Annotated in this window: 45 protein-coding genes, 1 tRNA gene and 2 pseudogenes (1 of these 48 running past the window's edge); 25 read left to right on the forward strand and 23 right to left on the reverse strand. The window is 41.0% G+C overall.

Going from position 1 to position 57,671, the window contains the following annotated elements:
- Nucleotides 1-836: IS4 family transposase (locus tag FXW07_RS17230; RefSeq protein ID WP_229396708.1), on the forward strand; the 836-nt coding region annotated here is incomplete at its 5' end.
- A 220-nt stretch (nt 837-1,056) separates the two neighbouring features.
- Here FXW07_RS17230 and FXW07_RS17235 read toward each other — a convergent pair.
- Both FXW07_RS17235 and FXW07_RS17240 read right to left on the reverse strand, forming a co-directional pair.
- Nucleotides 1,057-2,961 (reverse strand): S8 family serine peptidase, encoded by a 1,905-nt coding sequence (locus tag FXW07_RS17235; protein WP_229396710.1) that lies wholly within the window; start codon nt 2,959-2,961, stop codon nt 1,057-1,059.
- A gap of 673 nt (nt 2,962-3,634) precedes the next feature.
- On the reverse strand, nt 3,635-5,185 hold the full coding sequence (locus FXW07_RS17240; protein ID WP_229396712.1) for a PKD domain-containing protein: 1,551 nt from the start codon (nt 5,183-5,185) through the stop codon (nt 3,635-3,637).
- Between the two features lie 1,077 nt (nt 5,186-6,262).
- On the opposite strand from FXW07_RS17240, the pseudogene FXW07_RS17245 reads away from it, so the two are divergent.
- Nucleotides 6,263-6,751 (forward strand): annotated as a pseudogene (locus tag FXW07_RS17245) (IS1 family transposase); the annotation flags it as partial.
- Between the two features lie 71 nt (nt 6,752-6,822).
- Here the strand turns inward: FXW07_RS17245 and FXW07_RS17250 are convergent.
- A tRNA-Glu gene (locus FXW07_RS17250) sits at nt 6,823-6,897 on the reverse strand.
- A 223-nt stretch (nt 6,898-7,120) separates the two neighbouring features.
- Nucleotides 7,121-8,362, reverse strand: coding sequence for a proteasome-activating nucleotidase (locus FXW07_RS17255; RefSeq protein WP_229396713.1), 1,242 nt, complete (start codon nt 8,360-8,362; stop codon nt 7,121-7,123).
- Nucleotides 8,363-9,357: 995 nt separating this feature from the next.
- On the opposite strand from FXW07_RS17255, the gene FXW07_RS17260 reads away from it, so the two are divergent.
- From FXW07_RS17260 to FXW07_RS17270, 3 genes are all read left to right on the forward strand, one after another.
- Entirely contained in the window at nt 9,358-9,603 is a 246-nt protein-coding gene (locus tag FXW07_RS17260) for a DUF131 domain-containing protein (RefSeq protein ID WP_048122807.1), read from the forward strand.
- On the forward strand, nt 9,585-9,965 hold the full coding sequence (locus FXW07_RS17265; protein ID WP_229396715.1) for a TIGR00304 family protein: 381 nt from the start codon (nt 9,585-9,587) through the stop codon (nt 9,963-9,965). Before FXW07_RS17260 ends, FXW07_RS17265 begins: the two co-directional genes overlap by 19 nt.
- 419 nt (nt 9,966-10,384) lie before the next feature.
- The gene (locus FXW07_RS17270) at nt 10,385-11,659 is read left to right on the forward strand and encodes an adenylosuccinate synthase (RefSeq protein WP_229396717.1); all 1,275 of its coding nucleotides are present in this window, start codon (nt 10,385-10,387) and stop codon (nt 11,657-11,659) included.
- 203 nt (nt 11,660-11,862) lie between these two features.
- Here FXW07_RS17270 and FXW07_RS17275 read toward each other — a convergent pair whose 3' ends face one another.
- The 4 genes from FXW07_RS17275 to FXW07_RS17295 form a co-directional block, all read right to left on the reverse strand.
- Nucleotides 11,863-15,441: a PAS domain-containing protein gene (locus FXW07_RS17275; protein WP_346655673.1), complete on the reverse strand. Its 3,579-nt coding sequence runs from the start codon at nt 15,439-15,441 to the stop codon at nt 11,863-11,865.
- Nucleotides 15,442-15,976: 535 nt separating this feature from the next.
- Nucleotides 15,977-17,200, reverse strand: coding sequence for an MFS transporter (locus tag FXW07_RS19560; RefSeq protein ID WP_346655674.1), 1,224 nt, complete (start codon nt 17,198-17,200; stop codon nt 15,977-15,979).
- A gap of 339 nt (nt 17,201-17,539) precedes the next feature.
- On the reverse strand, nt 17,540-17,827 hold the full coding sequence (locus tag FXW07_RS17290) for a MarR family transcriptional regulator (RefSeq protein ID WP_048122801.1): 288 nt from the start codon (nt 17,825-17,827) through the stop codon (nt 17,540-17,542).
- Nucleotides 17,828-18,965: 1,138 nt separating this feature from the next.
- Nucleotides 18,966-21,833 (reverse strand): DEAD/DEAH box helicase, encoded by a 2,868-nt coding sequence (locus FXW07_RS17295; protein ID WP_229396721.1) that lies wholly within the window; start codon nt 21,831-21,833, stop codon nt 18,966-18,968.
- Nucleotides 21,834-22,390: 557 nt separating this feature from the next.
- On the opposite strand from FXW07_RS17295, the gene FXW07_RS17300 reads away from it, so the two are divergent.
- Both FXW07_RS17300 and FXW07_RS17305 read left to right on the forward strand, forming a co-directional pair.
- Entirely contained in the window at nt 22,391-22,852 is a 462-nt protein-coding gene (locus FXW07_RS17300) for a hypothetical protein (protein WP_229396723.1), read from the forward strand.
- 164 nt (nt 22,853-23,016) lie between these two features.
- Nucleotides 23,017-23,279: pseudogene (locus FXW07_RS17305) on the forward strand (IS1634 family transposase); the annotation flags it as partial.
- A gap of 5 nt (nt 23,280-23,284) precedes the next feature.
- Here FXW07_RS17305 and FXW07_RS17310 read toward each other — a convergent pair.
- Nucleotides 23,285-24,949: a flippase activity-associated protein Agl23 gene (locus FXW07_RS17310; RefSeq protein ID WP_229396725.1), complete on the reverse strand. Its 1,665-nt coding sequence runs from the start codon at nt 24,947-24,949 to the stop codon at nt 23,285-23,287.
- Between the two features lie 79 nt (nt 24,950-25,028).
- Here FXW07_RS17310 and FXW07_RS17315 point away from each other — a divergent pair, with 79 nt between their 5' ends.
- The 4 genes from FXW07_RS17315 (at nt 25,029) to crcB (FXW07_RS17330) (ending at nt 27,514) form a co-directional block, all read left to right on the forward strand.
- The gene (locus FXW07_RS17315; protein ID WP_048157792.1) at nt 25,029-25,322 is read left to right on the forward strand and encodes a ubiquitin-like small modifier protein 1; all 294 of its coding nucleotides are present in this window, start codon (nt 25,029-25,031) and stop codon (nt 25,320-25,322) included.
- Nucleotides 25,323-25,342: 20 nt separating this feature from the next.
- Nucleotides 25,343-26,536 carry a gephyrin-like molybdotransferase Glp gene (glp, locus tag FXW07_RS17320; protein ID WP_229396727.1) on the forward strand — a complete coding sequence of 398 codons (1,194 nt, stop codon included), beginning with the start codon at nt 25,343-25,345 and terminating at the stop codon, nt 26,534-26,536.
- Nucleotides 26,537-26,760: 224 nt separating this feature from the next.
- On the forward strand, nt 26,761-27,141 hold the full coding sequence (gene crcB / locus FXW07_RS17325; protein ID WP_048157796.1) for a fluoride efflux transporter CrcB: 381 nt from the start codon (nt 26,761-26,763) through the stop codon (nt 27,139-27,141).
- Nucleotides 27,142-27,145: 4 nt separating this feature from the next.
- The gene (gene crcB, locus FXW07_RS17330) at nt 27,146-27,514 is read left to right on the forward strand and encodes a fluoride efflux transporter CrcB (protein WP_229396729.1); all 369 of its coding nucleotides are present in this window, start codon (nt 27,146-27,148) and stop codon (nt 27,512-27,514) included.
- A 181-nt stretch (nt 27,515-27,695) separates the two neighbouring features.
- Here crcB (FXW07_RS17330) and FXW07_RS17335 read toward each other — a convergent pair whose 3' ends face one another.
- Nucleotides 27,696-27,869 (reverse strand): DUF5350 domain-containing protein, encoded by a 174-nt coding sequence (locus FXW07_RS17335; protein WP_229396806.1) that lies wholly within the window; start codon nt 27,867-27,869, stop codon nt 27,696-27,698.
- A gap of 360 nt (nt 27,870-28,229) precedes the next feature.
- On the opposite strand from FXW07_RS17335, the gene FXW07_RS17340 reads away from it, so the two are divergent.
- A complete protein-coding gene (locus FXW07_RS17340; RefSeq protein WP_229396731.1) occupies nt 28,230-28,943 on the forward strand; it encodes a YkgJ family cysteine cluster protein in 714 nt (237 codons plus the stop codon).
- 49 nt (nt 28,944-28,992) lie between these two features.
- Here the strand turns inward: FXW07_RS17340 and FXW07_RS17345 are convergent, their stop codons facing one another.
- The 4 genes from FXW07_RS17345 to FXW07_RS17360 form a co-directional block, all read right to left on the reverse strand.
- The gene (locus FXW07_RS17345) at nt 28,993-29,682 is read right to left on the reverse strand and encodes a 2,5-diamino-6-(ribosylamino)-4(3H)-pyrimidinone 5'-phosphate reductase (RefSeq protein ID WP_229396733.1); all 690 of its coding nucleotides are present in this window, start codon (nt 29,680-29,682) and stop codon (nt 28,993-28,995) included.
- A 175-nt stretch (nt 29,683-29,857) separates the two neighbouring features.
- The gene (locus tag FXW07_RS17350; RefSeq protein WP_048122782.1) at nt 29,858-30,712 is read right to left on the reverse strand and encodes a CBS domain-containing protein; all 855 of its coding nucleotides are present in this window, start codon (nt 30,710-30,712) and stop codon (nt 29,858-29,860) included.
- Between the two features lie 86 nt (nt 30,713-30,798).
- On the reverse strand, nt 30,799-31,251 hold the full coding sequence (locus tag FXW07_RS17355; RefSeq protein ID WP_229396735.1) for a universal stress protein: 453 nt from the start codon (nt 31,249-31,251) through the stop codon (nt 30,799-30,801).
- An 18-nt stretch (nt 31,252-31,269) separates the two neighbouring features.
- Complete coding sequence (locus FXW07_RS17360; RefSeq protein WP_229396737.1) at nt 31,270-32,379, reverse strand: amidohydrolase family protein; 1,110 nt, start codon at nt 32,377-32,379, stop codon at nt 31,270-31,272.
- A 728-nt stretch (nt 32,380-33,107) separates the two neighbouring features.
- Here FXW07_RS17360 and FXW07_RS17365 point away from each other — a divergent pair.
- Both FXW07_RS17365 and FXW07_RS17370 read left to right on the forward strand, forming a co-directional pair.
- Entirely contained in the window at nt 33,108-33,425 is a 318-nt protein-coding gene (locus FXW07_RS17365; protein ID WP_048122776.1) for a DUF167 domain-containing protein, read from the forward strand.
- A gap of 240 nt (nt 33,426-33,665) precedes the next feature.
- Entirely contained in the window at nt 33,666-34,097 is a 432-nt protein-coding gene (locus tag FXW07_RS17370; RefSeq protein ID WP_229396739.1) for a toprim domain-containing protein, read from the forward strand.
- Nucleotides 34,098-34,215: 118 nt separating this feature from the next.
- On the opposite strand, the gene FXW07_RS17375 is transcribed toward FXW07_RS17370, so the two are convergent.
- Nucleotides 34,216-34,629 (reverse strand): DUF356 domain-containing protein, encoded by a 414-nt coding sequence (locus FXW07_RS17375; RefSeq protein ID WP_048122772.1) that lies wholly within the window; start codon nt 34,627-34,629, stop codon nt 34,216-34,218.
- Between the two features lie 1,283 nt (nt 34,630-35,912).
- Here FXW07_RS17375 and FXW07_RS17380 point away from each other — a divergent pair.
- The 3 genes from FXW07_RS17380 (at nt 35,913) to proC (ending at nt 39,625) form a co-directional block, all read left to right on the forward strand.
- Entirely contained in the window at nt 35,913-37,256 is a 1,344-nt protein-coding gene (locus FXW07_RS17380) for a glutamate-5-semialdehyde dehydrogenase (RefSeq protein ID WP_229396741.1), read from the forward strand.
- Nucleotides 37,257-37,405: 149 nt separating this feature from the next.
- Nucleotides 37,406-38,557: a glutamate 5-kinase gene (gene proB, locus FXW07_RS17385; protein ID WP_229396743.1), complete on the forward strand. Its 1,152-nt coding sequence runs from the start codon at nt 37,406-37,408 to the stop codon at nt 38,555-38,557.
- Between the two features lie 249 nt (nt 38,558-38,806).
- Nucleotides 38,807-39,625: a pyrroline-5-carboxylate reductase gene (gene proC, locus FXW07_RS17390; protein WP_229396744.1), complete on the forward strand. Its 819-nt coding sequence runs from the start codon at nt 38,807-38,809 to the stop codon at nt 39,623-39,625.
- Between the two features lie 291 nt (nt 39,626-39,916).
- Here the strand turns inward: proC and FXW07_RS17395 are convergent, their stop codons facing one another.
- The gene (locus FXW07_RS17395) at nt 39,917-40,606 is read right to left on the reverse strand and encodes a peroxiredoxin (protein ID WP_255679132.1); all 690 of its coding nucleotides are present in this window, start codon (nt 40,604-40,606) and stop codon (nt 39,917-39,919) included.
- Between the two features lie 468 nt (nt 40,607-41,074).
- Between FXW07_RS17395 and FXW07_RS17400 the strand changes: the two genes are divergently transcribed.
- From FXW07_RS17400 to FXW07_RS19420, 5 genes are all read left to right on the forward strand, one after another.
- The gene (locus FXW07_RS17400; RefSeq protein WP_229396746.1) at nt 41,075-42,058 is read left to right on the forward strand and encodes a DUF523 and DUF1722 domain-containing protein; all 984 of its coding nucleotides are present in this window, start codon (nt 41,075-41,077) and stop codon (nt 42,056-42,058) included.
- 36 nt (nt 42,059-42,094) lie between these two features.
- Entirely contained in the window at nt 42,095-43,186 is a 1,092-nt protein-coding gene (locus tag FXW07_RS17405) for a hypothetical protein (protein WP_229396748.1), read from the forward strand.
- 333 nt (nt 43,187-43,519) lie between these two features.
- On the forward strand, nt 43,520-43,705 hold the full coding sequence (locus tag FXW07_RS17410; RefSeq protein WP_229396750.1) for a PspC domain-containing protein: 186 nt from the start codon (nt 43,520-43,522) through the stop codon (nt 43,703-43,705).
- 582 nt (nt 43,706-44,287) lie between these two features.
- Nucleotides 44,288-44,896, forward strand: a complete 609-nt coding sequence (locus FXW07_RS17415) for a UPF0228 family protein (protein WP_229396752.1) — start codon at nt 44,288-44,290, stop codon at nt 44,894-44,896.
- A gap of 50 nt (nt 44,897-44,946) precedes the next feature.
- On the forward strand, nt 44,947-45,072 hold the full coding sequence (locus FXW07_RS19420; protein ID WP_255679133.1) for a hypothetical protein: 126 nt from the start codon (nt 44,947-44,949) through the stop codon (nt 45,070-45,072).
- 403 nt (nt 45,073-45,475) lie between these two features.
- Here the strand turns inward: FXW07_RS19420 and FXW07_RS17420 are convergent, their stop codons facing one another.
- From FXW07_RS17420 to FXW07_RS17450, 7 genes are all read right to left on the reverse strand, one after another.
- Nucleotides 45,476-46,234: a class I SAM-dependent methyltransferase gene (locus tag FXW07_RS17420; protein WP_229396754.1), complete on the reverse strand. Its 759-nt coding sequence runs from the start codon at nt 46,232-46,234 to the stop codon at nt 45,476-45,478.
- A 12-nt stretch (nt 46,235-46,246) separates the two neighbouring features.
- Nucleotides 46,247-47,863, reverse strand: coding sequence for a nickel ABC transporter substrate-binding protein (locus FXW07_RS17425; RefSeq protein WP_229396756.1), 1,617 nt, complete (start codon nt 47,861-47,863; stop codon nt 46,247-46,249).
- 26 nt (nt 47,864-47,889) lie between these two features.
- Complete coding sequence (locus FXW07_RS17430; RefSeq protein WP_229396758.1) at nt 47,890-48,870, reverse strand: ABC transporter ATP-binding protein; 981 nt, start codon at nt 48,868-48,870, stop codon at nt 47,890-47,892.
- An 11-nt stretch (nt 48,871-48,881) separates the two neighbouring features.
- Complete coding sequence (locus FXW07_RS17435) at nt 48,882-49,706, reverse strand: ABC transporter ATP-binding protein (protein WP_229396760.1); 825 nt, start codon at nt 49,704-49,706, stop codon at nt 48,882-48,884.
- Entirely contained in the window at nt 49,690-50,562 is an 873-nt protein-coding gene (nikC, locus tag FXW07_RS17440) for a nickel ABC transporter permease subunit NikC (protein WP_229396762.1), read from the reverse strand. The genes FXW07_RS17435 and nikC overlap by 17 nt, the downstream gene beginning before the upstream one ends.
- A 9-nt stretch (nt 50,563-50,571) precedes the next feature.
- Nucleotides 50,572-51,501 (reverse strand): nickel ABC transporter permease, encoded by a 930-nt coding sequence (gene nikB, locus FXW07_RS17445; RefSeq protein ID WP_229396764.1) that lies wholly within the window; start codon nt 51,499-51,501, stop codon nt 50,572-50,574.
- A 266-nt stretch (nt 51,502-51,767) separates the two neighbouring features.
- Nucleotides 51,768-52,517 (reverse strand): class I SAM-dependent methyltransferase, encoded by a 750-nt coding sequence (locus FXW07_RS17450; protein WP_229396766.1) that lies wholly within the window; start codon nt 52,515-52,517, stop codon nt 51,768-51,770.
- A gap of 1,439 nt (nt 52,518-53,956) precedes the next feature.
- On the opposite strand from FXW07_RS17450, the gene FXW07_RS17455 reads away from it, so the two are divergent.
- The 3 genes from FXW07_RS17455 to FXW07_RS17465 form a co-directional block, all read left to right on the forward strand.
- Entirely contained in the window at nt 53,957-54,850 is an 894-nt protein-coding gene (locus tag FXW07_RS17455) for an ATP-binding cassette domain-containing protein (protein ID WP_229396768.1), read from the forward strand.
- The gene (locus FXW07_RS17460) at nt 54,847-56,622 is read left to right on the forward strand and encodes an ABC transporter ATP-binding protein (RefSeq protein ID WP_229396771.1); all 1,776 of its coding nucleotides are present in this window, start codon (nt 54,847-54,849) and stop codon (nt 56,620-56,622) included. The genes FXW07_RS17455 and FXW07_RS17460 overlap by 4 nt, the downstream gene beginning before the upstream one ends.
- A 572-nt stretch (nt 56,623-57,194) precedes the next feature.
- Nucleotides 57,195-57,671, forward strand: partial view of an ABC transporter substrate-binding protein gene (locus tag FXW07_RS17465; protein ID WP_229396773.1) — the start only. 678 nt of this gene lie beyond the right edge of the window; the window shows 477 of its 1,155 coding nt (coding positions 1-477); it begins with the start codon at nt 57,195-57,197; its stop codon lies beyond the right edge, outside the window.

The raw sequence follows: 57,671 nt of genomic DNA on the forward strand, positions 1-57,671 counted from the left end.
CAGTTGCTAACGGACCTAAAACAGTTGCCCTGTATTCTGAAAAAACAGCTGAGATCAAAACATTAAAAATAGGTCCCTGGATCAAAGACCGTATTCTGCTTGTTGATCTTGGTTTCTACAAAACTCAGATGTTTGCAAGGGTTGAGGAAAATGGAGGATATTTTGTTTCAAGAATAAGGAAAAATATGGATCCTATTCTTGTTTCTGTTGAAGAGGGACTTTCTAAGTCAAAAAGTAAGGAATTCGCTGGAAAAACTGTTAGTGAATGCATTAAACAACTTTCTGGAAAAGATCTTGATGCTGTTGTGAAAATAAAGTTTAAAAGAAGAGCATACAAGGGTAAACAAAAACAGGATGAGATGATTGTACGTCTTGTTGCAGTCTATAATGACGAGGATGAAAAGTACCATATTTATATCACAAATATTCAGAAAGATATTTTGAATGCAAAAGACATTGCAAACTTATATGGAGCAAGATGGGACATAGAACTGCTGTTTAAGGAGTTAAAAAGTAAATATGCGCTGGACGTTCTTGAAACAAAGAATGTGCAGGTAATTGAAGCTCTAATCTGGACAGCAATATTGACACTAATCGTTAGCAGAAGAATTTATTCTCTTGTAAGAAACTCAATAACTTATCCTGAAAAAATGGCTAGATATACACAGTTACGTTGGAGTACAATATTTGCAGAGAATGCATCAGATTTGTTGACAGTAATTCTGTATATATGTGGAATTCAAAGAACTTTTGAAACGATAATGAGTGTATATGAAAGTCAAGCATTAGATCCGCATGTAAACAGAGAAAGGTTTAGAGATGAATGGTTTGAATAAAAAATGAAAGAAGTGGGTTCAAAAAAGAATAACAGGAGAAGGAAATGAATCCTTAACCGATGACCAATGGATAGGTTTCTCAAAATCGCAAAAGAGAAAGTCAATTTTCAAATTGCTCATACAAGATAATATAATCTTGTTGTCATATTTGATAAAATAATTTCCCCACTCCCTTTATCCATTATTTTTTCTCTTTTTCAATTAAAGAGTTTATAATGGTTTACTGACTTTCGGCGTATATTCCCGGTCTTGTGTTTGTTGTCACTTTTATGAAATTTGTCTTCGATATAGTACTGCTGCCTGCTGCATTGCTTACTGTAAGTGTAATCTTATAGTTTCCTGCCTGTGAATACTGATGTGTTGGATTCTTTTCTCTTGAAATTGCTCCATCTCCAAAACTCCATTTATATGAAGTTGGGTTTCCGGAACTCTTATCTGTAAATTTAACTGTTAATGTTGCTTTTCCTGAGGTAGGAGATGCAGAGAACGAAGCAGTGGGTTTTGAGACTACTACTATGTAATCTGTTTTTGTTACCTTGTTACTGCCTGCAGTATTTGTTGCTGTTAGAGTCACAGTATAGTTACCTATTTTGGAATATTTATACTTTGGATTCTGGGCTGTTGAAGTTTTGCCGTCTCCAAAGGTCCATTTCCATTTGGTAGGTGTTCCTGTGCTGGTGTCAGTAAAGGCAACTGTCAATGGGACTTTTCCTGAGGTAGGCTTCGCAGTAAAGCTTGCTACAGGCATTCCGCCAAATACTGCATCATATGCATTGATCCGGCCTGAACCATAATTGTTATCCTTTCCTGATGATCCAAGGTCTAATGACGTATCTTCTAACTTCTCTTTTACAGCAGCCGGCTTCATAGTTGGGTTCTCTTCCAGAATTAATGCTGCAGTACCGGAAACGTGTGGTGTTGCCATGGAAGTTCCGGACCAGTCCTCATATTCGCCGCCTGGAATTGTTGAAGTGACATCTACACCGGGTGCAGATACATCAGGTTTAATGTATGTCTGGTCATTAAGAGTAACGGGACCCCTGCTGCTGAAAGACGCTATTACATCGGAGGAATCTGTTGCACCGACAGTGCATGAATTGAGTTCATCACCAGGACAATTAATTGTGCTAGATGCAGGTCCGCTGTTGCCAGCCGCTACAACAGGAAGTACACCTGCTGCTACAACATTGTTTATTGTATCTGCAAATGCTGTGCTATGTACTGATGATCCACCACTGAAACTTATGATACGGGCATTATTAGTAACCGCCCACTCAAAGCCAAGAATACAGTCAGATAAATATCCAGAACCGCTTGCATCGAATACTTTTGCTACAATCAAATTTGTGCCTGGTGCAACTCCGGTTTGTATGCCATTAGCTCCGGTTCCTGAAATAGTTCCTGATACGTGAGTGCCATGCCCGTGATCGTCATAAGGAGACGACTCTGAGTTTACATAGTCAACCCAACCGATAACTTTCGGATCGGTTGTACTGGGATTGTCGTCAAGGTCATCAAGATCGGGGTGTGTCGCATCGACTCCCGTATCCACGACAGCAACAGTTATTCCTTTCCCAGTTATACCCTGCTGCCAGACAGCAGGCGCTCCAATTTTGTCAACTCCCCATGCATTTGTGGATGCCGTACTCTCCTGGGCAGTCGATGCCTCTGTTTCTACAGAGGAAGTTTCGGATTGTCCTATGGTGTAAATTGCATCAAGCTCGACAGTTGAAACATCGGATCTTTCGGTAAGAGAAGCTAAAACTGCAGGGGTTACACTGGCTGCTACAGCATTAATAATTGATATGGATTTTATATCCTTTACATTGTTTTTGGATTTCTCAGTCTCGAGAAACGTTATGAGATCTTTCTGTTTACTCTCGATTTTCTCTTTTCCAGCAGCAGTAAATGAGATCTGCTGATCTGGTAGCATTATAATTACTGGGACTTTTTCCGTCGCTGAAGTTTCAGCAAGTTTAGAAGATAAACTCGCTGAAATCTTATCATTTGAGTCTTCAGCTAAAGCGTTAAATGAAAACAGAGATACTAATAAAAATAATGTGCAGATTACACATAACAGTTCAGAAACCGTGTTTTTTAAGGGCTTCTGGCTTTTTTTTTCCACCTATTCACACTCCTTTTCAAAGTTATTCTTTCATTATTAATGGGTATAACTTTCTGTAACAAAATTACCTGGGTTTTCAGACTTTTCATCCCAGAGAATTAAAGTAAATACCTGTTGAGTAACTATATTTTTGTGGTTGATATGCAGGTGTTAAACTTTATTACAGAACATAAGACCCTTATAGAGATCGGTGTCCAATTATAAAATACTTCTGAGTTTAAAAGGTCTGGTATTTATTTTAATATCGGAATATTCTTAAAAATAGAAGAATTAGTATCCTCTCCAAATTGTATGAATAAAAGTAAATTTTATGTATTTGCTGAAAATTTAAGAATTTATCCAAGTCTGAAAAACAACGTCATGCGATGCATTCAACTTTATAATTGTATAAAAATTGTTGCACACTTTTCGAGTTGGAAAATTCTCCATTGAATTTGAAGAGGATACAAGAATATGAATATTTAGTCGTATCAAAGCCTGGAAAAAATGCTTTTCAATACAAAAACTCAAAATGGCTCTTGTTACTCTGTGTGGATATTTTCACAATGTGTTTATAAAAACCAATGCGATCTTGAATTGAAAGCCATCTTATCCATAGGAAATGACGAAGAGCCATTAATAATTCCCCCACTACCCTTTACTTGACTTTTTCAATTTAAGCGTTTATTTGCTTTCAGAATATTCCAGGTCTTGTATTTGTTGTCACTGTTATGTAATTTGTCTTCGTTATAGTACTGCTGCCTGCAGCGTTGGTTACTGTAAGTGTAACTTTATATTTTCCTTCCTGTAAATACTGGTGTTCTGGATTCTGGGCTGTTGAAGTTTTTCCGTCTCCAAAACTCCATTTCCATGAAATAGGCGATCCTATACTTTTGTCAGTAAATCTTACAGTCAACGGGACTTTCCCTGAATTTGGAGAGGCTGAAAACGTAGCAATCGGTTTTAAATAAACTGTTTTTACAGTTATATAGTTCTTTATTGTTTTCGTGTTTGTTCCAGCTGCATTCTTTACTGTTAAGCTGACCGTATATTTACCTTCTTTATTATATACGTGTACAGTATTTTGGAGTGTTGAAATATTTCCATCTCCAAAACTCCATTTCCATGAAATTGGTGTGCCTGTACTCTGATCCGTAAAACTGACTTTCAGAGGAGGGTTTCCTGAAGTTTGGGATGCAAAGAAAGCAGCAACAGGTGGGTTTTCGGTTTTTAGAGTCAGAATATATATACCGTTGTTTCCTTCCCTATCAGACCAAAAAGCAATTTTTTTGCCGTCTGGGCTCCATACCGGAAATGAATCCGACGCTGAATTTGACGTTAACTGCACTTTGTTTTTTCCATCAGCATTCATAACCCATATATCTTTACTTCCGGCTTTATCTGACACATACACAATTTTACTTCCATCAGGTGAAAACATAGGGGAATTATCATTTGCCAAATCTGATGTGAGTTGAGTTTTTCCGGTACCGTCAGCTTTCATTGTATATATTTCCGAGTTTTCATCTTCATAATACGACTCATCTTCCCCGGCATAGTATACTATTTTTGAACCATCTGGGGACCATATCTGTGACTGTTTGGACTGAGTTTGATGACTAATTAATCCCGGCCGGAAGCTGGTCAAATCTTTACCTACTTTTCCAATGTCAATATAGTAGTCTATGTCAGCTGGTCCGTGTGCACAAATTGCTATTTTTGACGCATCGGGAGACAGGGCGATACTGTCAGCAATACCCATGTTCCCAAGGTTATGTTTATCAGATCCATCAGAATCCATTTCCCAATAGGAGCCTCCAATCTCTTCATAAATCTCAGAGTAGAGTATTTTTGAACCTGTAGGGAACCAGGTGTATATGTAATAATATCTGTACCAAATGGTATCAAGCAATTGGATTTTTTTTGTCCCGTCTGAATTCATTATCCATAAATCACTCCTGGGTCCCGCAGCGTCATCATATCTGTTTTCAATATATGAAATTTTATATCCATCTGGAGACCAGGCGTAATCGGATGTAAAATTCTTTCCCATTGTAGAGGTGAGTTTCTTTTCTCCTGTGCCATCTGAAAACACTTTATAAAGTCCATTTTCCCGTGAGAACAAAATTTCCTTCCCATCCGGTGACCAAACCGGATTTGAGTCGGACGTAACACTGGACGCTACTTTTGTTAACTTATCGGATTCCAGGTCATCAGCTACTGCTACGTTTGATATCATAATCATAAGAAATATAAAAACTATTGACAGATATATGACTCTTGGATTAATTTTCACGACATTCCCTCACTTTCACAAGTACAGATCTTCTTACTTTCATAAATCCCAGCCGGAGAATTCTGTCCTGCCAGCGAAAGATTACCTACCTTATCTTAGGTTCATAAAAATAACCAAGAGAACCTGCTGTGTTTCCAGGTTGTTTGTCAGGTTAAAGTCCGCTGAATAACAAGATTATTCATCTGTCTTCAGTTATGACAAAATATTGAAAGTGTTAACTTAATACAGCATTTTCTCTAAGCTAGAGATTGAAAACTCTGTATGTACCCTTATTTTGGTAACCATTTCAGAGCGGCCAGTTTCTTTACCTGAGTATGAATTATTCATCCCCCTTTTGCTAATGTGTGCTGTTTATGTAGCACTATATATTAAGCTATAAAATATACACCCTTAAATTCTCTTATATTTTTCTTATATATATATTTTCCTATAATTTTTTATATATTCACAGTTAACTCTCTTAAATTACATGCTGATATTTTATAATTGTACAAAACATACTTACATTTTTAAATATTTGTAAAGAATAACTATGTCCTGACTCTCCCATAAATATACGTAACTGATTTTTTTAAAGTAAAATTTCTCCCACTTCTGACAAATTTCCTGATTTTTGCTTAGCTATATTTTAATTGAGTGACTCTTTAATATTCTTAACAACTGCAATTAAAGTAGCTCTTAAATCCAGTCGAACAAACGAATCTGGTAATTTTTAATATTTATTAAATAATTATTGACTGTCCCTCTATAGAAACTTTGCTAAATAATAGGGGATTTCTTTTGTAACTGTGCGATTGTAGCTCAAGTGTATATTACTGTGGTACGTTTTGCATTATTTTAGTCAATCCCCACACTATAACTAATATCAAAAATATATATACTGATAATTTAATTCCTTTCCCTAATTGATACCAGAAAACGTCCATTTTTTCCAAAAAACTCACGTTCATTTCCCTCCTCTTCTTTAATATATAATGAACGTTTACATATAAAAAATATTCTTACTGATGACACTTGTTCTCGGAATGTATGCTAATTCTTGACTTTGCAATAGGATCAAGAAAACAGTACGTTGCAGATAAGTTCATTGAATCAGTTAAAAAACATCTTTCTGATAAAACCCCTCTTTTTGTCACAGATGTACAGGTAGTCAAAATAAGAATAAATGTGTTACTCCAGAAAATAAAGAAGAAGATTTTCTCTGGAAACGACATTGAACAAAGCGAAATATCAACAACTTTACTTGAAACACAAAACCTGACTCTTAAGCAGGATAACAACAGAGTTTCAAGAAAAACAATAGGTTTTTCAAAAGCGAAAGAATGGTTAGAATCTCAAATGAGGTCATATTGCATGTATTTTGACTTCTATATAGGTCATGGAGGATTAAGGTACAAGGATGAAAATGGAGTGGAATGTAAAGATAAACCTGCAAGAGAGGCAGGAATTGTGGACTCAAGATGGACTTTAAAGGAACTGCTAACATTCAGGTGTTTTAAAACATCAATCGGATAAAGATGAACCATCTAAGAAATTACCAGCTTTATATCTAATAGATTGGCAAAAAAATTGTAAAAAAGGAAAAGTGCTCCGATGGGGATTTGAACCCCAGTCGCAGGAGTGAGAGTCCTGAATGATTGGCCGAGCTACACTATCGGAGCAACTTGTTATCTTGCTATGCTTTACCTCTCAGGCAGCATATCTTCAAGTAATTTATAAAATATAAATCTTTCGTCTGAGTTTTAAAAAAATAGAGAAACTGCCGGAAGGATATTCTCCATCCGACAAGCTTAAGAAAATATTCCTGAAAGCTTTCCTAAACTTAATAGTAATCCGGTTTGTAATCCGGTTCCAGTTTCTCAAGTTTTGGCTGTCAGGACAGCTTTATACGAACATAGCCTGAGGAATTGAGGGTTCTTCGGTATTTACGACCTTTTCGTGTGCTTTCAGGAAATCACCCATGGTGATCTGTTTACCGCGCCTGCGGAGCACAAAAATTCCGGCTTCTTTGACGATAACGCTGATTTCTGCCCCGCTCATGCCTGTCATGACTTTTGCGAGTTTCTCGAAGTCCACATCATCTGCAAGGTTCATCTTGCGGGTGTGGATTTTAAGGATTTCAGCTCTTCCTTTATCGTCAGGAAGTGGGACTTCGATAGACCGATCAAACCTGCCAGGCCTGAGGAGAGCAGGATCAAGCAGGTCAATCCTGTTGGTTGCAGCAACGACCTTTACATTGCCTTTGGGGTCAAAACCGTCCATCTCTGCAAGGAGCTGAAGCATTGTCCTGTTGACCTCAGCCGAACCGCTGGTTCCGTCATAGGTCCTCATACTACCGACAGCATCGATTTCGTCTATGAAAAGAATGCTTGGAGACTTATCCCGCGCAAGCTGGAAAATGTCTTTGACAAGCCTTGAACCTTCACCTACGAATTTCTGTACCAGGTCAGATCCCGACATTCGGATGAAGGTTGCTTTTGCATGAGAAGCTATAGCCTTTGCAATAAGGGTCTTGCCCGTGCCCGGGGCTCCGTGGAGCAGGACACCTGAAGGAGGTTCGATTCCGATGTCCTCGAAAAGTTGGGGCTCGGTAAGTGGCAGTTCAACGCTTTCCCGGACTTCCTGAAGCACTTCATCCAGCCCACCAATCATGCTGTAGTCAACTCCAGGAGAGTTAATGAGTTCCATTACCTGAGCACGCACATCGGCAGCTCTGCTGACTACGGAAATAATTGAGTATGCCCCATTTACTGCAACTCTCATGCCGGGCTCAATCTTTCCAATACATTCTTCAGGGATCTGCGTAAGAACCTCCTGATTATTCCCATGCTGCCTTATAAGTGCGATTTCTCCATTTACCTCAAGAATAGTTGCAATAAAGAGAGGAGGCTCGGTAAGCTGTTCCAGATGAGCTTTCAATTTGTTGATTTCCTGAAGGTGCCTGCCTGTTGCCACACTTGCTTCCAGGAGCCGTGCCTTCATGTTCTCGTTCTGGACTCTCATTATTTCGATTTCGGTTAAGAGAGATTTCACATCTTCAGCATTGATCTTCCCGCTCTCAAGCTGGAACTCTACCCTTGTTTTGATATCTTCCAGAGAAGATCTTATTGCACTGTCTTCTGGCACTTGAAACCACCTTTTTTATCGCATGAAATTGAGTTTATACTGTCTATGATCTAAAGATTAGTTTTTATCTAAAGATTAGTTTATGATCTAAAGATTAGTTCACTCAGAAATTATTGATTTATAATAAATTGATTTGGAGGCAAACTGGCGGGATCTATAATACAGGTCCGTAACCAGTAAACCAGTCATGATCAGTTACCCGGTCAATTTACCCACTTAAGCTTTAAGCGTTATTTTCCGGAGGTATTATTCTCCTATATAGTTTGTCTCTCAGGATGACCACATTTTGTCCTGGTTTTACAAGGAGTAAAGCCGGAAATAAAGCCTGAGAAACGGGGAAATCATGAATTTTCTTCCTAAAATCTCCCGTTATAGTATGACTCACAAAGATCAAAGGGTAAAATGACATTTAAAAGGTACTCTTACTTTTCACAGTGAATGTTAAAATGTTTGAAATTAAATATATGTATAAATATAAAATGGATATATATAAGTTACTGCAACTCCTGTGACTATTTTTATATCCCGACTACCTTTATAATATCCCAATTAAGGATCTATTCAGTTATTTGATTAAATTGCTTTCGGACACTCGCTTGAAATTTGTCAACATTTGTATTCCGTTCAGTCATCATATTTCTTTTTTCTATATTATACATGCCGTTGCATTCTCCAGATTCCAGTAAATTATTCAGGAAAGAAGCCAGACAGAAAATTTAGAAAAAACTGAGTTTTAAACTTACTTTTTCAATTAAGCTCTTAAACTTAACTCTTGAACTATTTTACTTATATATTTCTTTTAGCTCTAGACGTTAAATTTCTAATCAGTTTTAATCCTGACTGAAAAGGACAAAGAATATAACCATTTCCCGACTTAAGCAAAAAAACTTTAAGGAAAATGGTATTCCTTTTTGTAATCCTTTAAGGTATAACAAACTACGGATGCAAAAAGTTAGAAGGATATATTTAATAATAAAAGCATTATATCATTCGACATGCGTACATCTCAGGATTTTCTAAGAGTAGGCACAGCAGTCATATTTGTTGGTATTATCATATTATTACTAGGTACAGTTCTTACTATTATACAGCATCCTGCAAACAGCCAGATGGGTGGACTTATAATGATCGGCCCAATCCCGATAGTTTTTGGCTCTTCTCCTGAAATAACAACAAATATGCTGGGAATTGGATTAATAATCTCAGTAATCTATCTATTCCTATGGAAAACGAAACGTTGACTGATGGAAACATGCTTTTTTCGATTGGAATTACCACAATACTCATCGGATTTCTGCTAATTATGATCGGCGTAGCTTTAAGCATGTACCAGGAATCCAGATCGACGCAAAGCTACTCAAACAGAACAGACACATCCGGAATAGATTCACGCTTTGAGAGCACTTCAAACTCTGAGAGCCCTCTCCATGAAAATTCCTCCGAAAGAAAAGTCGAATCCGAAATCAAAACCGGAGGAGTAATCATGATCGGCCCGATCCCAATCATCTTCGGAAGCGACAAAGAAAGTGCAAAAACCACCGCAATCCTTGCAATAATACTCATGCTTCTCAGCCTGCTGATCCTCAGATCCTCCTTTATTTAAATCCCATAATCGTCTTTCCTGCCAGGTTGAAATCAACTATTTTTGAAAAAGTTTGCATTGCGCCATTTGATCACACCGGATGAAGCTTTTGGTCAAGCTTTCCGCCATAACAGTTGCGATCAAAACATTTCAAAAAAATTTGCGGTCATCCCTTCATTTATAAGACTTGCACCACCTGATCCAAAACGAAACTCAGGTAAATCACCTTCCCGAAGCGCGTTGATAATGCAGCCTCTCTTGCCATAAGTCGATCCTATTGGTTCAGCTCAGTATCTTCATTATCGTTCATCCCTCTTGAGCGAAGCGTAGCGTAGCGAAAAGGGCCCCGTCCTCCCGAGACGGGACTCGGGTGACGGGACTCGGGTGACGGAACGCGGGTAACAAAAAGTTATTAATAGTTAAGCCCGAATCAGAGCTTTATGTTTACGATAATCACAGGCTCGCAGTTCGGTGACGAGGGAAAAGGCAAAATTGTCGATCTTATTTCAAAGAATTTTGATATTGTTGCCCGTTTCCAGGGAGGGAACAACGCAGGCCATACAGTCAAGGTAGGAGATGAGGTTTACAAATTGCACCTGATTCCTTCAGGTATTCTGCTTGATTCCAGAGTTCTGATTGGGCCTGGGGTTGTCCTGAATCCTGAGGTTCTTGCCGAAGAAATCGAGATGTTTGAGAAACACGGCATAAAAGTAGATGCCGAAAAACTTGGAGTCGATGCAAAGACAAGCATAATCATGCCTTACCATATTGAAATGGATGGGCTGAGGGAAGCGTCAAGGAAAACGAAAATTGGAACCACAAAACGTGGAATAGGCTATGCTTATATCGATAAAGTGGCAAGAGACGAATTCCGTATGGCTGAGCTTGTGGACCGTAAGCGTTTTTTTGCAAGACTTGAGGAACTTGCTCCCCAGAAAGAAAAGGAAATAGCAGCACTTGGAGGAGATCCTAAAATCGTTAGAGATCCTGTGCTAATTGAAAGATATCTCGAGCTGGGAAAGCAGTTTGCTACTTATGTAACAGATGTTTCCAGAGAAATCAACAAGGCTCTTGATGAAGGAAAACATGTAATGGCTGAGGCTGCTCAGGGTACACATCTCGATGTTATACATGGGACCCAGAAATTCGTAACTTCTTCTTCTACAATTGCAGGTTCTGCCTGTGCCAACCTCGGAGTTGGCCCTACAAGAGTAAATAACGTAATTGCTATAGTAAAAGCTTATATCACAAGAGTCGGTGAAGGCCCGCTTCCAACGGAACTGACAGGTGAACTCGGGGAAAGACTACAGAAAGCCGGAGGAGAATTCGGGACTACTACCGGCAGAGGCAGAAGATGTGGATGGTTCGATTTGCCTCTGCTGAAGAAAGCCATTGCTCTTAATGGATATACCGAGATTTCCCTGACCAAACTGGATGTACTCTCAGGCCTTAACCCCATCAGGATCTGCACCGGCTATACCTTCAAGGGAGAAAACCTTGACTATCCTCCTGAACTTACAGAAGATCTTGCTGAGTGTATGCCTGTTTACGAAGACCTTCCTGGCTGGGAAACTGACCTCACCGAAGTAAAAGCCTTCGAGGAACTTCCGGAAAATGCCAGAAATTATGTCAAGAGACTGGAAGAACTGATGAAAGTACCGATTAATTACATTTCAGTCGGTCCGGGCAGGGAACAGACCTTTAAAAAAGAGTAATGCAATTTATCAGGCTTGCAAGGGTAATTACTCAAAAAATGTGTATAGTAACTGTGATGGATATGTAACAATACACATATCCAATTGTATTTATCTTTCTAAATATTACCAAATTATAATATATATTACCAAATTTATATCTACATTCTTGTGATTTTAAGCCCTACTTAAGCCGATTATCTTTTATCTCCTACTTAAGCCGATTATTTTTTATCTACTACTGTAAATCTCATAGTGAACTCTGTACCATTGTTCCTTTTTAATTCAAACTCCCCATCTAACTGATCTGCTAGAGTAGTTATCAGTTGTATACCAAGGCTATCAACATTTTTAATATCAAGATTTTCAGGAATGCCTACACCATTGTCGGAAACAACTAGAATAAAACTGGTAGCCCTATCGGCTTCCTTTTCATTTTTATATTTACTGTTTTTTTCTCTATGTAATTTAATTTGGATTTCTCCCCTGTCTTTGCCGAGAAATGCATGTTTGAGAGAGTTGGAAACGAGCTCATTGACAACTATTCCTAAAGGAATACCAGTATCCATATTAAGAAACACATTTTCTTCCAGATCCATTGAAAGGTGGATATTTTTACTTTTAAGGCTGTAAGTCTGGAAAAGATTTTCAGCTAACTCTCTAATGTATGTTGAAAAATCTAATGTATCGGTTCCTTCTCCTTTATAAAGTTCTTCGTGGATGAGAGCCATAGATATAACCCGGTTCTGGCTTTCTCTGAAAGCCTCTATAACTCTCGGGTTATCAAACTTATCAGCCTGAAGGTCAAGAAGGGAAGAGATTACCTGCAAATTATTCTTAATCCTATGGTGAATCTCCTTTTTACGGGCAATCTCAACATTTGCTAAGGCTTTTTCTGCTTCTTTACGTTCTGTAATATCCTGAATAATTCCTTTAGCTCTAACAGGGTTGTTTTTTTCATCAAAAATAACTTCAGATTGCATATGGACTATACGCTCTTCTCCATTAGCCAGGATAATCCTGTATTCAATACTGTTAGTTTGCCCTTTTACAGCTTTCTTAATGGCAAGGGCACCATCCACATAGTCACGATCATCTGGATGTATGTAATTTAAAAACTCGTCATAAGGTGGTGCGGATTCTTGAGAAGCACGTCCAAAAATACGATACATCTCCTCAGACCAGTATGCTTCGTCCGTTGCCATATCCCACTCCCAATTCCCGATATGAGACATTTTTTGAGCTTCAGCAAGACCTTTTTCACTTTCTTTCAGGGAGTTATAAGCTTTTTCAAGTTCTGCAGTACGTTCTTCAACCATTTTTTCTAAATTTTCATGTGCTTTTTTTAACTTAACTTCTGCTTCTTTGCGCTCCGTGATGTCATTGGCGGCTCCAAACCATTCAACGATTTCGCCATTTGCATCCAGTATCGGAACCGCACGCGAGAAAATCCATCCCAGGTTTCCGTCTGCTAGACGGACCCTATGTTCCATTTCGTAAGTACTCTTCGTCCGTATGGCTTCATTGATGACTGCCATCACATGCGGCTGATCTTCCGGAGGAACATATTCATGAATCCATGTGTTGCTTGGGCTTTCCGTATTGGCAAGAAAACCTCGACCATGAAAATATCGCATCTCGCTCCAATCAGGGTTCACGCGATATACCATTTCTGAACTGGCAGTCACCAGAGCACGGAAGCGTTCTTCACTCTCCCGCAGCGCCTCTTCGACACGTTTGCGCTCGGTAATGTCAATGCAAATACCGGACATACGCTGAGGCTTCCCATTGCTGTCATAGGTCGTATTGCCAAGGGCGTTGATCCACCGCACTTCTCCAGATGGGAGCACGATCCGGTATTCGTTTGCGAGGGAGGTGTGGTTGTTAATTGCTGTTTCAATCCGTCTTTCCGCAACCAGCCTGTCGTCAGGATAGGTCACACTTCTCCATAAGTCAAAGCTAGCATCAGATTTCCTGGGATCTAAACCAAAGAGGCGGAATAGGTCTTCGGACCACTCAATCTTGCCGGCAGACATATTCCAATCCCATATGCCTGCGCCTGCAGAGATCTGGGCCAGCCTCAAACGTGATTCGCTTTCCAGAAGTGCCTCCTCTGCTCGCCTGCGTTCTGTGATATCACGTGCAGCAGCAAAGACACCCATAACCTTGCCATTCTCATCTTTATAAACTGAAGCATTATACAAAACAGGAGTTATATGTCCGTCCTTATGTTGGATTTCCAGGGTATAATCCCTAACCTCACCTTGCATGAATACCTGCTGATAGCCGGCACGTGCTTTTTCAGGTTCGGTAAAATAATCTGAAAAATCAGTTCCAATCAACTCCTTTCTGGAATATCCAGTAACCTGTTCTGTAGCATTGTTTACATCGGTAATCTTACCGTCACGCCCAATAGTTACCAGAGGGTCCAGACTTGCTTCAATCAGACTCCGGTTATAAACGTTTGACAACCTGATAGCTTCTTCTGCTCTTTTTCGTGCTGTGATGTCTATAAACGCAGAAATGGACCCACGTAATTTTCCCTGCTCGTCACGTAGGGGTCTGGCATTGCCCAGTACATGTCGCATCTGGCCGTCAGCAGATACGATGTCTAATTCGCAGTTGTTTATCTCTATGCCCGTAGCCGCTAACTGCGACGGCATTTTTGAAGGCGGGATCTCTACCCCATCCTTGAATAATTTAAATATCTCTGGCTTCTCTCCCTCAGGAGCAGATTTCGAAAAGTTTGTACCTGCAGGAATTCGTAACCATTCATAGGAAAGCCCATTACCAGTTATCTGAAGCGCCTGAGGGTCATGTGCTATATACACGGCAACAGGCACAGCATCTAATAATACTGCCAGTTCCTCTGAACGAGCCCGCTCACGTTTCTCGCTCTCTTGCAGTGCATTTACAACTGTATCCCGTTCAGCCAGTGACTGAGAAAGCTTGATATTGCTGTAGCTTAGTTGCGATATCATATTAGCAAATGTCATAAAGAAGGCCATGCTCGCATCCACAGCTTTCTTACTAAGCCGAGGAACTGTTTCAAGGGCCTTTATATATTCATCTTCATTAAAGCCGCACTGCCGAGCTTGAGACCGAAAAAGCTTATAGTTCAGTGGCTCGTCATCAAAAAAGAACTGTCCTGAAAAGATATTGCCAACGTGCTGACCTTCTACCATAACTGGAGTTACAACGTCCCACATGTTGTTTTTACATTTGTACAACTTATATCCTTTCGGAGCAACGTCCGCAGTTAGATGTATGTCTCTTTCTGTACAATGCTTGCAGGCTTCAGGACTAACCCTATGGAATTTCATGCAGATATCCTGCCATCCAACACTTACCAGAACATTGCCTTCCAAATCGTTCAGGCACATGGGGACATGAGCAAGTGCATAAAAGTCACTCATAAGGGACTGGACCGCTTTAGTATCAATAATCCTGGCAAGATCCAGGTTCGCCTTTTCTTGAGTTTTACTTCCCTGAAGTTTTCCCTCAACCTTTTTACGGTCACTTATGTCAAATCCGTAAATGTTTACACATTCTTGTTCAGGAGATGGATGAAAAACGATAAAGTAGACTTTTTTACCCATAGCAACTTCTATTTTTTCAATACTTCTCCGAGAAATTGCCCTTTGAACGAAAATTTCGAGGTTTAGAGGTAATTTTTCCCCGACTACCACGCCCCAATCACGCAATAAGGGCTCCCCCGCCTTATTGGAGTAAAGAATAACCCCGTCCTTTGCCACACTGAGCACAGGATTCGAGTCTATTGCTTGAGACTGCTCATTTTTCAATTTCATTTTCCCCTCAAATCTCCCTTTCTTAAGTGACAAAATATATGACTTTCAATAATTATTTACAAATTATTTGTAATTATCGTACTGCTAATTATCTCTTTTTATATATAATAAAATTTCAGTGATTTACGAACGTAATTTTTGGCTTTAAAATAACTCAATAGTACTATTTACTGATCTGTATTTTTATTCTGGCTTTACTTTTTATGCTATATAATAATTCAATAACATAACTATAATACTTTTAAACTTATAAAACTACTTATTAATATTTTTATACTGAGAATTTTATGTGCGTTTTTATTGTTTCCTGTTTCTGCTCCTGCGGGAAAATATTCTCAATTAACTCCATTGTTGAATATCAGGTCGTGTCCCCTAATTATAGATCAATTCCGAAAAAGCGAGTACATCCCACGCATTTAATGAATATATTGAGAGACTCTTGCGCTTTCGGTTTTCAATGATTCAAACCCACGACCGAATATCAAGCAACTATCAATAATCCATACAATTTTGAAATTCTGAAACTCTTTTATGAATGTTTATGTTGAAGCAAAAGCGGCGCCAGGAAAGCTATAAGGAAAGCTGTAAGTGCTACAGCAATAGCAGAGCCGGCAACTCCCTGCCAATCTGCTATCTTCCAGGCCAGCATTGCACCTCCAGACCCCAGGCTGCCGCCAATAAACATCCCTACCATGAACAAACTATTCACCCGGTTGCGTGCTTGCGGCTTAAGCCCGTAAATTATCTGCTGATTGGCAACCATGGCGCTTTGCATCCCGAAATCCAGAAGAATAACTCCGAAGATTAAGCCTGAAAGAGAGTTCCAGCCTGCAAGAATCAGCCAGGATAGCAGAGCGGCAAACGCACCTGTAGAAACAACCTGGCCTGGTCCCCGGCGGTCAGCTAGACGTCCAGCTATGGGAGCAGCAAGCACTCCAACCACCCCAATGATTCCAAAAAGTCCTGCAACATCGGCGCCGAGGTGGAAAGGAGGCTGTTCGAGATGCAGCGCAAGGATCGTCCAGAAGGCGCTGAACACGGCGAAGATCAATCCCTGTGTCAAGGTGGCTCGACGTAGACTGGATTCCTCGCGCCAAAGTTGCAGGAGTGAACGAAGCAGCGAACCATATTGCATAGAAGTTGTGGGCCGACTGAGCGGCAATAACATTGCCATTGATGCCGCACCAACCAGAACCAGAGGAATGCCAAGCCAGAACATCGCTCTCCAGCCGTAGTGAGTGGCAATAAAACCGGCGAGAATCCGGCTCAAAAGCATGCCGCTCAGCAATCCGCTCATAACGCTGCCGATAATTGCACCTCGGCGGTTATCAGAGGCCAGCGATGCGGCAGCCGGTATTATCTGCTGCGTGACAGAGGCAGTAAAGCCAATGCAAAGTGAGGTGCCCAGCAGGGCCCAACCGGTAGATGATGTAGCGGCAAAAAGCAGTGATAAGGCCAAAACGAGAAACTGCAATACGATGAGCCGGCGGCGTTCTATCAGATCGCCCAGAGGTACCAGAAGCAGCAACCCAAGTGCGTAACCGAGTTGGGTAGCAGTTGGAATCAGGCTGGGAGCCAATTCGCCTGGGAATGAGCGAGTGATAACCCCAAGCATTGGCTGGTTATAGTAGATGTTCGCCACTGCGATTCCGCATGCACAGGCCATCGCAAAAACAAGCCCTTTGCCTGGCTCAGAGGCACTTCTAATATGGAATGTGTCCTTTTTAGAATAGTAGTTTCCGTCTTCCGACATGTAGTGCGATTTAAAACGATCAAGTACTTTATTTATTTCCCTCAGTCACGGGTTACACCATATAACCCGATGATAAATACATCAGATATTGTGATTCTGGATAACAGCCCATTAACATTGCTGTTATGTGAGCTTCACACACAAAAGTTACCATTTGTGCATGTCACACCAGGATTACCTCTAATGGAAAAGGTAGCGCTATGAAGCAATTCATAGGATAGCTTCTTGTCGCACCTGCAAAAAGTGGAGTTTATGTGTTTTTCATTAAAACGATAGTAACCTGATAAGTAAACGCTTATAAAATAATGGGGAAGTTGATGAATCCCATGCTATTGTTGCTCAGGCTTCAACTTCGATCTGGTTAAGTTTATTGTAAAAATCAACTATCAACTTTGCAGCTTCGCTTTCCATGTTTAACTGGAAAATTCGAGTTTGCTTTCCGAAGGGTTTTTCTGTAACAACTCCCGATCCAACCAGAGGTGTGATAACCCTTGATACACTTGCGTGTGACAATCCAGTTTCTTCAGCTATTCCTGAAAGATAAGTTGGTTCGTTTTGTCGTTCAATAAGATTCTTAAGGACTGTCATCTGTGCGGTTTTCCCGAATATTTTTTCTAATTTATCCATTGTTTTTCATCTCAGAGATGGCTTTTCTCTAATTAAATAATTCCTATTTTCTAATATTAGATACGACCATATATTTATTTCTTTTCTTTAATATAAATTGACTGATATTTAAGAGTATAAATGAAAACAATTAAAAACAGTCATTATACATATACAAACAATAATGGAAACTCCAGAAAAGACATATATTTTTTCTATCTTTTACGTTAAATCCAAGATGAAATTATGCAATCCAGGCTGAAAAAGAGATGTCTTTTTTCAGATCCCTTTAAATAAATCGCAGTTTTAACTTAGAACCTATCAGATAAGTGTTGTAACCGTTATATCTAATAGAAAAGTAAGATAATAGACAAGCAGGCTAAGACCTGAATATCTCCATATTATTTTCCATTACTGTTTTCTGATAGCCAACTGCTCAGACAGATGCCTCTTAGATGTCTCCAAAGTCTTAATAGCTTTATTTATATTATATAGATCATTTAAAATGGTTTCCATGTCCGGATAAGTAATTTATCCTTCTCCTTCAATATATAAAAATACCTTTTTCATTCTCTGTAAATCCTTTCCAAAATATCCCTGTAAAATGCTCTTCATCCACCCTCATCTTTTCAATCATCTGTGACGCCGTATAAGGCACAATTCCCCGGTTTGCAAGAGAAATAATCGCCTTTTCCCCTGCGAGCGTAATATTCTTGCGTTTCTGTAAACTTTCTGTAAACTTTCTGTAAACTTTCTGTAAACTTTCTGTAAACTTTCTGTAAACTTTCTGTAAACTTTCTGTATCCGTTTTTTTTCTTTAGGGGAAACCTTGATCTTTTTTGCCTGTTTCTTGGCAAGGTTGATTTCCCCTTCTTCCCATGGTTTGAGGCTGCAATCATCTTGTTTTTAGAGTAGCCAACTGATTCAAATCATAAATAAACAAAAAAAAATTGAATTGGGGAATAAAGACATCTGAGTATTGTAGACGGAGGGCGAATAATGGTATACATTCTAAATTGATTGGGCCAGATGTCTTTGCTGTATAATATTTAGGGATCGTTATATAAGTGCTATTATCTACTGCTATTTATCATGCATTTATTTCAGTACTCATATTCTTACTTTCAATAGTGCACCAGTATACATTATATCCTGTTTTTCATTCCCAAAACTTCTTCGTCTTCACATAATTTCTCTCTGCAACCAGAATATCCCTGTAAAACGCTTCTTCGTCCACCCTCATCTTTTCAATAACCTTTGACGCCGTATCAGGCCCAACTCCCCTGCTCGCAAGCGCAATAACCGCCTTTTTCCCCTGCGAGCGTACTATGCTTGCGTTTCTGTAAACTCTCTGTATCCGTTTTTTTTCTTCGGGAGATACTTTGACTTTTTTTGCCTGTTTTTTGACAAGGTTAATTTCCTCTTCTTCCCAGGGTTTGAGGGCTGCAATCATCCTGGACTCGCAGACCGGGCAGATGATTTCTTCAGGGACGTTCTTGACCTGCCGGCGGGAAGTCCATTTCTTGCAGTTAGTACAGAATAAAATAATTCTGTCGTTCATAATGCGTTCCTTAAGGGCAAGCACTATTGATCGGTCGGCTTTCTCCGGTGCGACTAGGTCTTTTTTCATGGCAAAACCGGATGAACCGATCGGAGTTGGCAAGGACACTTCAACTGAAATTTCGCCGGCTGCAAGTCTTTTAAGGACTTCTTTTGTCCTCTGGACGTCAAGCAGGTCGTGGAAGATTTCCCGGATGACTTCGTCATACATTGAGGAACCCTGGTATATTTCCAGCAGCTTTTTCATGCTTATCCGGTCGTAATCAACGTCTCTGGATAGGGCTCCGAATTTTCGGGCAACGTGGACCATTTTCCATTTCATCAGCATTGTGTTTTTCAGGGTCATTTCTATGATCGGCTCAACGTGTTCAGGGCGGAGGGAAAGCAGCATTTCCCGGATCTGGAAAGAGCCTACACGCCTTGGAAGGGTCAGCTTTATCCTGTAAGGGTCCACCTCCTGGGCTACACTGCTTCCGAAGCGGGCTGAAAGAAGCGAGGTCAGAACCCTGGCAAGGGTACCATTTGTATTATGGCCAAAACAGGCGTTCAGGGTTACAGCATCTCCTTCGTCTTCAATCACAATCGTATCCGCATCAGGAAGGGGGAATCCTCCTTCTACGTGTTCACGCACAAGGCGGACCAGTTCAAGCACAGCATTCCTTGCTACGGGATATTTTGCCTGGAGTTTTTCGGCAATTGATTCATCATCAAGTTCTGCCCGAATAAAAGCCGCAATTTCCGCCCTTAGCTTTCCTACATCCTGGGCTACTTCAAAAGGCACAGGGATTTCTTCACCGGTCCAGCTCGGAACCTCTCCTGTGCCTTCTACAGGTTCGACTTTGATCCTGTCCTTTCCCTGTTCGCGGTCAGGCATCTCAACGACACGCCACATATAGCCTTTTGTTATGAAAACGGCACCTTGTTCTGCAAAATTTACGACAAAGGCTTCGTCCAGCACGCCGACTGATTTTCCGCTTACAATATCATAGATCTCGTACTTTTTCTCGTCCGGGATCATGGAAAGGTTCTCGTAATAGTATTCCCGGCTTTTCCTGCGTCTTTTGACGATATTTGAACCTTTTTCACGCCAGACCAGTTTGTAATCCCCTATCTGGTCCACAACTCTTTGCAGTTCCTCAAGCCGCAGATCCCGGAATGGGTAAGTCCGTTGAAGAATCTTGAGAATTTTCTCAATTTCAATCTCCCCAAAATCCATAACCATGCCCGCGATCTGATTTGCCACGACGTCCAGGGATTTTATATGCGGAGAAACTTCTTCCACCCTGCCTTCCAGTGCAGCTTTTGTAATTACCATACTTTCTGCAGTATCGTCAACTTCCATAGAAATTATAGTGCCCCAGGAAATCGAATGCAGCTTATGCCCGGCTCTTCCGACTCTCTGGAGCAGCCTTGAAACCTGGCGCGGAGACCCGTACTGAACTACTCGGTCGACATTTCCTATATCGATTCCAAGCTCCATTGACGAGGTGCAGATAAGGCCTTTAAGGGCTCCTGATTTGAACGCCTCCTCAGCTTCCACACGGGCTTCAAAAGAAAGCGAGCCGTGATGTACACCTATGGATGTCCCGAGTTTCCGAAAACCGGCAGCTAAAGCTTCGGCACTCTGCCTCGTATTTACAAAAATAAGAGTGGACTGACTATCTTCGACAATTTTCCGGATGCAGAGCAGATGAGATGCAAATTCGGGCTCGCAACCAACGGTTTTTGCAATTTCCAGGACTTCTTTTTCCCTTATCTTTCCTTTTTCTGAAACCTGAGGGTTGACCACATCAAACTCAAGCAGTTTCAACAGGGCTACCTCAATTACAGTAAAATCCCTTCCATTACCTGCCAGGAACTTTGCAATTTCCCAGGGGTTCCCGACTGTTGCAGAAAGCCCGATTCTCTGGAACTCTCCTGAAATTTCCACAAGCCTTTCAAGCCCAACAGCCAGTTGAGTTCCACGTTTTGAACCTGCAAGTTCATGGATTTCGTCTATCACAACATGAGTTACGGTTTCAAGGTTCTGGCGCAGGCGGGAGCCGGTAAACATTGCCTGCAAGGTCTCAGGAGTAGTGATCAGTACATCAGGGGGATTTTTCGACTGGCGCTGCCTTTCACTTTGTGGAGTATCACCATGCCTAACCTGGACTTTGATGTCGAGCAACTGCCCGAGGATTTCAATACGAGAAAGCATATCCCTGTTAAGTGCCCTCAATGGAGTTATGTAAAGGGCTGAAATTCCCTTTCTGGCTTCAGGTTTCTTTTTCAGGATACTGTCAAAAACAGGCAGCACGGCTGATTCGGTCTTGCCTGAACCCGTAGGAGCTATCAAAAGAGTATGCTTTCCATCCATTATGTGAGGAAATGACCTTTCCTGAGGTTCTGTGGGTTTTGTAAAGCCAAGAGTTTTGATGGCTTCCTGAATCTTTGGATGAAAAGTGTTAAAGATGTTATGAAATGTCATGTTTTTGTAATCAGTTTTTGGTTAAATTGTTCAATTATTGTGTTAGTTGGCACCAGTATAAATGTTTCTCTGCAAGTGCATAAATAAAGTGAGTAAAAAAATAGAAAAATGCGGTCTCGAATTGAAAATTGTCTTATCCACAGGGAATGACGAAGAACCAAATATATAAATTAACCTGTATTAAAATAACATCAATTAACCTGTATTAAAATAACATCAATTAACCTGTATTAAAATAACATCAATTAACCTGCATTAAAATAACATCAATTAACCTGCATTAAAATAACATCAATTAACCAGTACCTAATTATAATTAATTTGTCCTAATATAATATAAATTAGCCAGTATCTAATTATAATTAACCTGTATAAAATAATATAAATTAACCAGTATCTAATTATAATTAACCTGTATTAAAATTGAAAAATTAAATATATGGAATTAAAGCTATGAAGAACTGAAGGTCGAAATCACACAATTTATTTTCAAGGTACGTAATCTATATAAAGGTTTGAATACAAACATATATTTATAAACTTAATTAAGGAATCAAATGTCAGGAAAAAAATCTTTAATAATAGTTGCAGGCATATGCCTTTTGTTAGTAGGAATTATTATTCTAAACCCTTTTATGCAGCAGAACTCTCCAACTAACAAAGAAGAAAACAACAGTGAGAACAAAAACAACAGTGAAGAAGAAAACAATAGTGAAAGCGCTAGTCCGAATTCTTTCTTCATAAATAATTGGGGTAACGCAAACCATGAAGTTACTGTAGAACTTCTTAACTCAAAAAACAATTCTGTATTTAGCGAATCATATACCTCAGTTCCTGGAGAACCCATAGAAGATCAATTTCCAGTTACACCGGTAACAGGGGGACAAGTTGTAGTTACATTAGATAACAATATCACCAGGACCCAGCCGGTTTCAGAGGATTTGACAGACCTAGTACTATACATTGACATAGATATGATAGCCAGTAGTCCATTGGACCTGACCACTGTTCTTCCATGAATTAAATAAGGAATGAGTCAAATATAATATCAAAGGTTTCCGTTGCCAAAAATGATTATTTAGGGAAATGGAACTATAGATCAATTCCCAGACTGAAAATTTGAAGTTATATTTTATCATTCCTTACACTCTGACACTATAAATGTCAGCGTTTATAGCGATGTGTTCCTGCAACAATTAGTGAGGCAAAGGAACTGCTAACTGCAAATCTAAACCTGAAAACGTTGAAAAGCAACGAAAGGTACTCATTTTATCAAACCTTTGTGGAATATGGTGGAGTTAAACAAAAGTGGGTTTTGTTACTCTCTCATAAAATGAAAGAAAAAAAGAGATAACTCTCAGAAGGAAGCTTGAAAAAGAGCTTGAAAAAGCAGAAAAGTCGCTTAAAAAGCTGGCAGGAAATGACTTTTTCTGTGAAGAAGATGCATAATTTCATGTTCTTTTTTCTTCTGTATTTTCCAGTTCTTTATTATAATAAAGAGTAAACTCCTTTCCAGGGCGTAAGGAGAAATTATATGAGGCATATTTTTCTTCCGGAATTACCTCATACATCCGATATTTTGCAGGCACGATTATTGCATCGTATTTTGCCTTAGCCGGAGGTTCTGTATAATATGCTGCTTTCTCATAGTCCCTGAGGTACCAGGGCAGGGGCCAGTAAAGGTTTTCGGGATCCACAACTGATATCCTTAGAGTTTCAGGCCCAATATTAAATTCTTCAATTTTCTCCATAAGTTGCCGGATGTCCGGAGATGCCTGTGAATACGTCATTAGCTCATCAGGTTCCATACTCCTGTAAAAATTTACCGAAATACACTGGGCCAGGGATATTATTAGTGTAAGTGCCAGAATCCCCGCAACAAAGATATGGGCTCTGGAACGTTTTGTCTCGGAAGTGGGGCTTTTGTCTGTTCCGGAATTCATGTTTTCTGTTCCGGATAAATTCATGTTTTCTGTTTCGAGTAAATTCTTCTGTCTTTGGCCAGGTGCCCTGGAAAAAAAATCTCCCAGATAGGCTCCTGCCAGAATCCCGAAGGGTAGGACAATGTGCACAACAAGCCAGGGGACTTTTTCCTGAAGATAGGAATAGAGCAGCAAACTAGCAACTGCCCAGTAGGAAAGAAACATGAAAAAGGAGGTATTTTCTCCTTTCTTTTTAAGGAAATGAACAATACCTGCAGTCCCAAAAATCAGAATTGGGCTTTCGTATACAAGAAGGATAGGAATATAAAAGTAAAAAGGGCCTCCTATGCGTTCAATTCTGTGCATCTCCATCCAGTGAGAAAAAGCCCTTTCCACAATTGAAAAGAGGGTTTCCGGGGTTCTGAAAAGGCTTGTGTAGAATAACATTACTATAAAAATAAAAAGAGTGCCTGAAAGCAGAACTTCCGGTATAAACGGAAAAATAGCTGAAATCTTGAGAACAAGAGTTTTTTTAAGGCTCAGTTTTTCTTTTTTCCAGTCGGAATAAAACCTGTACAAAGAATAAATCCCTGCATAGGCTCCGAACATGAGAATAATAAGATAGGCATTCTCTTTTGAAGATACAGCGATTGCAAGAGAAGAGGCTGTAAGGATAAGATAAGGGTATCTATTTGGGTTGTGACGGTTCTCAAGGTATCGAATTTCCCCTATAACGGTTGCCAGTGTGCAGAAAACAATGATTGGGTCATTCCTGAAGAACCTTGAAAAGTACACCATACTTGGAGAAAAAGAGAGCAAGAAAGCCGACCAGAGTACACCTCTTTCTCCAAGTTCCTTCTTGAGTAAAAAGAGCAGAAGAATTGCCGCTACTCCGAAGAAGACAGGGATCAAGCGTGCTGTTGTGTCGTTTATTCCCAGAAAGTGAAAGACAACAGCAGTAGAATGAAAAAGAAAAGGGCCGTGATAAGCCGGATTATATCTATATTGTCCGGTTTCAAGAAGTCTAAGGGTAAAACTGGCATGTACGCTTTCATCGTGATGGAAAACTCGCTCTCCCAGGTCAAACAGTCTTATTGACAGAGCAAAAAAGATGATCAGAAATCCGAGTATTTTATATTTTTTTTCAGAAAGTTCTGGCGAGTTTTTAGTATTGTAATCCCGACCTCGCTGCATAATTCCCCCAACCCTTCAGCATAGCTGCTTCTTTATGGGCATAGATATATTTAAGGGATAGGATGAAATAGTCTCTCTCATGGCTGAGGTTAAAGTCAAGTTATTTGCAAATTTGCGTGAAAAAGCAGGTACATCGGAACTGCAGCTATCGGGAGAAAAGGTTATTGATGTCCTTTTATCCCTCACTGAAAAATATCCCGAGCTGAAGAACATTATTTTTGAGGAGCCCGAAGGAGAAAGCGAAGCTCCGGTTATGTGCGGTTCAATTAATGTCCTTATAAATGGAAACAATGCCCGGCATCTCGATGGGCTTGATACTCTTCTTTCGGATGCCGATGAGCTTGCCGTCCTGCCTCCGGTTTCGGGGGGCTGATTTTTTCAGGAAGGACGATCATGGGCAGGATATTCAAAGAACGAACCTCGGTTGATGAAGCTTTGAGACTTTTTCTTGAGCATATTTCTCCTCTAATGAAAACAGAAGAAATCTCACTCGAAACCTGCACAGGCAGGGTACTGGCAGAGGACGTTATCTCGGAAAGGAATGTCCCTCACTATCGGCGTGCAGCTATGGATGGATACGCGGTAAGGGCTTCCGACACTATGGGAGCTTCCCCTACAAATCCGGTAATGCTGCAGCTTTCTGACCGGGTAGAGGAAGGATGTTTAACCTGGGTCCATACTGGGGCTTCAGTGCCTGAAGGAGCTGATGCTGTCGTAATGGTTGAAGATACCATTGCCGTAGGAAACCTTGTTGAGATCAGAGCTCAGGTCTACCCGACTCGTAATGTGGGACAGGTTGGAGAGGACATAAAAAAAGGAGATGTTGTTTTTGAGGAAGGGCATCTTCTTCGTCCTTGTGATGCTGCTGTGCTTGCGTTGCTTGGACTTGACAGGGCAAAGGTTTTCAAAAAGCCTGTTGTTGCAGTTATTCCAACAGGGGATGAGCTTGTAAGCCGTCAGAAAGGCAGGGATGTGCCTCTTCCGGGTATGGTGCTTGAGACTAATGGGCTGATGTCGGCTCTTTATGTGAATAAATGGGGTGGAATTCCCCGATATCTCGATATAGTGCCTGATAACCCGGAAAGTATAAAAATGGCTATAGAAGCAAACATGGATACCGATATGATTCTTCTTTCTGGCGGAACGTCAGTAGGAAAAAGAGATCATGGCCCTGAGGTTGTGGCAGCTCTTGGAGAACTGCTCGTTCACGGCATAGGAGTCAGCCCCGGTAAACCTGCAGCCATTGGGGTTATAAATAACGTTCCTGTCGTTTGCCTGCCAGGTTATCCGGTTGCCGGGCTCGTTGCCCTCTATCTCTTTGTCCGTCCTGGGATTAGAAAACTGGCAGCAATTCCGGAGATTCCCGAGCTTATTCTTAAAAGGCGCCTGGCTGCAAAAGTCAGTTCGAAAATAGGATATGTTAATTTCATCCGCGTTGTATTTGAAGGAGATAAAGTGCGCCCTCTTACCGGAGCTGGAGCCGGGGTACTGAGTTCCGTTGCTAAGGCTGATGGGTATGTGTTGGTGCCAGAAAACATTGAAGGGTATGATGAAGGAGAAGAGGTTGATGTCTTCTTAATTGAATGATATTTCTGTGTTCTCTCAAAAACATCCTTTTTTCCCTTCTTTACTCTGTTTTTCTCCATTGAAGCCCGGAAGGAATTTTCCCTCCTTCTGAGATAAAGTTTTATACTTCAAGGGCTAATCAAACGAAGAAAACCATAGCTAAAACGCTCAGAGCTAAAACGTTCGGAGCTAAAACGTTCAAATCTAAAATCTAAACTTTTAAGTGATTCACTGAGTGAAAAACAATGTCTTCCATGCATAAAGACCTGGATAAGATTTTTCTCATAGGCGCTGGCGGGTTCCTTGGAGCAATATGCCGTTTTTCACTCTGTGAGCTCATGGAATCGCATTTAGGTATCCTTTCGGTAAACGTACTCGGAAGCTTTATGCTCGGCCTGATAATGTACGACACTGAGTATATTGGGTTTATAGGTCCAAAAGGAAAGCTTGCTTTCGGGACCGGATTTATGGGAGCATTCACAACATTTTCGACGTTTGCAGTCCAGTCTTTTACCATGCCCTTTTTCCCTGCTCTGGAAAATATCAGTGTTAACCTGATTCTTGCCCTGGTCGGCGTGTTCATGGGCAGGAGTACAATAAAAGCCCTTTCAGGTAGAGAGGTATGAAGAGATGTTCTCCCTTCCAGGCATGGAAAAACTCTTTTTGATAGGTGCAGGTGGTTTCATTGGGGCATGCCTTAGATATATGGTTTCAAGCCAGGTTCCCAGGATTAGGAATATCCCTGCAGGCACGCTTACCGTGAACCTCTTAGGGACCATTGTACTTGCTTTTCTCACTTTTTCTTCTGAACCCCAATCTATGGTCTATCTCGTAAATATAGGAATTTTAGGTTCCTTTACCACATTTTCTACCTTCGCATATGAAACTTTCAAATTGCTTGAAGAAGGGCAAAATTTCTCCTTTTTCCTGAACATCTTTCTTAACGTTGCACTCTGCCTCGCAGGAGTAAGCATTGCATACCTGGCCCAGGGGTTGTGAGTTTTAATATCGAAAGATGAGTAGAAAAATTTTCTATGGAATGTATTATTCTGGAATTCTAGAAACTATTATTCCATGAAGAAAATATATTTTACGGCTTAAAAATAAAAGCCAAAAAGTTAAGTTAAAAAAGTTAAGTTAAAAAGTAAATTCAAAAAAGTAAATTTAAAAGCCCTTAAAATTACTTTACAAGAGCCTTTGCAGATCTTCTGATGAAGCGCCTCTTATGACCTGAAGAACTGAAGCGCTGTGCAGGTCCTGGGTGTGCTTTTTGAGCCTGTGACTTCTGGACCTTAATTACTTTGCCTTTTCTGCCTTTTACTTTTACCCAATCAATGCTGCCGGTTTTGCCCATTATCATTCCTCTTTAAGTTTAATCTTAATTTTCTCTGAATTTATTTGTAATTTATCACGTAATATCCAGGTATTCGCTTATTGCTGGACACTGCCGGTTGCCGCGGATTATTTCTTCTCCTCGGCAGAGTCTCAATAAACAGGTATTTAAACAGGTGTTCCCTGGTTCTATAGCGTTAAGTGTTAAATCGATAATTCTCAATGATTATTGAAAAATATCTAATATTCCTTGAAGCCTGAAAGTGCGAAATTATAAATGTCATCAAGCCTTGAGTTTATGTTAAAAAGAAATGCTAGTAATTAAATGTTACGGACATGGAATTAAAACAAGGTAGACTTGCACTATTCTTTTCTTAAAAAGGTGATTAACGTAAAAAAAAATAACATTGAAACAAGGCTTGCAGATGCAAGGGAAGAACTTGCAGGCGTAACGAAATTTCCTGACCCTGAATTTGTAGGCATTATTAAAGAGCTGGGGTTCAGATGTGAACTTTGTGCACGTTGCTGCACAAAAGAGTTTAATGATCATGTTTTCCTGCTCGATGCAGACCTGGCCGTTATAAGGCAGATAAATCCGGATTCAGTTACTCCTGCTCCATATCCTGAGTTTTGTGACCAGAAGGGCAGGTTTTATGTCTCAGGCTATGCCTTGAAAACAAAACCTGATGGCTCTTGCATCTTCCTTGAGAATAAGCGATGCAAAATTTATGACAGGCGTCCTTCAATCTGCAGAGTCTATCCATACATGCTTCATCGGGAAGCTGACGGCTCTGGCAATGTGGACTGGCGCCAGATAAGCGGCTTAAACGAGCATGGGAGCTATTATTCAGAACTGGAAAATTCCGAATGCAAAGCAATTGCGAGGGAGACAAGGGCTTATGAAGAGGCTTACCTGAAACAGATGATCGGGTTTTTTGAAGCTGTGAAAGCTCACTTCCAAAAAAATGGTCTGAAACATGTTCAGAGTATATATGACCGAAAAATACGGGAATTTCTTAAAGGCAAGTGCGAAATTGAAGTCTTTGTATATTATAATGGCGAGTTTGAAAAATGTAACCTTAAGCCCGGTACTTAAGCTCGGTACCAGTTAACAATGCGGTATATATTGGCAATTTTATTTTATTTTACCTTGCCTTTTTGTCGTTGACCTTCCACCTAAGAAGTATCCCTTCTTCAATTGTTTCAGCAGAAGACAATTCAAGCTCCAGGAGTTCGGCTTCTGAAAATCCTTCCCCGTCCGTAAAAGTCGGGGCTGTTTTTCCTCCGATTATAAGGTTTCCAACGAAAGTATAGACTTCATCAACAAGACCGGCAGAGAGCATACCCCAGTTCAGGGTTGCACCTCCCTCAACCATGAGGGTGTTAATTCCCATTTCCTTTAATTTTGCTGCAAGCTCGATAAGGTCAACTTTAAAGGTCCCTGTTTTAATGACGAGAGCTTTTTCTTCCAGTTTTTCTATCTTTTCTTCAGGTGCAGAAGTTGAAACGGCAATTATCCGGAGTCCATCTCCTTTTTTGAAAATATCGGAATCAAGCGGAGTTCTTGCTGAACTGTCCACAATGATCCTTACTGGATTCTCGTTTTTTCCGGCGGCTTTCCTGGCTGCCCTTCTCTCTGGAGACTTTACGGTTAAGCTTGGATCGTCCGAAAGGACAGTTCCTATACCTACCATAACTGCGTCTGCCCGGGCTCGGAGTTCGTCAACCCTTTCAAAATCAAGTTTTCCGGAGATTCGGACCTGTTTCCTTTCCTTTGTTGAAAGTTTGCCGTCGGCTGACATAGCAGAATTAATAAAAACAAAAGGTCTGTCCATTTTTCTGGCTCCTGAAAAAAGTAATTTTCGGAGGCGTTTCTGGGGAGAAAGCCTCTTTACTGGAATAAATTTTGAATAGGCATTAATAGCCTTATTTTTTCTTAAATAGCTTTATTATTCTTCGTTTCACGTTAAAAACGTTTAACGGGTCTTAGAAGCGAGATTTAATCTTAACTTATTCTATTTCTATCAGAGGCTTCAGGAGATCATGGTCTCTCAAAAGTCCCTGAAGTTTCCGGTTTGAATTGATAATCGGAACTTGGTCAATCCTGTTCCGTTTCATTTTCCGTGCACAGTCGCTGACGGATGTGATATACGTAGCTGTGATTGGCTCCCTGATCATTATATCGCTGCCGCTCAGGTTGGGAACCTTAATCCTTGAGACGCTATAGTAGATGCTCATGGTGTCTCGCATCGATTCCCAGGTCCAGGCATCGTCGTCCTGGCCTGCAGACATATCTGACATCTCTACACTGTCTTCAATTATGCTGGCAGCAATAACATCACGATCCGAGATTATTCCTATGAGCTCCAGGTTTGAATCAAGTACCGGGACAGCCTTAACGCCTGCGAGTTCCATAATCCTGGCAGCAACAGGCAGAGGCGTTTCACTGTAGATCGCAACGACTTCCTTTTCCACATAGTCCTTTATCGGGATGTCGATGTTCATGTCCGCAATTGTGCCTATAATATCTGCCACGGTAACAAGCCCTACAAGTTTCCCGTCATCGACCACTGGAAGCCTTCTTATGTGGTGCTCCAAAAGTAAGCGTGCTGCAGTCTGCAAATCCGATCCGGAGGATATGGTTATCGGATCACGTGTCATAAGAAGAGCCAGTTGTTCTTCTTCAGGGTTTTGTAAAAGGTTTGTCCTTGTTACAACTCCCACAACTTTGGAGTCTTTAAGTACCGGAACTCCTGATATGTGCTTGTTCTTAAGAATTTTAAGAACCTCATCCCTTGAACCTGGAAGGGTTGCGCTTGCTACATCCCTTACCATGATATCTTCAATGAAGATGTTTTTTGGCATGTAATCTACACCTTTGTATACTCTGAATCCTGGTTTTCTTTCCCATATCTCTATTTTCTCACAAGGCTTCCAGTTGGCAGAAAGTCTTAACCTTGTTTTTCACTCCGGACGACCAGGACCGGGACTTTTGAGCCTCTTACTACCTTCTCTGCAACGCTTCCCATCAGAAACCTGTCGAGCCCGGTTTTTCCGAGGGTGCCCACAACTATCAGGTCAGCATTATTGTTTTCTGCAAAATTTATAATCTCATTACTCGGGTGACCTTCCAACAGCACTTCTCTTACCTCAACTCCTGAGCCTTTTCCGCGTTCCTGTACCATGGATATTGCTTTCTCCCCTTCTCCTCTCAGGGTATCATACATTGCTTCCCATCCCGCATCCATAGGTATCGAAGAAAAAGAAGTTATATCTATTACGTAGAGAGCGTGAACCGTGGCCCCGCTGAGTTTTGCAATCTCAATACCGTAAGAAATAGCCTTAAGGCTGTTCTCGGATCCGTCTGTTGCAATCACTATATTCCGGTAAAATTCGCTCATCATGTCTGTTCTCCATTTGCTTTACGAATGAAGTACTGATAGTATGTCATCGGGTCTTGCCCGCCTTGTGATTCCACTTATGGGGTTCTTTATCCCTGCAAGATTATTGGAATTTCCATTCAGGATCATGAGATTAGCTTTATTCCCCTTTTGTATCGAACCCGTAGAATCAGATCCCATTACAAAGGAACCATTAAGTGTGCAAATTTTAAATACTTGCCTGTCATCAATGGAAAATATTTTAGACATAAATTCCATTTCAGCAAACATATTTACAGAATTTAACATTACATTATCCGTTCCTGCAGCTACTTTTATCCCAGCTTCCAGCATCTCGGCAACAGGTGCAATTCCGGCTCCTGTAATTAGATTAGATCTGGGACAGACAACAACAGGAATCTTTGCATCAGCCACGTCTTCAAGATCTTTTTTTGTGGCATTTGTCAAATGAATCAGGAGATCTGGCTCAAATGACAATGCTTTTTCTATGTCGCTCGTATCTTTTTCTCCGGCATGGATCGCAAAGAATTTTCTATGTTTCCGTGTGCAGGTAGCAATATTCTCCAATAGTTCGAGATCAAGGTCATTTGCCCCACTCATTCCAAGTCCGGTAGAGCGTAGAAGAATTCTTCTTACTTCTGCCAGTACAACCTGAAGAGGCAGTTCAGGCTCTGTAGGTCTGCCCAATATCATGGAATGAAGGTTAAGTCCTTCAAGAGCTTTGTTCAGGGCTGCTACCCCTACAACACCCCCTTCTCTGAAATCCGCAAAAGCACAGGTCCCGGTTTCTATCATGTCCAGCAAGGACTTTCTCATGCCCTCAATCAGGGTTTTGTATGGTGTGTCTCTTAATATCCTATGCTTTAACCCATCAGGAGGCTTTACAAGAGCATCCAGGTCTCTTTGAGTCCGAAAGCCGGAAACTTTTCCCAGAGGAGGGTCTTTGAATACTGAGTCTCCAAGGTGAGTATGTGCATTGACAAAACAGGGAGCAATTATGTTCTTAGAGAGTGTACGCTCTTCCCCAACTTCCGTAATTATTCCTCTCTTTACGCAGATATACCCCTCAATAGGTTCCAGTTCGGGGCCTGCAATAATTGTCCCGGGAATTATCTGTTCAGTGCCGTACATATATAGCACCTCAGCTACTCATTAAGCATATGTGCTTAATTTCTGGAAGAGCAAACATATACATAATATATAAGTTTTTCTTCAGATTTTTTACATTATAATTTTTTCAGGATATATAAATCTTTAAAATATAACTTTCTGAGAATGCATTTTTTTGAGAATGAAATTTTGCTAAGCACGCCACCCATCGCCTCATTTCGTACTTTCATCGTTTTTTGTTATGCTTGTTGTTTTCATATCGCAGTTAATTCTGCATTCTTTCAAGTTATCTTTCCCAATTATCAGGTTCTTATATTGCCCCTATAATCGAAATCGTTTCTCGTAAGAGAAATCGGTTTTTAATATAAATAACCTTTTAATATATATACAATGTAGTAAATCTGTAGTTTGCCGACATTTTTATATATCACTATGTATATAATACGACTTCGTCGCATTGTATAGGTCCTTGCACGAGGTAATGGAAAATCCTGACTGTGAATGCATAGACAACCCCAATGCGGTACATCAATAGTGTGACACTGCCCTGCACGAGGGTAACTGAAAGTGACTGCGGAAAACCAGAGGATGAGCTTTCGGAGTTAGTGCGCCAGGGCTACAGCACTATTTTCTCCTTCTTGTAAAAGCTCTTTCTTTAATCTTATACTCCCATTGTTTCCTATTATTTCTTTACTTTAAAGGGTCAGTCCGTTATTGATTTATAGAATCCCTCCAGAAAGGTAAAAGATATGTCCTTCGAAGAGGCAATAACAGATCTGGGTTCCGGTGTGATTGTTGATATAGAGGTTACTCCCGGCTCCAGGTCGATTTCGGTTCCAAGCGGTTATAACGAGTGGCGCAAGCGAATTGAAGTAAAACTAACCAAAAATGCCCAGAAAGGAAAGGCAAACGAACAGCTGGTAGAATGCTTTGCTGAGCTCTTTGCAATTAACAGTTCGGATATTCTCATAAACAGTGGGGCAACAAGCAGTAAGAAGTCTTTATTGTTAAAAGGAGTTTCATATCAACAGGCAGTTTCAGTTTTTGGAGCGCATTTAAAAAAATAATCCAGAAATTTAAAAACTACATTTGAAAATAACCGAACTTTATGAGTTATTTCCTTGTTTCCTGATAAGTAAACTGTCTATAAGTAAACTGTCTATAAGTAAACTGTCTATAAGTAAACTGTCTAATAAGTAAACTGCCTATAAGTAAACTGCCTATAAGTAAACTGCCTATAAGTAAACTGTCTATAAGTAAACTGCAGTTCTCTTAAAGTTTTAATTAATAAAAAGGTTGCAGAAAACGTGGCTGATCTTGAAATTTACAGAAAAAGGCTTGAAAGAATTGAAGAACTGCTCTCAGAACTCTCCGAATATTCTGGACGGGGAGCAATTATCATTGTTGAAGGAAAAAGAGATGTCCTCTCACTGAAAAGGCTTGGAATAGAAGGTAATTTTGAACTTGCAACCCGTCAATCTCTTTTTAATTTTTCGGAGAAAATTGCTCGGCTTGGTAGTGAAGTAGTTATACTAACTGATTGGGACAGACGAGGTGACATTCTGGCTATAAAACTTTCAGGATATTTCCAGAGTTTCGGTTTGAAACCCGAACTTGAGATCCGAAACAAACTCCGACTCATATCTCAAAAGGAAATTAAAGATGTAGAAAGCCTGTACACTTATGTTTCCAGGCTGAGAGTAAAAACAGGCTTCTGTTCAAAGCAAGATTTCCAATAAGTCTAAATCTGAAAAATGAAATTTAAAGGTCAAGTTCAAAAATTAATATTAAAATTAATATCATAATTAATATTGAAAACAAATATTAAAGTTAACATTAACAATTGACAGAGTTAGTTCATTCTTTATGCATAGGATTAGGTTCTGCTTTTTCCTGAATTATCTCCATACTCTGTGGATTCTTCTGATGGTTGAATGTTCGATCAAATTCCGGATATTTTGGAAACTTGCCAGCCAGTTCTTCAAACATTTTGTGCCTTGGACTAATGATGATTATGTGAGCGGGAGGATGAATTTTCTTTAGTCTGCTAATTGCCGCTCCTGCATGATTATTCAACTCCACCAGTGCTGCAGAGTTACATTTTGACTTGAGGGATACGCCCATTACACTAACAAGAAGCTCATCAGCATAGTTTGGTTCTATGCATTTTGGAGTAGCTGAAAATTGAATATGTCCGTATCGTTCTAAATCATGTAAGGCTATTTTTACTTTATCCGAGTCGTCTGCCCGGACTAACGCGAATGATTTCATTTTTTACACACCACCAATATACTGAAGTTATCCCCATTTCGATATGGATTTACCCCTATAATAATCTTTGTGTATGAGAAATGCTGAACAGCCAGGTTTTTGGACATTTCAGACCGCCTCTGGTCTTTTTATCGCTTTTACGGCACTTATATATGGTCTGGTCCCCAAGGCTGTAAAATTTCATTTCTCTTATCCAAGAGATCTTCAAAAATTATAAGGGTACCTTGCAATTTCTTTTTTCAGATGTAGTATACGCTTCCAGGTAATGGAGTCGTGTATTCTATAGTTATATTCATCGTATATATATTCGTTTTGAAATAATATCTATTAATGAAAAAGTTTTATTTTCCAAGTAAAAAAGCTTTTTTGACTTTTTACCTTTCTAGTATTTTTATATAATTTCTATTTTTTTTATAAACATACATTAAAAAATTAATTTCCTATAAGCTTATTATTTATTTTCAACTTTACCATAATTAAAACCATGGTAACTTTATTCATTCTATTAAGCTACTCAAGGCTAATTGCCAATTTTTATGGGGTTTAAAATAAACTTTAATATGATATAGACTTATTTCAGGTGATCTTAAAACATGAATATTTTAGCAAACTTGAGCTGCTGATATAAGCCATCAGATAAATTCCCAGAATTAAAAGCCTAAAGTATATATTGTAAGTTAAATATTTAAAATAATATATTCAGTGTATTATATTAAAATACAAATATTAAGCACGCAGGATCAAAAATCCAATATTATATATAAAATATTAATAATAAAACATTAAAAATAAAATGTTACTTGCTAAAATGACATCTTTTATCTAGGACTTCGCTATATCATATACCGAAATCGCGTACAATAAGGTATCAAAAGGTATTAGATAACTGTATTCTCTTTCTTTTCGTCGTGTTTACTTTATGAATGCAGCGGAAGAATTTATACATCTTTAGAATTATGGATATACCCCCGATATTTAAAGAAAAAATGATCTTTAGTTTATTTCTGATATTCAATCTAAGTTCAGCACTTTCAATAGTAAGTCCCATCGTTTGTAATTTAGTAATAAATTTAGTAATAAGACCGTTACCTGTAATTTAGTAATAAGACCGTTACCTGTAATTTAGTAATAAGACCGTTACCTGTAATCAATAGTAAGATTTTACTTCTATCCGTTGTTGAGTAATGCCGAATCTTCTGTAAATTAACTGATACAATAACAGGTTTGGCTGCCCAGTTCCCTAATTAACGCATACATTAATCATTATATTAGAAGGTGATTATATGGCTGAAGATATTAAATCCAAAGTAATACAGGCAAAAAAGGCATCGATTGAACTTTCCAGTGTAAGTGCGGAAGTAAAAAACCTGGCGCTTGAGGCCATGGCTCAGGCTCTGGACAAGGAAAGGACAGCTATTCTGGATGCAAATGCAAAAGATCTTGAAGCTGCAGCAGAACTGAAAAAGAAAGGGAAGCTCACTCAAGCTCTTGTAGACAGGCTTAAAGTAAGTGACTCAAAAATCGATGGAATGATTGCAGGAATCAGAGATGTAATTAAGCTCAAAGATCCTGTAGGAGATACTCTCTCTACTCTTGAGCTGGACAAAGACCTCATTCTCTACCAGGTGAGCTGTCCGATTGGCCTTATAGGTGTTATCTTTGAATCTCGGCCTGACGTGGTGCCTCAGGTTATGTCTCTTTGCCTTAAGAGCGGGAACGCGACCATCTTCAAAGGCGGGAGTGAAGCCCGGGAGTCTAATCGCACTATTTTTCAGATTCTTGTAAAAGCCATAGAGTCCACAGAAGGCATGCCAGCAGGGGCTTTCCAGCTTATGGAAACCAGAGAAGAGATAATGGACCTTTTGAGTCTTGATGCCTACGTAGACCTTCTCATCCCCAGAGGTTCAAATGAATTTGTCAAGTTTATCCAGGAAAATACGAAGATCCCTGTACTGGGACATACCAGCGGGATCTGCCATATCTATGTGGACGAGTATGCGGATCTCGATACAGCCTGGAAGGTCTGCTTCGATGCGAAAGTACAGTATCCTGCAGTATGCAACGCCATTGAAACCCTTCTGATAAACCGTAAAATTGCAGATGCTTTTCTGCCGAAGATGGCAGAGATGTACCTTGGTGCAGGGGTTGAATTACGCTGTGACGAAGATAGTTATGCTCTGCTTGAAAAAAGAGGGCTTTCCCCGATCTCAAGAGCTACGGAAGAGGACTGGGGTCTTGAGTACAATGATCTCATTCTTTCGATAAAACTCGTTGATACTATAAAGGAAGCTATCGACCATATAAACACTTTCGGCTCCCATCACACCGATGGAATAATCACTGAGAATGCTTCAAAAAGAAAAGAGTTCACAGGGCTTGTTGATTCTTCAAGTGTTATGGTAAATGCCTCAACCCGTTTTGCGGACGGCTATCGTTATGGAAAAGGAGCCGAGGTTGGAATAAGCACAAACAAAATCCATTCTCGTGGGCCTGTAGGCATGGAAGGTCTTCTTATCTACAAATACATCTTGCTAGGGAAAGGGCAGGTTGTTGCAGACTACGCAGGAGAAAATGCAAAACCCTATACGCACAGAAAACTTGACCTTAAGTTTGAAGATGTAAATTGAAACCCTGCTGAAGAATTCCGAAGAATTATGATATGTTTATATATCTGAATTGGAATACCAGCGCAAATTGAGTGCAAGCGATGGAAATTCGGATTGCAGCTGTTACTTATTTCAGCTGTATTCCCAAAATATTTTACGAGGCCTTGTGATTGACAGATAGAAATCAATTTCTCGATGATGTTAATAAAATCGTTATCAAGATAGGTACTTCCTCACTTACAAAACATAACTGTGACAGTACAAAAGAAAATTGCAGTATTGATCCTACCTTTATGGAAAGTATTGCAGCTCAGGTTTCCGAACTTCGAAAGCTCGGAAAAGAGGTAATTGTGGTAAGTTCGGGGGCAATAGGTGTAGGACTCTATGAGCTGGGCATTGCCCCAAAACCTCGTGAAATTCCTATCAGGCAAGCAGCGGCAGCGGTAGGACAGAGCATCCTTATGCAGTACTGGAGCGAAGCTTTTTCAAAACACGGGATAAAAGTTGCTCAGATCCTTCTTACTTATGAATTCTATTCTGACCGGGTATCTTATCTTAACCTCAGAAATAGTATATCTACCCTTCTGGAATATGGGGTAGTTCCCATAATAAATGAAAACGATTGCACCTGTACAAACGAGATTGAAGCAATCTTTGGAGATAATGACAAACTTTCTGCAATGGTTGCAAGCAAAATCGATGCTGATCTCCTGATTATTCTTTCGGATATCAATGGCCTTTTTGACAAAAACCCAAAGATACACGATGATGCCAGACTTCTCTCTCTCGTGGAAAAAATCACACCTGAAATCGAAAGTTATGGGGGTGACCCTACAAGCTTCAAAGGTGTAGGGGGAATGAGGACCAAGATAAAAGCTGCAAAGATCTGTAGCATGGCAGGTTGCTATGTCTTGATTGCAAACAGCAAAATCAAGGATGTTCTTCTAAGGGTTTTGTCTGGAGAAGATATAGGCACTCTCTTCCTGGCTGAAAGGCATATTCAGAAGAACCGCGCCCGCTGGATCATTCTTGCAAGGGCTTCAGGCACTATTCGTGTAGATGCAGGAGCAAAAGCCGCAGTCCTCGGAAAAAACAGCCTTCTTCCTGCAGGAGTTATTAAAGTTGAGGGAAATTTTGATAGGGGAGATGTGGTTAGATTAGAGTGTGAAGGCAGGGTCTTTGCAAAAGGAATTACAGACTACACTTCTGAAGAACTTATGAAAATCAAAGGAGCCCACACCGACGAAATTGAAGGTATTCTGGGCTATAGCAATTACAGCAATGTAATAAAAAAAGAAAACATCGGCATAATAGAGAACTGAATGGAATTTCCAGCATACTCGAAGAATTAAACTGGGTTTTTTGGAATTTCTGAATTTGGGATTTCTGAATTTGGGATTTTTGAAGAATCCAATTAATTTCTTGTAGTTTGGAAGTTTTATCAATCTACTGATTTCTTATAAATTTATTTGGGCTATAAAGTCCCTTTAAATTACTTAATACTTATTTAAAATACATTTTGAAGCAATTACCTAGATATTCATACTTATTTTGAAAATAGGAGAAATTATATGGTAGATCAGAACCGAAAGATAGGATTTATCGGAGCAGGAAAAATGGGCTCTGCACTTATGCAGGGAATTATAAAGGCGGAAATTGTAAAGCCTGAAAATCTTGGCGCAGCCGACGTGTACGAGCCTTTCTTGAACGATCTGAAGGCAAAGCTTGGAATTAATATATCTACTGACAATTCTGTTATCGCCAGTGCATCTGATATTCTTATCCTGGCAGTAAAGCCTCAGACCCTGGGTTCGGTACTCGAAAATCTTAAAGCTGACATAACTTCTGATAAACTTATAATCTCAATTGCAGCCGGTGTGCCTCTTTCCACTTACGAAAATGCGCTTCCTGCTGGCACAAGAGTCATACGTGTAATGCCAAACATTGCGGCCACAGTTTCCGAAGCTGCTTCAGGCATTGCTCCAGGTAAAAATGCCACTCCCGAAGACGTGAAAACTGCCCTTGAGATCTTTTCTGCAGTCGGTACTGCAGTCCAGGTGTCTGAGTCCATAATGGATGCAGTTACAGGTCTTTCAGGCAGTGGGCCTGCATTTATCTTTCCTGTAATTGAGGCAATGGCCGATGGGGCTGTCCTTGAAGGAATGGACAGGAAAAGTGCCCTCACTCTCTCAGCCCAGACCGTACTTGGGGCTGCAAAAATGATGCTTGAAACAGGCCTGCACCCCGGAGAACTCAAGGATATGGTTACTTCTCCTGCCGGAACGACCATTCAGGGTGTCCATGCCCTTGAAGAGGCTGGAGTCAGGGCTGCGTTTATGAATGCAGTTATAAGGGCAACCGAACGCTCAAGAGAACTTGGAAAGAAGTAAATTTCTCTTTTTCATTTTATTTCATTTTTTTTATTTTATTTGGTAACTGTTCAACCCCTACAAAATAGGTCTATTGATATTAATTCCAATGTGATTGAGCAGTGCAAATAAAAATCAGTAAAATCCGAAAAAACATGATCAACAACAAGTAATTTAAAAAATAAACTTAGAAGAATTTGCTCATGAATTCTACAAAAGATGGTCATTGATCATGCTTTGCCTAAGTTGAGTATTTTCCCAATCTGAGTATTTTCCCGGGTTTAGTAGGCACGATAATTTTTGTTTTCTTAATTATTTCTTACTATCTTTTTTAAAGCACAAAAACCAGTCAAGACAATACATGTTTTCTTCGAGCTTACCAGTTCTTTCTTTTACGGCTTCCATCGAACTGGGGGCTGGAACAATAACATCGTCTCCAGGCTGCCAGTTTGCAGGCGTTGCTACTTTCTCAGTTTCATTTTTCTGCAAGGAGGTTACAAGCCTTTTTATTTCCTGCATGTTTCTTCCCGCTGATTGCGGGTAGTAAAGAATTGCTCTTATCTTTGCTTCAGGATCTATGATAAATACGGCTCTTACAGCCTGCGTGGTTGAAGTTTTTGGCTGGATCATTCCGTATTTCTTTGCGACTTCCATTGTCAGGTCGGCTATTACCGGAAACTTTACCTCTACATTTTTCATTCCTTTATATTCGATTTTTTCCTCGATCCTCTTAAGCCATGCAATATGAGAGAACACGCTGTCGATAGAGAGCCCTATCAGCTCAGTGTTCATCTCTCTAAATTCCTCCTGCATGCTGGCAAAGGTCATGAATTCGGTAGTACATACGGGTGTGAAATCTGCAGGATGACTGAAAAGAATAACCCACTTACCCTTGTAATCATCAGGGAAATTGATTTGTCCCTGAGTTGTTACTGCTGTAAATGACGGTGCATCATCTCCGATCAGAGGCATGTGTATCTGTTCATACTCAGCTTCTACCATATTTTTCACCTATTTTTAAGCTCATGCTTTTTCTTTCGGGACCGTAAACTGAGTTCAAGTTCAGAGGCTTTCCCTCAAAAGAGTTAGAAGTCTTGCTACCCCTTAAAAGAGTTTGGAGTCTTACCCCTTAAAAGCCCTTTTTTCCCTCAATCGTCCCCTAACTATCTATAGTTATTTTTGTTCTTATATATTTGTTCCGAAATACGGACAAAAAATTTACTTTGTTAATAATACTTTTTTTAAAACCTTATTTTCTTCTGGCTTTTATTTTTCCCAAAATAAGTGCTGTGAATCTATTTTCAATTCATTTTTCGGTCAACACTTCTGGCTTTTATATATTAAGTATTTTGAAGTCTTTTTTGAAAGATCCCTACCTTCTAACATTTTATTTTTAAAAAAGAAGTCTTTTAAGACTTTATTCTGGAAAATAATTTATGCTGGAAATCCTTTGTTATATGGGGGGGTTAAATGAGGGAGTTTGTTCGGCCAAAGGTTGTGGTTAGTAGGTGCCTTGGGTTTGACCACTGTAGATACAACGGGAATATTATAAACAGTCCGATAGTGGCAAACCTCTTGGAGTATGTTGATTTCCTGCCTGTCTGCCCTGAAGTGGAGATAGGGCTCGGTGTCCCAAGATACCCGTTAAGAATTATTCTTGAGAATGGGGAACAGCGGCTTGTACAGTCCGCAAGTGGCAGGGATGTAACTGAAGCTATGGACGCATATTGCACTGATTTTATCGGTTCTGCAGGAGAGATTGATGGTTTTATTCTTAAATACAGGTCTCCTTCTTGCGGCATTAAGGACGTAAAAGTTTACCCGACTACATCGCTTAAATCAGCGGTAATTGGAAAAACTTCAGGATATTTCGGGAGGGCAGTCCTGAAAGAGTTTTCCTATCTTCCTGTTGAGGACGAAGGAAGGCTAAGGAACGCTCGCATAAAAGAACATTTCATGACCAGGATTTTTATGCTTGCTGCTTTCCGAAAAGTAAAATCCGAAGGCCGCATGAAAGACCTTGTCGCGTTCCATACCGAAAATAAGTATCTGCTTATGGTATATAGCCAGGAAGAACTTAAGAAACTGGGATCTATTGTTGCAAATAAAGAACAAGAAACCTTTCAAGAACTGGTTTTTGAGTACGAGAAGCATCTTTACAGCTCCCTCTCCAGGCCTCCCAGGTATACTTCAAGTATTAATGTACTCATGCATGCCTTCGGACATTTTTCAGAGCGGCTCTCAAACCAGGAAAAGGCACTATTTTTTAGCTGGATTCAGAAGTACAGGAACGGAAAAGTCTCTCTTTGCCCCGCAATTAGCATCATCAGGTCGTGGGCCGTTCGCTTTGAAGACCAGTATCTTACGAGTCAGACCTTTTTTGAACCCTATCCAGAAGGCCTGATGGAAGTGGACCCTGTAGACTCCCATCTAAGGGAAGACCTCTGGAAATGAACTCGTAAACTATGAAATTCTGGGCGGGGATAATTTATGAAAAGCTTAACCGCTTTGTTTTATTTCTCTTTTCTCCTTTATCTGATCGGATTTCTCTTAACCTGGTCCAACTCTGAAACTTCCATAGATTCTTATATAGGCGATTCTGGGGAGAGTCTGATAGGAGCAGATACTGTAAATTCTGAGCCTTACAGCGCCTCGATAACAGAGGAGTCAACTACTCCTGGAACGTTTTCCCGAACTTACTCCTGGGACTATGAAGGCTGCAACTGGCAGCTTACTCTGCCTCTTGACAATGAATTGTATGAAAAATATAACTCCAGGACTAGAAACCGAGACTATGACCTGTTTGCTTCAGATCCATATGATGACTGGTTAATTAAGGACATTGCAGAGGCTTTACTTTCTCTCTCGAAAGCTCACGGGCTTGAAAAAAGTCAAATTCCGGGACTTTGTATTTCTTTTGTCCAATCCCTTAACTATACCTCGGACCTTGAAAGCTCGGGTTATGACCAGTACCCCCGTTTTCCTTACGAAACTCTTTATGAAAACGGTGGGGATTGTGAAGACACTTCAATTCTCTCCGTGGCAATTCTTCAGGAAATGGGTTACGATGCTGTCCTTCTGGAGCTCCCTGAACATATGGCTCTCGGGATAAAATGTAACAATGAGTACAGGGGCAGGAGTTTCGAGTACGAAGGCAGCGATTACTACTATCTGGAAACAACAGGGAGTGATTGGCAGATAGGTGAAGTCCCGGAAGAATATGCAGACCAGCCTGTACATGTTGTTCCTGTCTATAGAAGACCCATGATTAAGCTTGATTTCAAAGCACAATGTGCATACTCAAAAAAAGAAGGGGTTGTAGATATTAATGTAACAGTAAGAAACGTGGGTTCGGAGAGAGCTGAAAATGCAACCGTTTTCGTTGCCCTCCAGGCTGAAGATAAGCTTTCTTTGTGGGATGAAATTGAAAGTTCTTCAATTACAATTGAGCCGGAAGAAGTTTTCAATTACACTGCAAAAGGCCTGACGGTTCCTGCAGGAAATAAATTCAGGGTATATGTGCAGGCATCTGGAGAGGACCTGGTACCTGAAAACATAACCAGTGCCTGGGCTATGATATGAGGATCTGAGGATCTGAATTTCTGGCAGGCTTATATGAAAAGGAATTGCGTGTAAAAAAGCGAAACCTGAAAAATTAACTTTTACTTGTAAACATGATGACATTTCATATACACTTTCTTAGTCCAAGGAGTTACTTATAAATCGAATATAAGTAATCTATTAATTGCAATCTTTTTTTTTCAAAGGATTGGTCTAAAACTGTACCTACAAATCGAATATAACCGTACTTACAAATCGAATATAACTGTACTTACAAATCGAATATAACTGTACTTATAAATCGAATATAAGTGTAGTAGCATGTTAAGCATTTTGAAGTTAGGGGGTGATCAAATGAATAAATTGTATAGGTCAAAGAAATACAGGATTCTTGCAGGGGTATGTGGTGGGCTAGGTGAGTACTTTAAAGTTGATCCTACGCTTATACGGCTTTTGTGGTTGCTAATTTCTCTAGTGGGTGCGGGAAGCGGTATAGTTGCTTATATAATAGCATGGATTATAATTCCTGAAGAGCCCTGAGGGCTCTCTGTTTTATTTTTAAATAAAAAAACTCTAAAATTTTTTAGGAATAAAGAAGGGCCAATCCTCATCATTTTAATGGTGGGATACAGCCCGTCAACTTCAAAAAAACAACAAATTTAAAATTTTATATTTCAGGTGTTAAAACAGTTTTACTCAGGTGCATGCACGGACTTCTTTAGGTACAAGAACTTATTATCCATTAAGGGAAACTGGGAAAATGGATATAGACGTAAGTTAACTGTCATTTATAATGTTTCTAGGACTTACGCAGTTGAACTAAAAAATCAACAGCATCAGACCGTTAACTGTCTAAAACGTGACTTTAATCCACAGTCTTTGCCGTAATTGATTTTGTTCTTCAAGTGCGTAAGTCCTAGTTTCTATTTATTAAAAATCTCCAAACGGCATGAGCTGTTAACAGACTCATGGTTACCAACAATTTATTTTCAAATTTTTAGAGTACTTTTTAGAAAAATTGAAATATTTCTTTTTATAATTCAATAAAAAATAAGTGGAGAAACAATTAAGAAACAAAGTTGCCTGCTGGTCTCAAATTTCTTCATTTTTTTAGGTGTTGGTATGAGCAAAATCAATAAGAAACAAGCTGTTTTAATTATTTTTTTAACTCTCCTACTGATTGTTGGACTACTTATAAAAATGCCAGTTAATACTAACACTCCGGCTCCTGAATCACAAGTAGCTGGTATATATATTCAATTTAAAGATGGAATTTCTGAGCCAGAAGTAAAAGATATTCTTCAAAACATTAGTATGGCTTTGAACTATAGCATGGAATATGATACTAATACTACGGCTGAAAGATATTACATAATAGTGGACAAAGATAACTGGGATATAAGACGTGATATTCGTAAAGGGATGACAGAAGAGAAAAAAGAATGGATTACAACTTCTCCTGCTCATGTTATCAGGGAAGGGGATAATTACGTTTTTACGGTATCTGAACAAGCTGTCCAAGACAAAAAATTTCTCGCAATATTGGACAAATATGACACTAGGGTGAAAAAGTTTACTTGGTGCGAGATTCATTTTGAAAATCCTAATGGATCTCGGTATGTGATTCAAGAAAAAGATGCAAAAAGGATGAAAAATGAGCTTGAACAAAACGGAAATATCTTTACTGTAGATTTTAGTTACATTTTTCCTCCATATGACCCTACAACCTAAGAGACCGTCTTATAAATTCAGATTTAAAAGGGGAAGTCAATTACCCACGGTTGAAGCAGATCCAGCCTGGTCTTCCAGTAAATGGTGAAACTATATTAGATGTTCCCAAAGGGATTGATGCCAACTTACAGGTTACAGACGGTGGATGGACAACAGAACCGGTTAATAGTTCTTAGGAAAAATTCAATAAATGTTGCCTTTGAGGCAATTATTTCTTTTTTAGATGCCTGCGACTTAAGTCGTGGGAGTAGTCACAGATTTCATTATTATGTACCCTAAACAATCTCGTTCCAGTCTGAATTTTGCTTTAATTGGAATCTGCCTCAGAATAAATCTTGTTGTGATTGAAATAATAACAAAAACGAGAGTTTTTAGATATTTGTAAAAAGAATGGTCACTCAAAGGGCAATAATTCCTGAGTCAACGAAATTCAATGAAAAAAACTAAAGATGGCGGCCGGAATGTAAAATCCAGTGAAAAAAATAATGAAATCACTGGATTAACGCAGTTGAACTGAAAAATCAACAGCACAAGATCATTAACTGTATAAAACGTGACTTCCTGTAATTATGATCTCACTCATTTGTAAGCAATTACACGGAACCTTTTTCCCTGATACCCATATTTCCAGAATTCAAGATGTGATGGACTGTTGCGGAAACAATCCTTTGTCACCTCAACTTTTGAAAAGCCTGCCTTCAGTAACAGTTCTTGATCATATTGTGGTCGCTTATGCCGAATCATAGGCAGTTGCTCGAATCCATTGCCTGGGGAATTGTGCTGTTTCTTTTTTCGATATTTCCCCTCCATGGAGAGATTAATCAGATCTGAGATTAATTTCAATACATAGTAACGCAAAGACGACTGATCCCGCCTGTAATCACCGTCATAAATGACGATTTTACCACCCGTTTTCAGCAGGTTTTTCCATCGAATGAAAGCTTTCTCCGGGTCATAGAGTGTCCAAACAACATCGCGTGATACTATGGCATCAAGGCTGTTTTCCTTCTCTTTATCCAAAAGCACGGCGTCGCCTTTATATATTTTTGTATTTAACGCCTCCTTTTTGATATTGATCCTGGCACGCTCTACCATTCCCTCAGCACCGTCAACAGATGTCACATTATGTTTTAGCCTGGCAAGCATAATTGTAAAAAACCCTGGCCCGCACCCGACATCAAGTACATGCAATGGTTTCTCACCAAGCACCAGCCGAAGTTCATCCTGCCAATGCTTTACGTCTTTTTCATTACTTAGCTGTTTTTGGATCACCTGGTCATAACCCCCGGCATCGGCAGACCAGGCTTTTTCGATCTGTTCAAATACAGTCCACAACATGCTTTTGACCTCTTACTTTGCTATAGTGATCAACTGCCACTCTATGCCTTCATAGCTCGTCGGTGCAACTGTCACGTTTTGCAAGCGAGTATTATATACATATTGTTTGTTGGGATAGCACAGAGGAACAACAAGTGCCTTGTCATTGATCAGCTTAAATATCTGGTCATATTTTGCCTGACGCGTTGCCTCGTCCTGTGCTTTAATGACCTCGTCAAGATCTGTATTTAACTGCGGGTCATACCAGCATACGGAAGTGCTACCCTCGGACTGATAAAACATGGAGCGCAAAAATCCGTGAGGATTCCATGAATCTTCATATGTGCGGTAAATAATCATGTCAAAATCGCGGTTTTTCCAGATCGCGTCATAGTAGGCCGAAGTGTCCAGTTGCTCAAGCTGAATATCAATTCCGACCTCTTTGGCAGATGCCTGAAGGTATTCACACATAGATTTCCAGCTTGCATATTCCTCAGACTGAAATACAAGCTTGAGGGACAGTGGCACACCGTTCTTATCAACGATCCCATCACCATCACTGTCCGTATATCCCGATTCGACCAGCAGCTCTTTTGCTTTTTCCGGGTTATAAGAGTATCCCTTGCTGTTTTCGTCATTGACATACGGTACCGTATCAGGTAAAATCCCCTTTGCTGCAACAGCATCGCCTCCAAATATATTTTCCACGATGCTGTCTTTGTCTATTGCGTAATTTAACGCAAGGCGGATATTTTCATCCTGCAATGCAGTATTTTCTTGATTTAGCATGAGGAAAAAACCCAATGTGCCTTCAGTGTTTGTAACGGCAAGATTTTTTGATGACTCGATGATCGATTTGCTTTCGGAAGGCAGATCGGCCAGAGAAAGGTCAGCTTCTCCGCTTTGAAGCGCCATAATTCTTGATTCGCCGTCGGTAACTTTTCTGATGGTTATCTTATTAATATTCGGTTTCGTTCCGTAGTAATACGGGTTGGGCACCATAACCACCTCTTCCTCAGGGACGTAACTTTCCACCATCCACTCACCTGTGCCGATCATTTTTACAAAGTTGCCGTTTTCATCAAATGAGTTTTCAGATGCGATGCGGAAAGGTCGGGGATAGGTCAGTTCGATTAATACGGGATAGCAGTTTTCTTTAAATGTCAGCATGACCGTGTAGTCGTCTAATTTCTCCACATTTGTAAGTGGCGTGGAAAATCTCGTTGGGTCCCAGTGCTTTGCACTGCTTACCACGCTGTCCGCGTTAAAGCTGGTACCATCTGAAAATTTGATATCTTTACGTAAGTAGAAAGTATACTGCGTTCCATTATCACTAATTTCCCATCTCTCAGCAAGTCCCGGTTCAATCACGCCACCTTTTCCGTATTTGACCAGCGGTTCGTACACCATTTCATAAAGGCACATTTCAGTGCTGGACTCTATCGGGCTGGCATCTTCCGGGTTCAGTTTGCCGGAGACCATAATTGTAATGGAATCTGACTGATTACTGACGGCTGTGGCGGTGGTATCTGAAGAATCAGAAATTTCGTTCTGTGTATTGTTTGACGCTTGATTTGAGATGCATCCACTCATCAACAGCACCAGTGATAGTGCTGACGCGATAATTGCCCAGATATATTTTTTCTTCATTTTTCATTCTCCCTTTCTTTAATGGCTTATACGACGTGACATGATACAACATGACATGCTACAAAATGACCGCGTGCGACCTCCCTTAGCACTGGCTCTTCATTTATGCAACGTTCTGTATAGCAAGGACAGCGTGGAAAAAACCGACAACAGTGTTTTGAATCAGGTATAACTGTTGTATCAATTACGCTCTCCATCGTGCATTTTTTTCGTTCTGCAGGTACCTTTGCTGGTATACACGAAAACAGTAGGCTGGTGTATGGGTGAAGTGCGTTCTGCATCGAGTTCTGTTTTAAATCGATTTGCTCTACTATCTTACCCGCATACATAATGGCCATAATATCGCAGACATAAGGCACGCAGTTGAGGTCGTGGGTGATAAACAAGTAGGTTAAACCAAATTTATTTCGTAAATCATTAAGTAAAGTCAGAATTTGTTTGCGCAATGAATAATCAAGGCTGGAAACAGGCTCGTCGCAAACAACAAACTCCGGGTGAAGAACAAGTGCACGTGCAATATTGGCACGCTGGCGCTGCCCCCCGCTCAATTCCTTTGGATTCCTCTGAGCGTATAAGGCATCTAGACCGACCTGTTCCAGTATTGTCTCAATTTTTTCTAAGCATTCTTTTTTTGATACTTTCTCGCTGTTTTCAATAACCTCGGCAATACTTTCACCTACGGTATAGGACATATCAAAAACGCTGCTGCTATTTTGAAATATCATCTGGATATTACGTCGTAGTGGACGCATTTTTCGAAGGGAAATATTTGATATTGACCGTCCCCGAAACAGTGCCTGTCCTTCTGTCGGCGTTTCCAGTCCGGCCATCATTCGACCAAGCGTGCTTTTTCCGCTTCCGCTTTCCCCGATAAGTCCTACTGAACGTCCCTTCTGAATTTTGAGAGACACACCGTTTACAGCAGAAACCTGCGCGCTCGTCTTTGTAAACAAATTTTGTTTTTCGTAAGATTTCCGTATGTTCAGGGTTTCCGCCAATACTTCCATGGCCAAACCTCTTAGAGTGCTGCCGCCAGTAATTGGCGTGTATACGTATGTTGCGGATTATAGAATATGTCGTCTACAGTACCGCTTTCCACAATATGTCCGTCCTTCATAATACACACATTGTCTGCTATTTCTGCAACTACTCCCAGATCGTGCGTAATAAGCAGAATTGCAGTTCCGTCTCTCTTCCGCATCGAATCCAATTGATGCAGAATTTGAGCCTGAATCGTTACATCAAGAGCTGTCGTTGGCTCATCTGCAATGAGAAGTGGTGGGCGGAAAACGCTGGCGATGGCAATCATAACACGCTGACACATTCCTCCGCTCAGCATAAAAGGGTACTTTTTCATCAATTCCTCCGGCTGCGGCAGGCTGACTGCCAGAAGTTGATTTAGCGCAATGGTACGAGCTTGATTTTTTGTTATTTTTTTGTGTATCAGGATTGCCTCCACCAACTGCTCTCCAACAGTTAATAACGGATTCAGCGAATCGATCGGATCCTGAAATATAATGCCGGCATGGTTCGAGATGTAAGCCCGCAGATCCTTTTTAGGCATAGAGAGTATGTCCGCCCCCGCCAGGTAAATCTCACCACCTGAAATTACAGCATTTTTATCCTGGATGCCCATTACCGCAAGTGCGATAGTAGATTTTCCACTACCGCTTTCTCCAACAAGTGCGGTGATTTTTCCCATTATTGCAACAAGGTTCAAGTCTACCACGGCGTGGATGTTTTGATCCGGCATAATGTATTCCAGAGAAAGGCCCCGAATATCCAACACCACATTTTCGCTCTGAATTGCCTGGTCATCTCCCCGATCAGTTTTGTATTGCATTTTTCAGTCCTTCCCCCAGAAGATTAAATGCCATAACTGTAATCATAATTGCAACTCCCGGATAAATCATCAGCTGCGGCTGTGTCTGCATAAATTCTTTGCTGTCGCTGAGCATAACACCCCACTCGGGCGTAGGCGGCTGCGCACCCAACCCGATAAAAGAAAATGATGCGATGGCCAGTATAATCGAACCAATTTCAAGTGTGGCCATTACAATAATTGACGGGGCGACATTGCGAAGTATGTGCCGTAAAATAATCTGACTGTGAGTACAGGCGGCTGCTTTTGCTGCAAGCATAAAGTCCTGCTGCTTTATCTGCATTGACATGCCACGTATTATTCTTGCATAAGGTGCCCACCACACGCTAGCCATGGCAATAATCATATTTTTCACACTGGGTTCCAGCATACCGGCAATGGCTAATGCCATCAGAAAAGTTGGAAGTGATAAAAATATATCAATAGTCCGCATAATAAACGTGTCTATGCGACCGCCTGCATACCCAGAAAGGAGACCTATCGGAATACTAATTGCCATCATAAGGCCCAGCACGCACATGCTGTATATCAGTGACATCCGTGCTCCCCAAATCAGGCGAGATGCAATGCATCGCCCCAGATTATCGGTGCCAAGCCAATATAAAGAACCTGGGCCTTTTAAGCGCATTGACATATTTACCTTAAGCGGGTCATTTGGAGCGATTACAGACGCAGCTATGGCAATGATGATAATCAAAGCCACTATTACAAAACCGAAAACTGCTGCTTTTTGCGTAAGTATGCGATTTATAATGCCATCGGATGAATGAAACCATGCATTCGATCTCTTTATTGCTTGAGTTTTGGCCTGCATCATATGTCCCTCTCATCCATTTTTAAGACGCGGATCAATGATGCCGCATAAAATGTCTACAGCCAGGTTAATTGATACCATAAAAACAGCCATAAACAGCACATATCCCTGGACTACTGGATAGTCTTTGAGCTTAACAGATTCGAGTGCCAGATTTCCAAGCCCGTTCCATGAAAATATTGATTCAATAATAGCAGATCCAGCTAACAAAGAGCCGAATCCGATTCCAAGCTTGTTGATTACAGGAAGTGTTGCGTTTTTTAGAGCATGTTTTGTTATAATTTTATATTCACTAACGCCTTTTGCTCTGGCTGCACGGATATATCCTTTGTTCAGTACTTCCTCCATATTTGTACGAATAAGTCGGACATAAATCCCACCACTGCATATGGACATCGTAAGAGCAGGTATTACTGGAAATTTCGTTGAACTTCCACCAAGCACTGATATTAGTCCAAGACGAGCGCCGAAAATATACAGCAGAATGAGTCCAAACCAGAATTCGGGCATTGATACACTCCAAAAACAGTATATCCGGGAAATCTTGTCGATCCACGAGCCGGAAAACACCGCCGATAAAATTCCAAGAGTAAATGAAATTATAATTAAAAACAATAGTGAGATAAGTGCTAGCTGTAATGTTTTAGGAAAATATTGAAAGATCTCATCAACCACTGGCCTGTCATTTGAATAAGAAAAACCCAAATCACCTCTCATCGCATCTTTAAGCCAACTAACGTATTGGACGAGCACCGGCCTGTCAAATCCCATCTCGGTTCGTATTTTCTCTATCTGCTCATATGTTGGCCGGTCATATTTCTTTTCAGCTAGCGTACGTGCCGTGTCACCGGAAGACATGCTGCCAAGGACGAAGGTTATTAATGAAATAGCTAGCAGTACTGGAATCAGTGTGAATAACCGTTCTCCTATCCCCTTAAGCATTACTTCACCTCCCGTGATCAGGTGTTACTTGCCTTGTGAACTGTTTATAATTTTTAGAATTGTGGCCCAATAAAGGCCCTGTAAAAGCCGGGCTGCTTTATTAATACGTCGAGGTGCCGACTTATACAAAGCCCACATCTTTAAAAACCGCACATTGTGGACAAAAGACCAGTTGTTACTTTGCCTGCTGCATCTTTTTTGAATCCGAGCAGGAACTGTATAAACCGTAAATATTTTGCCCCAAGACACAAATTAGTGTGTCCATTCTATTTTTCTCCTCCAACTAAAAACGGAGGATGCATACTGTTTCTATCCTGCTGCTGTTCATTGAGTACCCGTTCACCTACAGAAGTATCTGCAAATACCTTTGAAAATCCGAGTTTAAGCATTGTATCCAAATCCCACTGCGGTCTGACTTTGTCACTCATAAACAGCTTTCGACTGAGTGCAGCGCCTTCAGCCTGGTCCTTGTGCTGGTGCATCGGGCGCCCGTATTTCATAAGGACCTCTTTCTCCTTTTTTTCATAGGCTATTTTCATATTCTCATCAAACAGGTGCAGATGCCAGCAGGCGTCAAAGATAAGAATCCTCCCACCTGGTCTCAGGACGCGGTGCCATTCTTTATATGCTTTGGCGGGGTCATCAAGTGTCCATGTGAGATTACGGCAAACTAACAGATCAAAACTATTGTCTGAAAATTTTAAATCCTGACAATCCATAGTCATTAGCTTTGCAATAGCACCTTCATGTGCAAGGTTAAGACGTGCAAATTCAATCATATTTTCGGTTAAGTCTATACCAGTAACATTATGTCCACCCTGCGATAAGACGATTGGAAAGAATCCAGGTCCTGTGCCAATATCGAGTATGTCAAGACAATCTTTGGAGGGGGCGTATTCCAGTACCAAATCAGACCATGCTTTTCTCTCAAAGCCATTTAATTCATCTTCAATTACTTCGCTGTAACCTTGCGCCTCTCCTTCCCAATAATTTTTAATGCGGATGTTTAAACTCATTTTTTGTTCCTCTAAGGTAATGTTTGACCAAGTTAGTGGTGAGTTTTATAAAATTGTTATTATTATACAGCCTCTTAACAAATTGTCCAATTTTTCAGTTGGCAACTCTTATAATTTTTCAAGTAATTGTTTAATGTTTTAACAGCCTTGAATAACATATTACTCAAAAATATTACATTTATTATTAATTTTTATTATTAATTCTTTTTAATATAATTTGACATGATATATATATTGTTATTTGGCTAACAAATGTTATCTTTCTTAAAAATAATACTATTATTATCAAGTATTATTACTATTTTCCTTTAATGTAAATCAATATATTATAAATATTGTTATTAGTGTTAATTAATAAGTTATTTATAACCGTTTTTTAGCAGATGTATTAAAAATTTTGTTGAAGCAGGTGTATTAAAAATTTCTTTGAAACTGATTCTTCTCAAGTCAGTAATACTCAAGGGATACAGCCAAAACCGTATCAACTGATGACAAAATGCAGTTGTTAACAGAGAGATCACATGTCAAAAAAAACCGATATCGTCAAAGAGTATACTCGGATTGAGTCTAAGCGCGGGCTCTCTATTACGACAGGGGCGAACAGAATGAAACTGTTCGACCGCAGGGTGCTTGAGCTCGGCCGCGGAGAATACGGCAAGCTGTGGAGCGTCATCATTCTTGGCCTTCTCATCTCGTTCAGTTATATTGTCCAGGGGCTGCTCATTGCAGTCATACTCAACGGAGTGTTCGCTGGTGTACCGCTCCGTAAGTCCGAACTGTATTTTGCTGCTGTGGCGCTCCTCATCGTTCTGCGATGGGCTATGATCCGGGAAAACGATCGTATCGCGGCCAAAACTGCCAGCAGTATCGCCATGTCCCTACGGCGGCGTATGTATCGTAAGTTGTACGAGCTTGGCCCAGGGTGGATCTCGACCCAGAAAAGCGGTGTCATACAGGCTACGCTGGTCGACGGAGCTGAAGCTCTGCAGAATTACTACGGGCGTTTCCTACCCCAGGTTATTGTGACTGTTGTCACCGGCATCTCGATTGTGGCGATACTACTCCACGTCGATACAACCATTGGGCTGGTTATCGGTGCTATGATGGTTGCTGCCCTAATACAGCCAATTGCCATCTACAAGGGAGTCGGAAAGGGGATACGGATCTGGTTTGTCGCCATGCCTCGCCTGTTCGCGGAGTACGTAGATAATATCCAGGGCATTGTTACGTTGAAGTCTTTCAATGCCAGCAAGAAACAGGGCGAGATCCTCTATCAGCGGACGAATGACCTGTACGATGCGGAGATCGGCATTCTGCGGGATGAGATCCTGTGGAGCGTGCCTCCGGGGCTGGTAGCCGCGATCTGCAGTACCGTAGCCATCATTATCGGTGCCATCCGCATGGATGCAGGTGCCATATCCGCAGAAGGTCTGCTCTTCGTGCTGTTGCTGGTGAGAGAAGCGCTCCGCCCGGTAACTGACTTGAGTCAGACTATACATTTCTCCTTTACCGGGATGGGAGCCGCAGAAGGCGTGCTGGACATCCTGGAAGCAGTTCCGCTCGCGGAAGCGTCAACCAGTACCCCTACCACTTCCCTTCCTCCCTCCTTTACCTTTGAAGGTGTCACCTTCAGATACCGGAAAACTGACTCTCCTGCGATCGACAACCTTTCTTTTTCGGTTGGGCCGGGAGATAAAGTAGCTCTGGTAGGCCGTTCCGGAAGCGGTAAAACGACAGTGACTGCTCTTCTAATGAGATTTTTCGACCCGCAAGCTGGTTTTGTCCGACTCGGCGGAGAAGATGTCCGGTGTATCCCAGCAGATGAATTACATGCTATGTACTCGATTGTGTCTCAGGACACGTTCCTGTTCCATGGCACTGTACGTGAAAATCTGTTGATGGCAAAGCCAACGGCCTCACAGGAAGAACTCGAACAGGCGGCCTGTGCCGCTGCAGCGCACAAGTTCATCACGGCTCTCCCCCAGGGCTACGATACCCTGATAGGTGAGAGGGGAGTACGGTTATCCGGAGGCGAACGCCAGCGCATTGCCATTGCCCGGGCTTTCCTGAAGAATGCGCCCATTCTCATTCTGGATGAGGCAACGTCCAGCGTGGATGTTGCCAATGAAGCGTTGATTCGCAAAGCAATAACCGGGTTAGCCCGTGACAGGACTACCCTGATCATCTCGCACCGCCTTTTGGCAGCTCGAGATGCTGACCGTATCTATGTGCTGGAAAAAGGCCATCTGGCTGAGGTGGGTACGCATTCGGAGCTGGTCGACTATAAAGGTAATTACAGTGCTCTGGTCAGAGCCGATGAGGTATGCATATGAGCCACGAACACAGCACGCACTTCGATCTGCCCGTAGGACAGGTATTTCGAAAAGTGAGGGTTATTGACCTGCTGTTGACCAGCTATCATCTGGACCTCTGGAAAGTGCGAATTGCCAGCATCGTGATTCAGGTGCTTGGTATCCTGTCGGCAATCACCGGAGCATATCTTGTAGGGGCGGTAATTACTGGGGTTTCCGTGATCGACCTATGGCCGACAATTGGACTGCTGCTCCTGTTTACTGTTACCCAATTTGGTCTCTCCAACCTCAATGGCTACTGGTCACATGTCATCGCATTTCGGTCGCTGGCCGAGATTCGCAAGGCGCTGTACCGGAAACTGGACGAACTTGCCCCGGCATACGTAATCAAACAGCGTTCCGGTGACCTTGCCCGTTCCGCACTCTCCGACGTCAACCTGCTGGAGCTATACATTGCTCACACACTGCCCGAGTTTTTGCAGGCAATAGTAGTGACGCCTCTGGCACTAATTTCCATCGGACTTATCCACTGGAGCCTGATGATAGCACTTGCCCCGTTTCTGATAGCCGCGGTAACGGTACCCGACTGGTTCGCTCGCCGGGCAGAAATGCAGGGTAAAGCCCATAGGGAATCAGTGGGAGCAATGAGTGCAGACGTTATCGACTACATTCAGGGAATGAGGGAAGTTGTGGCTTTCGGGGCCGTAAAACTGTCAATGAACCGGCTCGATGTCAGCCAGCAGAAGTACTCGGACACTTATGTGGCCTACGAAAGCCGCAGCGGCATGGAACGCGGGGCAGGCGATGCGCTGCTGGCAGGAGGGATGGTTGTCACCGTAGCGTTAGGAGGTTGGCTCTCGATCATGGGCTACATGGACGTTGCACTGTACCCTGTGGCAGCAGTTCTCACTGCAATGGCATTCTCGCCCGTCATGCATTTGCTAGGCATCGCTAGACAGCTCAGCCAGACTGCTGCAGCGGCCGACCGGGTATTTGGAATCATGAATACTCAGCCTTCAGTCATAGATCGGGTTTCTTCCTCTCCCGAAGGGCCTATCATCCCGAAGGTCTGCTTCGAAGATACGCGGTTTCGGTACGGTCCCGAATTACCCGAGGTACTGAAAGGTGTGAACCTTACGGTATCGCCGGGAGAGACAGTCGCGTTGGTCGGCCCATCGGGTGCGGGAAAGTCAACCTGCACTTATCTGTTACTCAGGCTATGGGACCCTGCTGAAGGCATGGTCAAGATTGGCGGACACGACCTGCGTGAATTCCCCCAGCAGTACCTCCGGGATATGATCGCCTATGTGCCTCAAGATGTCTACCTGTTCAACATGTCAGTGAGGGAAAATATCCGCATAGGCAAAAGCAACGCTACCGATGCCGAAATAAGAGATGCAGCTCGTCGGGCGTTTGCTCTAGATTTCATCGAGGCTTTGCCTGATAAGTGGGAAACTGTACTGGGGGAGCGGGGTGCAACGCTTTCTGGTGGCCAGCGCCAGCGGATTGCGATAGCCAGGGCATTTCTGAAGAACGCCCCTATCCTGATCATGGACGAAGCGGTCTCCAGCCTGGATACCGAGTCAGAGATCAATGTCCGAAGAGCGATCAAGGAGATATCGGCAGGACGCACAACTCTGATCGTAGCACATAGGCCTTCGACGATTCGGTCTGCCGACCGGGTGATAATGCTAGCAAATGGGAAAGTCGAGGAGAGCGGCACATTCGACGAGCTTATCGCTGCTAAGGGCGCTTTCGGCCGTCTAATGGCTGCACAGATAACCACATCTTAAGATAGACATGGATTTCTCTAGCATCTTAGAGTAAACATGGATTTCTCTGAACTGCAGTGGAATTTCTTTCATCTCTCCACTCACAATCTTTCCCAAGTACATGATGCTTATGCTGCTGCAGTTTGGCTTTTTAAGGTTAACAATTAGCATATGATCATCCGGCATCTCTTACATAATCATATTAGTTGAAAGGACAAAAAAGTGTGATATTTAATAAATTTCAATTTATTGTATTACAAAAGTTCTTACATAGGATATAAAGTGCTACTATTTAATAAACTATTAATACTTTAAAAAACGTATTGAGTAGAATATTGTTACTTCATAGTGTTACTGAATATTACTACTGAATATTGTTACTGGATTGTCAATAAGTGTGATGCCGGATAATGCTTCCTCACGATAAATCGTTGTTTTTGGATCTCTGTAGACACACGAGTATTATGATGGATATCTTGCCCGAGAAACGGTGGGCATCTGTAGATTTCAATCAAATGGAATGTTTAATACGGCTTTTATATTATAATTTAAACTGGGATAATTTAGATATAATTTGATTATTAGTGGTCAAAATGAACTACAAATTAACAAGACTTCCGATGTTTGCGGTCATGTTGATCGTTTTTTTGGTTTTTTCAGTTTCGGGCTGTATCACGAACGGCAGCACAGATGACCAGGCGAAGACCATTACTGTAACCGACATGGAGGGACGATCGGTGACATTAAAATATCCTGTGGAGCGCCTTGTACTGATGGACTCGACGTGCACAGCCGAATTTTCATCGGTCTATGGAGAGGGGTTTGATAGCAAAATCGTTGGTTGGGATAACTATCTCAGGGAAAATTCCGGCGACATGTATGAAAAATACGTGGAAAAATTCCCGGCAATGGCCGAAATACCCGATGTAGGTTCCCTGGACGATAATACTTTTAATGCTGAAAAAGTGATAGCGTTAAATCCTGACGTCGTTATCATGCCCAACTGGGAATTCATGTGGAACGGAGAAGCGACAAAAGAGGCGCTGGCCAGGATGGATCAGGCCGGTGTT

Source organism: Methanosarcina sp. DH1 (genome assembly GCF_020804205.1).
Classification (GTDB): domain Archaea; phylum Halobacteriota; class Methanosarcinia; order Methanosarcinales; family Methanosarcinaceae; genus Methanosarcina; species Methanosarcina vacuolata.

Bases quoted from the DNA above. Each gene is read 5' to 3' on its own strand.
- FXW07_RS17240 (WP_229396712.1), bottom strand. From the start codon at position 5,185: ATGATTATGATATCAAACGTAGCAGTAGCTGATGACCTGGAATCCGAT.
- FXW07_RS17260 (WP_048122807.1), top strand. From the start codon at position 9,358: ATGCGTACATCTCAGGATTTTCTAAGAGTAGGCACAGCAGTCATATTT.
- FXW07_RS17265 (WP_229396715.1), top strand. From the start codon at position 9,585: ATGGAAAACGAAACGTTGACTGATGGAAACATGCTTTTTTCGATTGGA.
- FXW07_RS17270 (WP_229396717.1), top strand. From the start codon at position 10,385: ATGTTTACGATAATCACAGGCTCGCAGTTCGGTGACGAGGGAAAAGGC.
- FXW07_RS19560 (WP_346655674.1), bottom strand. From the start codon at position 17,200: ATGTCGGAAGACGGAAACTACTATTCTAAAAAGGACACATTCCATATT.
- FXW07_RS17290 (WP_048122801.1), bottom strand. From the start codon at position 17,827: ATGGATAAATTAGAAAAAATATTCGGGAAAACCGCACAGATGACAGTC.
- FXW07_RS17295 (WP_229396721.1), bottom strand. From the start codon at position 21,833: ATGACATTTCATAACATCTTTAACACTTTTCATCCAAAGATTCAGGAA.
- FXW07_RS17300 (WP_229396723.1), top strand. From the start codon at position 22,391: ATGTCAGGAAAAAAATCTTTAATAATAGTTGCAGGCATATGCCTTTTG.
- FXW07_RS17310 (WP_229396725.1), bottom strand. From the start codon at position 24,949: ATGCAGCGAGGTCGGGATTACAATACTAAAAACTCGCCAGAACTTTCT.
- FXW07_RS17315 (WP_048157792.1), top strand. From the start codon at position 25,029: ATGGCTGAGGTTAAAGTCAAGTTATTTGCAAATTTGCGTGAAAAAGCA.
- glp (WP_229396727.1), top strand. From the start codon at position 25,343: ATGGGCAGGATATTCAAAGAACGAACCTCGGTTGATGAAGCTTTGAGA.
- crcB (WP_048157796.1), top strand. From the start codon at position 26,761: ATGTCTTCCATGCATAAAGACCTGGATAAGATTTTTCTCATAGGCGCT.
- crcB (WP_229396729.1), top strand. From the start codon at position 27,146: ATGTTCTCCCTTCCAGGCATGGAAAAACTCTTTTTGATAGGTGCAGGT.
- FXW07_RS17335 (WP_229396806.1), bottom strand. From the start codon at position 27,869: ATGGGCAAAACCGGCAGCATTGATTGGGTAAAAGTAAAAGGCAGAAAA.
- FXW07_RS17345 (WP_229396733.1), bottom strand. From the start codon at position 29,682: ATGGACAGACCTTTTGTTTTTATTAATTCTGCTATGTCAGCCGACGGC.
- FXW07_RS17350 (WP_048122782.1), bottom strand. From the start codon at position 30,712: ATGCCAAAAAACATCTTCATTGAAGATATCATGGTAAGGGATGTAGCA.
- FXW07_RS17355 (WP_229396735.1), bottom strand. From the start codon at position 31,251: ATGATGAGCGAATTTTACCGGAATATAGTGATTGCAACAGACGGATCC.
- FXW07_RS17360 (WP_229396737.1), bottom strand. From the start codon at position 32,379: ATGTACGGCACTGAACAGATAATTCCCGGGACAATTATTGCAGGCCCC.
- FXW07_RS17365 (WP_048122776.1), top strand. From the start codon at position 33,108: ATGTCCTTCGAAGAGGCAATAACAGATCTGGGTTCCGGTGTGATTGTT.
- FXW07_RS17375 (WP_048122772.1), bottom strand. From the start codon at position 34,629: ATGAAATCATTCGCGTTAGTCCGGGCAGACGACTCGGATAAAGTAAAA.
- FXW07_RS17380 (WP_229396741.1), top strand. From the start codon at position 35,913: ATGGCTGAAGATATTAAATCCAAAGTAATACAGGCAAAAAAGGCATCG.
- proC (WP_229396744.1), top strand. From the start codon at position 38,807: ATGGTAGATCAGAACCGAAAGATAGGATTTATCGGAGCAGGAAAAATG.
- FXW07_RS17395 (WP_255679132.1), bottom strand. From the start codon at position 40,606: ATGGTAGAAGCTGAGTATGAACAGATACACATGCCTCTGATCGGAGAT.
- FXW07_RS17400 (WP_229396746.1), top strand. From the start codon at position 41,075: ATGAGGGAGTTTGTTCGGCCAAAGGTTGTGGTTAGTAGGTGCCTTGGG.
- FXW07_RS17405 (WP_229396748.1), top strand. From the start codon at position 42,095: ATGAAAAGCTTAACCGCTTTGTTTTATTTCTCTTTTCTCCTTTATCTG.
- FXW07_RS17410 (WP_229396750.1), top strand. From the start codon at position 43,520: ATGAATAAATTGTATAGGTCAAAGAAATACAGGATTCTTGCAGGGGTA.
- FXW07_RS17415 (WP_229396752.1), top strand. From the start codon at position 44,288: ATGAGCAAAATCAATAAGAAACAAGCTGTTTTAATTATTTTTTTAACT.
- FXW07_RS17420 (WP_229396754.1), bottom strand. From the start codon at position 46,234: ATGTTGTGGACTGTATTTGAACAGATCGAAAAAGCCTGGTCTGCCGAT.
- FXW07_RS17425 (WP_229396756.1), bottom strand. From the start codon at position 47,863: ATGAAGAAAAAATATATCTGGGCAATTATCGCGTCAGCACTATCACTG.
- FXW07_RS17430 (WP_229396758.1), bottom strand. From the start codon at position 48,870: ATGGAAGTATTGGCGGAAACCCTGAACATACGGAAATCTTACGAAAAA.
- FXW07_RS17435 (WP_229396760.1), bottom strand. From the start codon at position 49,706: ATGCAATACAAAACTGATCGGGGAGATGACCAGGCAATTCAGAGCGAA.
- nikC (WP_229396762.1), bottom strand. From the start codon at position 50,562: ATGATGCAGGCCAAAACTCAAGCAATAAAGAGATCGAATGCATGGTTT.
- nikB (WP_229396764.1), bottom strand. From the start codon at position 51,501: ATGCTTAAGGGGATAGGAGAACGGTTATTCACACTGATTCCAGTACTG.
- FXW07_RS17450 (WP_229396766.1), bottom strand. From the start codon at position 52,517: ATGAGTTTAAACATCCGCATTAAAAATTATTGGGAAGGAGAGGCGCAA.
- FXW07_RS17460 (WP_229396771.1), top strand. From the start codon at position 54,847: ATGAGCCACGAACACAGCACGCACTTCGATCTGCCCGTAGGACAGGTA.